The organism is Paracoccus sp. (in: a-proteobacteria) (assembly GCF_030538755.1).
Lineage (GTDB): Bacteria > Pseudomonadota > Alphaproteobacteria > Rhodobacterales > Rhodobacteraceae > Paracoccus.
Map to the genome: position 1 here is coordinate 1 of NZ_JAUNTJ010000016.1, position 54,587 is coordinate 54,587.

Below are 54,587 nucleotides of genomic sequence, written 5' to 3' on the forward strand. Positions count from 1 at the left end.
CCCTGCGTTGAGGCCGTGTCATCGCCGCCCGAAACGGGGCGCGCCGCCCGTCCGGCGCGCCTTTTTCGTGTCACGTTCCGGCGCGCGGCGGGCTTTCCGCTTGACCTTCGCCGGGCGCGACTGTTGAACGGCGCGCGAAACCGCATGATCGACCGGTGAGGGCATGGACGACAACAACAACCGCAATCTGATCCTGGCGACCGTGCTGTCGTTCCTTGTCGTGGTGGTCTGGTATACGCTGTTCGCGCCGCCCCCGCCCGCCGAGCAAGCGGCCGAACCCGCTGCGGTCGTGGCCACCGACGGCGTGCAGGTGCCGGCAGGCACGACCGCCGCCCCCGGCGCGACGGCGACCGGCGCTACACCCGGCACCGTTCCCGCCACCACCGGCAGCGCCGACCCCACCGCCACAGCCGCGCGCGTCGCGATCGAGACGCCGTCGCTGGAAGGCTCGATCTCGCTGGCGGGCGGGCGCGTCGATGATCTGGCGCTGAAAGGCTATCGCGAGACGCTGGACGCCAATTCGCCGCTGGTGCGGCTGCTGTCACCCACCGCCCCCGCATCGGTCGAGGGGATGCCCTCGGTTCCGGGGATGCTGGCGGTGGCGCCGACGAAACCCTATTATGCGATCTATGGCTGGGCCGTGCCGCAGGGCGGCGACCCCGCGCTGGTGCCGGGACCGCTGACCATCTGGCAGGTCGAATCGGGCGAGGTGCTCGCACCCGGCCAGCCGGTCACGCTGGTCTGGGACAACGGCGCGGGCCAGATCTTTCGTCGCGTGTTCTCGATCGACGACCGGTTCCTGTTCACCGTCACCCAGTCGATCCAGAACAATGCCGAGACCGCCTTTACCGCCCAGCCCTACGGCGTGATCGCGCGCCACGGCCGCCCCGACACCGAGGATTTCTTTATCCTGCACGAAGGCGCGGTCGGCATGACCGACGGCAAGCTGCTGGAGGAAAAATACCGCGCCATCTCGCGCCTCGACCCGGTCGCGGGCTATGGCAATGCGCAGGTGATGGATGTGCGCGAAAGCGGCTGGATCGGGTTTACCGACAAATACTGGATGACCACGCTGGCACCCGAGGCGGGCCAGCCCTTTACCTCGGTCGTGAAATACGTCCCCGGTGCCGACATCTACCAGACCGAGGCCATCCTGCCGCTGATGACCGTGCAACCGGGCGCCGAGGCTGCCTCGACCACGCGGCTGTTCGCGGGCGCAAAAGTCTGGGAGGACATCCGCAACTATGAGCGCAACGACGGTATCACGCGTTTCGTGGACAGCATCGACTGGGGCTGGCTGTTCTTTCTGACCAAGCCGATCTTTCGTCTGTTGCACTGGCTGCATGACCTGATCGGCAATATGGGCTGGGCGATCATCGCGCTGACCTTCGTGCTCAAGCTGCTGGTGTTCCCGCTGGCGCGCAAATCCTACATCTCGATGGCGAAAATGCGCGAATTGCAGCCCGAGATGGAGGCCATCAAGGCGCGTACCGGCGACGACCGGATGAAGTTCCAGCAAGAGGTCATGGCCCTTTACAAAAAGGAAAAGGTCAACCCGGCGGCGGGTTGTCTGCCGATCCTGCTGCAAATCCCGATCTTTTTCGCGCTTTACAAGGTGATCTTTGTCACCATCGAATTGCGTCATGCGCCATGGTTCGGCTGGATTCGCGACCTGTCGGCGCCGGATCCGTCCAGCCTGCTGAACCTGTTCGGTCTGCTGCCCTTTGCCGCACCCGCCCAGGGGACCATGCTGCACAGCCTGTCGCTGCCGATTCTGGCGATCCTGCTGGGCGTCAGCATGTGGCTGCAACAAAAGCTGAACCCCGCGCCCACCGATGCGACGCAAAAGATGATCTTTGCGTGGATGCCGTGGATATTCATGTTCATGCTGGGCGGTTTTGCATCGGGGCTGGTCCTTTACTGGATTACCAACAACGTCATCACCATCGGCCAGCAATACACGATCATGTCGATGCATGGCCACCGCCCGAACCTGTTCGGCAATGTCCGCGAAAGTTTCAGGCGGACCAAAAAGTGAGGGGCAGATGACCGCAACGCTGGCCGAAATCCATCGCTTTCCCGTCAAATCGGTGGGGGGCGAGCGGCTGGACAGGGTGACGTTGACCGCCGGGCAGATCCTGCCCGGCGATCGCGCGTTTGCGGTCCTGCACGCCGATGGCCTGCGGCATCTGGAGGCTGACGGCACGCTGGCGAAATGGCTGCCGAAATCGGCCTTTCTGCGCGGCGCCGCGGCGGCGGGGTTACAGGCCATTCGCGGCGGCTGGCAGGGTGATCGGCTGCGGCTGACCCATCCTGATCGCCCGCCGCTGGACATGGCGCGCGACGACGAGGCGGCGCTGCTGGCATGGCTGGACCCGCTCTGGCCCGATGGGCGCGCGCGCCCCGCCCGGCTGGTCAGCGCGCCCATGCCGCTGACGGATATTCGCACGCCCTGGGTCTCGATTCTGTCGCGCGCGTCGCTGGCCGCGCTGGAGGGCGCGCTGGGGCCGGGCATCGGCACCGACCGCTGGCGCGGTAATCTGTGGGTCGATGGCTGGGACGCATGGGCCGAACGTGACATGACGGGCCAATGTTTGCGTATCGGGCAGGCCGAACTGATCGTGCGCGAACGTATCACGCGCTGCGCTGCCACCAATGCCGATACCACGACCGGGCTGGCCGATTGCGACATGCCGCGCGAGTTGACGGCGCTGCAAGGCGACGCCGATTTCGGCATATATGCCGAGGTTCTGACCGGGGCGGACATCGCCTGCGGTGATTCGATCGAGGTTCTGACATGAAGGTGGCCTTTCCCGTAGCCCCCGCCCCCGAACCCGCCGAGGCCGAGCCCGGGCGGCTGCTGTTTTCCGGTCCCGTCGATTTCGTCAAGGGCGTGGTCGCGATGGATGGCCTGCCCGCCGCCGACCGCCCCGAGGTCTGTTTCGCAGGGCGCAGCAATGTCGGTAAATCCAGCCTTATCAATGCACTGACCGGGCGCAAGGGGCTGGCGCGGGCCTCGAACACGCCGGGCCGCACGCAGGAAATCAACTATTTTGCATTGGGCGATCACGGCTATCTGGTGGATTTGCCGGGCTATGGTTTCGCGCAGGCCCCCGTTGCGGTGGTGAAACGCTGGCAGACCCTGCTGCGTGCCTATCTGGCCGGGCGTCCGACCCTGCGCCGCGCGTTTTCGCTGATCGACGCGCGCCACGGCGTCAAGGATGTGGATCACGAGATCATGGCCCTGCTGGACCGCGCCGCCGTGCCCTTTCAGGTCGTTCTGACCAAGACCGACAAGATCGGCCCGCGCGTGTTGCAGGACACCATCGCCCAGGTCGAGGAGGCGTTGCAAAAGCACCCGGCGGCCTTTCCCGAACTGGTCGTCACTTCCTCCGAGAAGGGCGAGGGCATCGCCACCTTGCGCGCCATCATCGCGGGGCTGGAATAGCCCCCACTGGACCCTTGCCCCCGCAGGGCATAACCTGCCGCCAGCCACAGGGACCGCAGCATGAGACCACAGGACATGACCCGAGATTTCGCCTCTGCCGCCGCCACGCTGTCCGAGGCGCTGCCCTATATGCAGCGCTACTCCGGCGCGGTGGTCGTGGTCAAATTCGGCGGCAACGCGATGGGTGACGACGCCGAGATGGCGAAATTCGCCTCTGACATCGTGCTGATGAAGCAGGTGGGCATCCATCCCGTCGTCGTTCATGGCGGCGGCCCGATGATCAACGAGATGTTGTCGCGGCTGGGCATCGAAAGCCATTTCGTGCGCGGCAAGCGCGTGACCACCAAAGCCACCGTCGAGGTGGTCGAAATGGTGCTGTCGGGGCTGGTGAACAAGCGCATCGTGCAGGCGATCAACGATGCAGGCGGGCGCGCGGTCGGCATTTCCGGCAAGGATGACGACATGATGGTCTGCGAGGCCGACGACCCCGAACTGGGCTTTGTCGGTCGCCCGGTCGAGATGAACATCCAGATCATCCGCGACCTTTACAATGCCGGCATGATCCCGGTGATTGCCCCCGTCGCCACCGGCATGGCCGATAACGAGACCTTCAACGTCAATGGCGACACCGCGGCGGGTGCGATCGCGGGGGCGCTGCGTGCCGACCGGCTGCTGCTTTTGACCGATGTGGCGGGGGTCAAGGATGCCTCCGGTGCGGTGGTGACGCAGATCCATCCCGATCAACTGCGCGCGATGATCGCGGATGGCACTGTTGCGGGCGGCATGATCCCAAAGACCGAAACCGCACTGGACGCCATCGACGAGGGCGTGCGCGCCGTCGTCATCCTTGACGGGCGGGTGCCGAATGCGGTGCTGCTGGAGCTGTTCACCGAACAGGGCGCGGGCAGCATCATCCGCTCGACCGAGCCACGGGTGCGGCCCAAGGGGCTGCGGCAGGGCGGGTCAGAGTTGTAAGCATGGTGGACCCCCTCATCTGATTCGGGGTCCATCATGCGCATGATCCGCTAAGAAATCGTTAGCAGCGGCGCTAAATCCACCAGCGCCCGGTCAGTGCCAGTCGTGCCAGATCAAAACGGCGCGCAAAATCCGATGGTTGCGGCGGGTTGTTCAGGTTTTTTCCAGCCAGGGCCGATTGCGCGCCCGCGCCCGCAAACAGCGCCCCGGCCGCCACACGCGGCACCGAACGGCGCGCGGCGCGGGCCTCGGCAAAACCCGTGCGTCCGGCCTTGCGCAGCGCGCCCGCCATATCCGGCGCGTCGCGCAGCCACCCCCCGGCCTCCAGCGCGGGCCACGCGCGCAGGAATGCCGCCACACCCGCACCACGCCCCTGCTGGCCCGCGACCGCGCCCAGACCCGGCGCCAGCACGCCCGCCGCCGCCACCATCAGCGCGCCCGCCGTCGCATCCACCATCGCCAGCGCATCATCCGCACCCGCAAACGGCGCGCGGTCGCACCAGCGAAAATGCCCCTCGACCAGCCGCGCCAGCCCGCCCGCATCCGCGCCCCATTCGCGCGCCACGGCCTCCAGCACGGGATGTCCGGTCGCGCGTTGCCCCGCGCCCAGCCGGGCAAGCTGATCGGCCCACCATTGCAGCCGGATTTCCGCAAGACCCGGTTCTGAAACGGAAAACGGGATGCGCGCAAATTCGTGATGCAGCGCATAGAGCGTCCAGAGCCGCCCACGCGCCCCCGCAGGCGCCACCAGCGAGGCCCCGAAACGGTCGGGGTCGGCGCGGCGCAGTTCCGCGCCCAGATCGGCCAGCGTCGTCAAATCGGGGCCACCCCGTCGCGGATCAGCTTCCAGCGGATCGCATCGGTCAGGGCCTCGAAACTGGCATCGACGATATTGGGCGAGACGCCGACCGTGGACCAGTGATTGCCGCGCCCGTCGGCGCTGTCGATGATGACACGCGTGACGGCATCCGTGCCGCCTTGCGTGATGCGCACGCGGAAATCGGTCAGCCGCATATCGGCCACAACCTCTTGATAAGGCCCGAGATCTTTCGCCAGCGCCCGCCACAGCGCGTTGACTGGCCCCATATCGTCGCCCTCTGGCCCAAGGCTTTCGCTGACCGACAGCATCCGTTCGCCGCCGATGCGGACCACGGCCACGGCCTCGGACATGGTGACGCGCGCGCCGTCGCGGCGCTGGCGACGCTCGACCGTGACGCGGTAACGCTCGACCTCGAAATGCCGGGGCATAAGGCCCAGCTCCTCGCGGGCCAGCAACTCGAAACTGGCCTGCGCGCTGTCATAGGCATAGCCTTGATCCTCGCGCGCCTTGACCCGGTCAAGGATGCGCGCCAGCGCCGGATCGCCGGGCGCAACCTCGATGCCCGCATCCATCAGCCGCGCGCGCAGATTGGATTGGCCAGCCTGATTGGACATCGGGATGATGCGGGCATTGCCGACGGATTCGGGGGGAACATGCTCATATGTCAAGGGGTTGCGCAGGATGGCCGAGGCGTGCAGCCCCGCCTTGTGCGCGAAGGCCGAGGTGCCGACAAAGGGCGCGGCCCGCATCGGCGCGCGGTTCAGGATCTCGTCCAGACGCTGGGAAATCGGCGTCAGACGGCGCAGCGCCTGCGTGGTGACGCCCGTGGAAAACCGCGCATAGGCCGGTTTCAGCGCCAGCGTGGCGATGATCGTGGTCAGCGAGGCATTGCCGCAGCGTTCGCCCAAGCCCCCCAGCGTGCCCTGCACCTGCCGCACGCCCGCCTCGACGGCCGCCAGACTGCACGCCACGGCCATGCCCAGATCGTCGTGACAGTGAATCCCCAGAACCTCGCCCGGAATGCCCGCCGCGATGACGGTGGCGCAGATCGCAGCGACCTCGCCCGGCAACGTGCCGCCATTGGTGTCGCACAAGACGATCCAGCGTGCGCCTGCCTCATGCGCGGCAGCCACGCAGGACAGCGCATAATCCGCATCGTCCTTGTAGCCGTCAAAGAAATGCTCGGCATCGAACAGCGCCTCGCGCCGGGATGCCACGATATGCGCGACGGATGCGCGGATGTTGTCGATATTCTCGTCCAGCGTGATGCCCAACGCCTCGCGCACATGCAGGGGATGGGTCTTGCCGACCAGACAGACGGCGGGGGTGCCCGCATTCATCACGGCGGCCAGCACCTCGTCATTCGCGGCAGAGCGCCCGGCGCGTTTGGTCATGCCGAAGGCCGTCAGCGTGGCGCGGGTCGGCGGGGCCGCAGCAAAGAAATCGCTGTCGGTCGGATTCGCCCCCGGCCAGCCGCCTTCGATGTAATCGACGCCCAACTCGTCCAGCATCTGCGCGATTTCGACCTTTTCGGAGACCGAGAATTGCACGCCCTGCGTCTGCTGCCCGTCGCGCAGCGTGGTGTCGTAAAGGCAGATGCGCGCCATCACAGCGCCTCCAGCCGGGCCGGGTCCAGGCCGGGTCCGGGGACCAGATCGACCCCCCCGGCGGTCATGCGCACCTCGATGCCCGCATCGACCAAGGCGGCTTTCATCGCATCAACGGCGCTGAAATCCTTTGACGATCTTGCTTCGGCGCGCAGCGCCTCCAGCCGCGCCGCCAGTTCGGCCAGCCGTTCGGGCGTGGCTGCGCGGGTGCGGGCAAGCGCGTCCAGATCATGCGCCATCCAGCCGCCTGCCCCCTCCTCCAGCAGCCCCAGCAACCGCGCCGATGCCAGCAGCGCGGGCGGATCGGCCTTCAGCCGGTGCAGTTCCGCGATCGCGCCGGGGGTGTTCAGGTCGTTGGACAGCGCCGCAATCACCGCGGGGTCGGGCGCGGGGGCAGGGGTCACGCCCTTGGTCAACAGCCGCCATTCCCACAAGGTTTCCTCGGCCTGACGCGCCTTTTCGACGGTCCAGTCCATCGGCTTGCGATAATGCGTCATCAGCATGACGAACCGGATCACCTCGGCGGGCACACGCTGGTCCAGCAGATCGCGCACGGTAAAGAAATTGCCCAGCGATTTGGACATTTTCCGGCCCTCGACGATCAGCATCTCGTTGTGCAGCCAGTAATTCGCCATCGTCGCGCCACCATGCGCGCAGCGGCTTTGCGCGATTTCGTTCTCGTGATGCGGGAATTGCAGATCAATACCGCCGCCATGAATGTCGAAACTGTCGCCCAGCAATTCGGCCGACATGGCCGAGCATTCGATATGCCAGCCCGGCCGCCCACGACCCCAGGGGCTGTCCCAGCCGGGCGTGTCCGCGTCCGAGGGCTTCCACAGCACGAAATCCATCGGGTCGCGCTTGAAGGGCGCGACCTCGACCCGTGCGCCCGCGATCATGTCGTCCAGCGAGCGCCCGGATAACTGGCCATAATCAGAAAACTTGCGGACATCGAACAGCACATGCCCCTCGGCCTCATAGGCATAGCCGCTGGCGATCAGGGTCTCGATCATGGCGATCATCTGGGCGATATAGCCGGTCGCGCGCGGCTCGTGTGTGGGGCGCAGCGCACCCAGCGCGTCCATATCGTCGTGATACCAGCCGATCGTCTCGGCGGTGACGGTCTGGATGTCCTGCCCTATATCGCGCGCCCGCGCGTTGATCTTGTCGTCAACATCCGTGAAGTTCCGCACATAAACCACGGAATCATCGCCATAAACATGGCGCAGCAGGCGAAACAGCACATCGAACACCAGCACCGGGCGGGCATTGCCCAGATGCGCGCGGTCGTAAACCGTCGGGCCGCAGACATACATCCGCACACGCGCGGGGTCGATGGGGCGGAACACCTCCTTGCGGCGGGTTCGGGTATTGGTCAGGCGAATGTCGGACATGGACCTCTCCCCTCGGCGGGGTGGTCATCAAGGAACGCCCGCCGAATCGATGTCAGCGGATGATGCAGGAAACAAGGGCGGCTTGCGCGTTCATGCCACCCCGACTAGCAGCCGCCAAGCGCCCGGGCAAGCGGCTTTCTTTCTTGTGGAAATACGCAGCCCTCAATCCGTGACGACCCCGGCCGTTTCCAGAACCGCGTGCAGCAGCACATCCGCCCCCGAGGCCGCCCATTCCGGGCTGATGGCCTCGGCCTCGTTATGCGACAGCCCGCCTTCGCAGGGGCAGAACAGCATCGCCGTTGGGGCTATTATATTGATATTGCAGGCATCATGCCCCGCGCCCGACACGATGTCGCGATGGGACAGCCCCAGCCGGTCGGCACCCGCGCGCAGCCGGTCCAGCAGCACCGGGTCAAAGGCGGGGGGCTGAAACTGGCCCACCACCTCGGCCTTGAAATCCAGATCCAGTTCGGCGCAGATCGCGGGGCCGTCGCGCAGCAGCGCGTCCTGCATCGCGGCCAGCACCTCGGGGCGGTGGCTGCGCATGTCGGCGGTCAGCACCACGGCCTCGGGGATCACGTTGCGGCTGTTGGGGAACACCTCGATGTGACCGACGGTCGCCACGGCATCGGGCTGATGGGTCATGGCGATGGCGTGGATGGCCTCGATCAGTCGCGCGGCACCGCGCCCGGCATCCGCGCGCATCCCCATCGGCGTCGAGCCTGCATGAGACGCGCGCCCCGTGATCCGGCATTCGATCCAGCGCAGGCCCTGACCGTGGGTCACGATGCCGACGGGGATGCCCTCGGCCTCCAGAATCGGGCCTTGCTCGATATGGTATTCAAAGAAGGCATGGATCGGCTGCCCGCCGACGGCCGCGTCACCGCGCCAGCCGATGCGCGCCAACTCGTCACCAAAGCGCAACCCCTCCAGATCGGTGCGGGCATTGGCGTCTGCCTCCTCCAGCAGCCCCGCGAAAACGGCGGAACCCATCATGGCGGGCGCGAACCGCGCGCCTTCCTCATTGGTCCAGTTCACCAGCACGATGGGGTGACGGGTGCGCAGGCCGGCCTCGCGGATGGTGCGGATGACCTCCAGCCCCGCCAGCACCCCCAGCACGCCATCGAATTTGCCGCCGGTGGGCTGGGTGTCCAGATGGCTGCCCAGCATGACCGGGGCGGCATCCGCATCCGCCCCCTCCAGCCGCAGGAACATGTTGCCCATGCGGTCCAGCACCAGCGCCATGCCCTCGGCCTCGGCCCAGTCACGCAGCAGGGCGCGCGCCTGCCCGTCGGCATCGGTAGCGGTCTGGCGGTTGTTGCCGCCCGCCACGCCGGGGCCGATTTCGGCCATCTGCATCAGGCTGTCCCACAGCCGGGCGGGGTTGGTGCGCAGATTGCTGGTCATGGTGCCTCGCAGGACAAAAACGGGCGCGGTCGGAACCCGCGCCGGCAGGGAAGGGGCAGGGGGTTACGCGCCGGGCTTTGGTTTCAGTTCAACCTCGACAAAGGCCATCGGCGCATCGCCTGCGTTGATGACGTTGTGTTCGGTTCCTTCGGGGCGGGTATAGGACTGCCCGGCGGGGATCAGGCTGTCGCGCGTCTCGCCGCCCGGCAGTTCCAGCCGCAGATGACAGTCGGTCAGCGTGACGATGACGTAATCCATCGGGTGAACATGCCAGCCGGTTTCCGCGCCGGGGGCAAAGTCGAACCGGGTGACGCGGACCTGATCGTTGTCCATCAGGGGCGAGGCGGTGCAGGTTTCGCGTGTCATGTGCCGCCCGCCTTATGCCGTGGCCTTCAGCACATCGGCCAGCGTGCCGACAAGCTGGTCGATCTGGCCCTCGTCGATGATCAGCGGCGGCGACATGGCGATGATGTCGCCGGTGACGCGGATCATGATCCCGGCCTCGAAGGCGCGGACAAAGGCGTCAAAGGCGCGCTTGCCCGGCTGGCCCGCGAGGGGTTCCAGTTCGACCGCGCCGATCAGGCCCATATTGCGGATGTCCACCACATGCGGCAGGTCGCGCAGGCCGTGCAGCGCATCGGCCCAATGCCCCGACAAACGGTCGGCGCGGGCGAACAGATCCTCCTCGGCATAGGTGTCCAGCGTGGCGATACCGGCGGCGCAGGCGATGGGATTGCCGGAATAGGTATAGCCGTGGAACAACTCGATCATATGCTCCGGGCCTTGCATGAAGGCATCGTGGATGGCGCCGGTAGTCAGGACCGCGCCCATCGGGATGACGCCGTTCGTCAGCCCCTTGGCGCAGGTAATCATGTCGGGCACAACATCGAAATGCTGCGCCGCAAAACCGCTGCCCAGGCGGCCGAAACCGGTAATCACCTCGTCGAAAATCAACAGGATGCCGTGTTTCGCCGTGATCTCGCGCAGGCGTTGCAGATAGCCCTTTGGCGGCAGCAACACCCCGGTCGAGCCTGCCATCGGCTCGACGATCACCGCCGCCACGGTTTCGGGACCGTGCAGCGCGAGGATGCGCTCCAACTCGTCGGCCAGATGCGCGCCATGTTCGGGCTGGCCGCGCGTAAAGGCGTTTTCCGGCAGATGGGTATGCGGCAGGTGATCCGCGCCCGGCAGGCCGGGGCCAAAACTGCGGCGGTTGTTCACGATGCCGCCCACGGCCATACCGCCAAAGCCCACGCCGTGATAGCCGCGCTCGCGCCCGATCAGGCGGGTGCGGTGCCCCTCGCCGCGTGCGCGGTGATAGCCCAGCGCGATCTTTAGCGCGGTGTCCACCGCCTCGGACCCGGAATTGGCATAGAACACATGCTCGATCCCCTCGGGCGCGATGCCGATCAGGCGGTTTGCCAGCTCGAACGCAAGCGGATGCCCCATCTGAAAGGCGGGGGCGTAATCCAGCGTTTCGGCCTGATGCTGGATGGCCTCGGTGATGCGCGGGCGGCAGTGACCGGCGTTGCAGCACCACAGGCCCGCCGTGCCGTCGAGGATCTGGCGACCGTCGGCGGCGGTGTAGTGCATGTCCTTGGCGGCGACCAGCATCCGCGGCGCGGCCTTGAACTGGCGGTTGGCGGTGAACGGCATCCAGAAGGCGCGCAGATCGTTCGGCGCGGGCTTGTGATCGAGGGCCATGAGGGGGACTCCATATCCGGGCTGGGGGTCAGGCTAGCGTGCCGGATGGCGCCGTCAAGCGGGGTCGCGGGCGGGCAAGGTCCGGCGGGGCTGGACTTTGCCCGCGAAAGCTGCAAGGGCGAAGCGCCAAGTGATCCCATGCAAGGAATGTCTCCCATGCAGATTCGCGAGGCCCTGACCTTCGATGATGTTCTTCTGGTTCCGGCGGCCTCGACGGTGCTGCCATCGACGGCGGATGTGACCACGCGCGTGACCCGCGCCATCGCCATGAACATTCCGCTGTTGTCATCCGCAATGGATACGGTGACGGAAAGCCGCATGGCGATTGCGATGGCGCAGGCGGGCGGTATGGGCGTGATCCACCGCAACTTGACCATCGAACAGCAGGCCGACGAGGTGCGCCGCGTCAAGCGTTTCGAATCCGGCATCGTCTATAAGCCCATCACCCTGCGCCCCGATCAGACGCTGGCCGACGCCAAGGCGTTGCAGGACCGCTATAACGTCACCGGCTTTCCTGTGGTGGACGAGGGCGGGCGCGTGGTGGGGATCGTGACCAACCGCGACATGCGTTTCGCCAGCGACGACCGCACCCCGGTTTCCGCGATGATGACGGCCGACAATCTGGCGGTGCTGCGCGAGCCTGCGGACCGCGACGCGGCCATCAGCCTGATGAAGGCGCGCCGGATCGAAAAGCTGCTGGTGACGGATGCGGCGGGCAAGCTGACGGGCCTGCTGACGCTGAAGGACACCGAGAAATCGGTTCTGAACCCCTTGGCCTGCAAGGACGAGCTGGGGCGGCTGCGGGTGGCTGCGGCCTCGACCGTGGGCGACGAGGGTTTTGCGCGCAGCGAGGCGCTGATCGAGGCGGGCGTCGATATGGTGGTGATCGACACCGCACATGGCCATTCCGAAGGCGTCGCCCGCGCGGTGGAACGCGTCAAGGCGCTGTCCAATACCGTGCAGGTGGTGGCGGGCAATGTGGCGACCGCCGAGGGCACGCGCGCGCTGATCGGCGCGGGTGCCGATGCGGTCAAGGTGGGCATCGGGCCGGGGTCGATCTGCACGACGCGGATCGTGGCGGGCGTGGGCGTGCCGCAACTGACCGCGATCATGGATGCGGCGGGCGTTGCGGGCGACATCCCGGTCATCGCCGATGGCGGCATCAAGTATTCGGGCGATTTCGCCAAGGCGATCGCGGCGGGGGCCTCCTGCGCGATGGTCGGCAGCGCGATCGCCGGCACCGACGAATCCCCGGGCGAGGTGATCCTGTATCAGGGCCGGTCGTTCAAATCCTATCGCGGCATGGGGTCGTTGGGCGCGATGGCGCGTGGCTCGGCCGACCGCTATTTCCAAAAAGACGCGGCCTCTGACAAGCTGGTGCCCGAGGGGATCGAGGGGCAGGTGCCCTACAAGGGCGCGGCCTCGGCGGTGATCCACCAGTTGGTCGGGGGGCTGCGCGCGGCAATGGGATATACCGGGCACGCCACGGTCGATTCGATGCGCGGCGGCTGCGAATTCGTGCGCATCACCGGCGCGGGGCTGAAGGAAAGCCACGTCCACGACGTGCAGATCACGCGCGAAAGCCCGAATTACCGGCTGGGGTGAGGGGCCGGGGCGTCCGACAACTGGCGGATCAGCATGCGTCGCTGATGGTCCTGGCTGCCATAGAACACGGCAAGGACGCGCAGGGTTCGCGCGTCCTTGTCAGCCTCGAAATAGATGATGGCCCGCTGTTTGGTGACACGGCGCAAACCGGGCAGGATTTCGGGCATCAAGGTGCCTTGCTCGGGCGCGATACCAAGGGCGAAGATTGCGTCCTCGATGGCGCGGATGCGCCTTGCGGCCTGCTCAAAGGCACGATCCGGCGCCTCGCCAAAGCCTGTTGCGGCCTGAAACAGAAAGTCAAAGATCAGCGCCAGATCAGCATCCGCTGCGGCAGAGCTCTCAACCCTCCAGACCAAGGGCTGCCCTCTTTTTGTCCAGCATCGCCCCGGTCCGCGCGCGCGCCTCAGCCTCGGTGAGAAAGGCGCCCGCCCGGCGCTCGGTCAGCAGGGTGCGCAGGGCATCGGTCTCGACCGCGCGCGCCTCGGTCTCCTCGCGCAGCATTTCAAGGCCGCGCTGCACCACCGCGCTGAGGCTGGGATATTGCCCATCTGCGACCAGCCCACGTGCAAAGGCGTCCTGCCGGTCCGTGAGCGAGATCGAGGCTTTGACGGTCATGGTCTATCCGTGCGGTGCTACCCAGTAGCAATTTGGCGCGATATTGCGATAATCGCAAGCCGGATCACGCGCGAAAGCCCGAATTGCCGGCCGGGGTGAACGCTTTTTTTACCGCTGCCGGGTTATGAGGGACCATCTGAGAGGGTGGTCCCGATGGTCCGGTTCTGGCGGTTCTGGCTGATCTGGCTGGCGATGGCGGCGCCCCTGCGCGCGGCCAGCCCGGCTGAGATATGCGAATATGTCGCGCTTCAGGTCGCGGCCGAGACCGGCGTGCCTGCCGATATTCTGGGCGCGCTGACCCTGACCGAGACCGGGCGGCGCCACGACGGGCGTCTGCGCCCCTGGGCCTGGGCGGTGAATGCCGAAGGCGCTGGAACATGGTTCGACGACCCCGCACAGGCGCTGCATTTCGCGCAATCACGGGTGGCGGCGGGACGGCCCAATGTCGATATTGGCTGCTTTCAGATCAATTTCCGCTGGCACGGCCAGCATTTCGCCTCGCTGGAGGAGATGTTCGATCCGCTGCAAAATGGCCGCTATGCCGCGCATTTCCTGACCCGGTTGCACGCCGAGACGGGCGACTGGCGCGCCGCCGCCGGGGCTTTTCACTCGCGCCGGCCCGAGGATGCGCGCCGCTATCTGGCACGCTTTGACCAGTTGCACGCCATGCTGCAACAGCGCGGCTTTCAGGGAATGCAGGGCGCAGCGGGCAGCTATAACGATTTCGCCGTGGCGACGGCTGCGTCACCGCCCGCGATCCCCGGCGTGATTGGCCCGCGGCGCGAACGTGTGATGCTGTTGGGTGCGCCTTTGGGCACGGCGGCAGCCGGTGGCGGGCCGGGCGGTGCGGCCTCGCTGGCGGTGATGGGCGGCGCGCGTGATCCGCTGACGGGCGGCGCGCGCGGTGCGCTGGTGGCGCTGGGACCGGACCCGGCCGGGCAGGGGGCCTCGCTGTGGCGATAGACGCGTGGCAACCGGAAGGGGGGGGGGGGCGCGGTCCCGGATTCCCGGGGGATGCGGCAGGGGCGCATGAAACGTGAAAACGGGCGGCCCCCTCGGGGACCGCCCGCCAGAACCCTGCAAGGACGGGTCAGTTGCCGGTCGCCGCCGGTGCGCCCGCGCCCGAAGGCGCCGATTCGCGGTCGCGGAACACATATTCGGGCGCGGCATCTGCCTCGTCGCGGGTCAGCGTGGTGGTGATCTCGTTGGCGTCGAAATTGATCGCCAGCCGGTCCCAGGCGACGGCGATCTGCTTTTCGCCGATACCCAGAAAGCCCCCCACGCCGATGATCGCGGCGCTGATACGACCGGTGTCGCCATCCAGAATGATGTCGTTGATGCTGCCGACGGTCGTGCCCTCGGGGTCGTGGACATTGGTGCCGATGATCCAGTCAAGGCGCAATTCGTTCGCGGCCTGATCGCGGATGATCGCGGCGCCGTCGCCCGGCACGGCGTCTGCCACAGCGGTGCTGGCCTCGTCCAGGGCATCCGCAACCCCGTCGGCGGCGTGCTCGGTGGCCTCTGCGGCGTCATGGGCCGCGTCGCGCGCGGCATCCTCGACGGCGGTGGCAGCATCGGATGCGGCCTCGGCTGCGCTATCGGCGGCGTCTTGCGCGGCCTGCGCAGCCTGATCGGCAGGCTGTTCGGCAGGCTGTTCGACGGGGGGCGGCGTGGCCGTGTCGCTCTGGGCGAGGGCAGGGGCCGCGGCCAGCGGCAAAATCAGGGCGGTGGTCAGCAGAATGTGACGCATTGTCGTCTCCTCTGAGGCTACTCGTCATGGACATGCGCAGCGGCACTGTTGCACCGTTGCATCACGGACCGAACGCGGTTTTCGCGCCTCTCGTTCCGACCCATAGGCGGCGATCCGCCGAGGGTGGATGCCAACACATTGATAAAAAAGGCGCTCCCCAGGTTCCTGCGCAGCGCGCTTGACAGCCCCGGCCACGAGGGCCAAGCCTGATGGCATGGCTGGTTCCGACGATATGCTGCCCCTCGATCTGCCCTTGCCCGACCGTGCCGCGCGCCGGCTGGACGAGGCGCTGATTATCGACATCGACGGATATGAGGGGCCGCTGGATCTGCTGCTGGGTCTGGCGCGCACGCAAAAGCTGGACCTGATGCAGATCTCGGTGCTGGCGCTGGCGGAACAATATCTGGCATTTGTCGAACGCGCGCGCGCGCTGCGCATCGAACTGGCCGCCGATTATCTGGTCATGGCCGCGTGGCTGGCCTTTCTGAAATCGCGGCTGCTGCTGCCGCCTGACCCCACGGCCGATGGCCCATCGGCCGAGGACATGGCCGCGCATCTGGCCTTTCAGCTAGAGCGTTTGGACGCCATGCGCCGCGCTGCCGCGCAACTGATGGCACGCGACCGGCTGGGGCAGGACCGTTTTGCCCGTGGCGCGCCCGAGGCGGTGACACGCGGGCGCGACATCCGCTGGCAGGCGGGGCTGATTGATCTGATGCGCGCCTATGCACAACTGCGCACAAAATCCGAGTTTCGGCCATATGCCTTTGACCGTGATGGCATTTTCACGATGGAACAGGCGCTGGACCGGCTGCGCGGGCTGATCGGTTTCGCGGGCGACTGGACCGAACTGGCCAGCTTTCTGCCCGAGGGCTGGGACCAGCCTGCCCGCAGGCGTTCGGCGATGGCGGCCTGTTTCGCGGCCTCGCTGGAACTGGCGCGGCAGGGCCGGCTGGAGTTGCGCCAGACCGGGACATTCGCCCCCATCACCCTGCGCCGCAAAGGCCCCGCGCCATGACCGAGGACCGCCCGCATCTGCGCATCGTGGGCGATGCTGATGCGCAGATGCCGCCCCCGCCCATGTCCGAACAGGAACGCATGGTCGAGGCGATGCTGTTCGCCTCGGCCGGGCCGCTGACGCTGGCGGATATGGGCGCGCGAATGCCGCTGGGCTGTGACCCCGCCGAGGCGCTGCGCCGTCTGCGCCCGCGCTATGAGGGGCGCGGGGTGGAACTGGTGCGCGTGGGGCAGGCCTGGGCGATGCGCAGCGCGGGTGATCTGGGCTTTCTGATGCGTCAAGAGGCGGTCGAGACCCGGCGACTGTCGCGCGCGGGCATCGAGACGCTGGCGATCATTGCCTATCACCAGCCCGTTACCCGCGCGGAAATCGAGGAAATTCGCGGGGTTGCGGTCAGCCGTGGCACGCTGGACCTTTTGATCGAACTGGATTGGGTCAAACCGGGGCGGCGGCGCATGACGCCGGGGCGGCCCGCAACCTATGTCGTGACCGAGGCGTTTCTGGATCATTTCGGTCTGGAAAGCGCGCGCGATCTGCCCGGCCTGGCCGAGTTGCGCGCCGCCGGTCTGCTGGATGCGACCCCGCCCGACGGGGCGCTGGCGGGGGGCGTGCTGTCGGGGCTTGCGCGTGCCGATGCGGATGACGACATAGAGGGCGGCACCGGCGAGGCCGAGGGCGATCTGTTCGGCGAGCGTGAGGGGGACTGACCCATGAATTTCAACCAGCTTATCAACATGGTGATGCGTATGTTCACGCAGCGGGCCATGAATTGGGGGATGCGCCGTGCAACCCGCACCGCGCGCAAGACCGATACCGGCAAGGTTGCGCGCAAGGATGACGGGCTGACGCCCGCACAGCGCAAGCAGCAGGCGCAGGCACGCGAGGCCACCAAGCGCGCACGTCAGGCCGCCCGCATCACCCGGCGCATCGGACGCTGAGGGCGGGGCCAAGGGGCGCCGCCCCTCGGGGCCTGCGGCCTCACCTCGGGATATGTCGGGTCACAGCAAGGGGTTAGTCCGGTGAACGTGCCGGGCGGACCTCGACGCGGGCGATGCCCGCGCGCAGGCGTTGCATCTGTTGCGGCGGGATCGTGCTGAGATCGCCAAGCGTGACCTGCACCTGCCCGCCAGTGACGGGCAGGTGGATGACGGGCGACAGCACGGTCTCACCGTCGATCATCAGATCCAGCCGTGTGCCCACGCGGTCTGTGGTATAATGCGCGAAATCATGCGCGCTACCCTCGGTCAGTATGATGTTCAGTACCGGCCGGCCATAGGCGTCGATGTCGATATGCGCGGATTGCACATCGAGGCGCAGGGTTTCGGCCCCAGTCGGGGCGGCCAGCAGCATGGCCCAGAGGACGACGGACGCAAAGACCTTTCCTGCGCGCATGGCTACACCTTGAACTGTTTTGCCAGTTTCAGACCTTGACCCTGATAATTCGAGGCCATGCCCGCGCCGTAAAGGCGGGTGGGTGGCGCGCTCATCCGCTCATAGACCAGACGGCCCACGACCTGCCCGTGCTCCAGCGCAAAGGGGGCCTCGTGGCAACGCACCTCCAGCACGCCGCGCGCGCCGCGCCCTTCGCTGCCGATGCCGAAACCGGGGTCGAAAAAGCCCGCGTAATGGACCCGAAACTCGCCCACCATCGCCAGATAGGGCGACATCTCGGCGGCGTGACCCGCCGGGATCGCCACCGCCTCGCGGCTGACGAGAATGTAGAAGGCGCCGGGGTCGAGGATCAGGCGGCCCTGATCGGCCTCCAGCGCATCCCAAAAGTCGCGGGCGCGATAGGCGCCGATGCGGTCAAGGTCGATCACCCCGGCATGGGGTCGCGCGCGCCAGCCGACCAGCCCGCCTGCTGCCGGGCGCAGATCGACGGAAAAGCCCAGGCCCTCGTCGATCAGCGCCGGGCCATCGACCAGCGTTTCGGCCTGATGCAGCGCAGAAAGTGCCGTGTCATCCAGCCGCGCCTCGCCGCGGCGCAGGCGCAACTGGTTCAGCCGCATCCCCGGCCGCACCAGCACCGAAAAGCTGCGCGGACAGATTTCGGCGTAAAGGGGGCCGTCATAGCCTTCGGGCAGGCGATCAAATTCGGTGCCGTCATCGGTCACAAGTCGCGTCAGCAGATCCAGCCTGCCGGTCGAGCTTTTGGCATTGGCCACCGCCGACAGCCCGGCGGGCAGGCGCACGCGTTCCATCAGCGGGATCAGATAGACGCAGCCCTTTTCCAGCACCGCGCCCGCACCAAGGTCGAAACGGTGCATCTCGAAATCGGCCAGCCGGTCGGCCACGCGCTGCCCGCGTCCGGCCAGAAACGAGGCACGCAGACGCGAGGCCGTGGCCCCCAGCCGCAGATCCAGGCTGGCGGGCTGGATCTGGTCGGGCGTTACGGGCCGGTCGGCGGCGATGGCGCCGGTCTCGATCAGGTGGGCGATGGCGTGGTCGGGCAGAACGCCGGGCGCGTCAGGCATTCGGGCCTCCGGTTCAGGGGCTGACAAGGGAACGCCCATCCCTGCGAAAACAGGGATGGGCGTTTCGGATGGTCGGGCCGGCGAGATTCGAACTCGCGGCCTTCCGCCCCCCAGACGGACGCGCTAACCAGGCTGCGCCACGGCCCGACGCCGGCCATATAGGGCCAAGCCGCAGGGCTGCACAAGGGGCAGCAGGCGGATTTCTTGCGCGAATTTTGCATCAACCCGCCGATTACAGCCGCGTGGCGATCTGATCCAGCAAATGCAGGGCCGGTTTGCGGGCTGCGCGGGGCAGGGGGGCGTGGCTGGCGCGCAGCATCGCGGCAACCGACACCAGCCGGGGCAACCACGCGCCGGGTTCAACGGCAAGGCGGATTTCTGCCGGGGGCGGGGTCAGGTCGGGGAACAGGGGCAGCGGCTCTGCCTCGGGGCGGCGGCGATGGCGTTCGCGGGTGCGCAGCGGATGCGCCGGTTCGTCGGAATCGAGGGGCACATCACGCGGTTCCGCAATCGCCGCCGGTTCGGGTGCAGGCGGCGGTGCCATCAGGGCCGAGGGCGGCGCTGCCATATCAACGGGTTCCGCCACGTCACCCTGCGCTGCCACCGCTTCGCCCAGACGGGCCACGCCACGGGCACGAACCGCGGCCCCGCGATCACGCGCCAACAGCTTGCGCGCCCCGCGAATGGTCAGCCCTTCGTCGCGTAATATTTCGCACAGACCGGCGGCCAGACGCACGTCATCGGGGCGGTAATAGCGCCGCCCGTCGCTGCGCTTGACGGGCTTCAACAGTGAAAACTGGGTTTCCCAATAGCGCAGCACATGCGGCGCCACGCCAATCAGTTTTGCCACCTCACCGATGGAGCGGAATGCCTCTGCGCCCTTCTCCATCTTGGGTGGCCTCAGCCTTTGTTGCCTGCGGCGACGCGATCTTTCATCAGATGCGAGGGGCGGAACGACAGAACCCGGCGCGGCGTGATCGGCACTTCCTCGCCGGTTTTGGGATTGCGCCCGACCCGTTCGTTCTTGTCGCGAACCGAAAAGGTGCCGAAAGACGAAATCTTTACCTGCTCGCCCCGAACCAGCGCATCAGAGATATGCCCCAGCACGCTTTCGACCAGTTGTGCCGATTCGTGACGCGATAAACCGACATCGCGGAATACCGCTTCTGCCAGGTCCATGCGTGTCAGGGTTTTCTCGCTCATGTCATATCCTTTCAGAGCCAGCACAAGGATGGGTGGATTCGCAATGCCTGTCAACAACGGGCGGGGTAAAAAATCGTTCCACCGCCGAAACAAAATGCAAAGCATTCTCATCGTTTACCCGCGGAACATCGCCGATTTGAACCGCGCACGCGCCGCGATTATATCAACAGCGTGACAGACAAAGGGGGACGGCATGGCCGGCGGTTGGGCGCGCGACGACGCGGTAAACGATCAGATCGAGGTTTCCACGAACGAGGCAATCGCCCGCGCCCGCCTGCGCGCCGCGACCCGGGCGGTAACTGACAGCGCGGAATTCTGCGCCGAATGCGACGAACCCATCCCGCAGGCCCGCCGCGATGCCATCCCCGGCGTGCAACTATGCGTCGATTGCCAATCAGGCCGCGACCGCGCCTTTCGCCCGCAAGCGGGAATCAACCGGCGCGGCAGCAAGGATTCACAACTGAAATAAAGGGCTTCCTGTTTGCCCAAATACGCATCTTCGGGCGCGGCGGTTCAGCGGCAGCCCTGACAGAACGCCTTGATCCGGCGGCAGGCTTCGGTCAGTTCCGCGTCCGAGGTGGCATAGCTGATGCGGAAATGCGGCGACAGGCCAAAGGCCGCGCCAAAGACCACCGCAACGCCGGTTTCCTCCAGCAAGGCATTGGCGAAGGCCTCGTCATCCGAAATCACCGCCCCGCCCGCGCTGGTCTTGCCGATCAGCCCCGCGATCGAGGGGTAAACGTAAAACGCCCCCTGCGGCACCGGGCAGTCAAGGCCGGGGCAGGCGTTCAGCGCCGCCACCACCAGATCGCGCCGCCGCTGAAACACGGTCAGGCTTTCGCCGATGTAATCCTGCGGCCCGTTCAGCGCCGCCAGGGCGGCATATTGGCTGATGCTGCTGGGGTTTGATGTGGATTGCGATTGCAGCTTGGCCATGGCGCGGATCAGAACCTCTGGCCCGGCGCCGTAACCGATGCGCCAGCCGGTCATGGCATAGGATTTGCTGACCCCGTTCATGGTCAGGGTGCGATCCTTCAGGCGCGGCTCGACCTGCGCGATGGTCGCGAATTCCCGGCCATCGAACATCAGATGTTCGTAAATGTCGTCGGCCAGAACCCAGACATGCGGATGATCCAGCAGCACCGCCGCCAGCCCCGCCAGATCGTCGCGCGAATAGGCCGCGCCCGACGGATTGCCGGGCGAGTTCAGAATCAGCCATTTCGTGCGCGGCGTGATGGCGGCCGACAGCGCGGCGGCGGTCAGGCGAAACCCCTGATCGGCGGAGCAGGGCACGATCACCGGCTCTGCACCGCCCAGGCGAACCATGTCGGGATAGCTGACCCAATAGGGCGCCGGAATAATGACCTCATCCCCCGGATTCAGCGTGGCGATCAGCGCATTATACAGGATCTGCTTGCCACCCGTGCCCACAGTCACCTGCGAGGCGGCGTAATCCAGCCCGTTTTCGCGCGCAAACTTGTCGACGATGGCTTTTTTCAGCACCGGCATCCCATCGACCGAGGTGTAGCGCGTGTGCCCCGCGTCAATCGCCGTCTTGGCCGCGTCGCAGATATGGGCCGGCGTGTCGAAATCAGGCTCTCCGGCGGACAGGGAAATGATGTCGCGCCCCTGCGCCTTCAACTCGGCGGCACGGGCGGTCATGGCGATGGTGGGCGAAGGCTTCACCCGGCCCAGATTGTCAGACAGAAATCCCATGCGCGTTCCTTTGGCAGCCTGTTTGAATCAGACGGACCCATGTTTTAGGGTGTGCGGGCAAAGGCAGCAAGCAAGGAGCGACATGGAACCCGACTGGTATGCCGACGACAAGGCCACTTTGGGCGATCGCATCACCGCCGCCCGCGAGGCCGCAGGGCTTGAGCGCCGCGAGCTGGCGCAGCAATTGGGTGTGCGGCTGCGCACCCTGCGCGCATGGGAAGATGACGAACGCGAACCGCGCGCCAATCATGTGCAGATGCTGGCCGGAATGCTGGGCGTTTCGCTGATCTGGCTGATGACCGGGCGCGGCGAAGGCCCTGCGCTGGCCTCGCCCGATGGCAGCAATGCTGCGGCTCTGGCTGAATTGCGCGCCCTGCGGCAGATGCTGCGGGCCGCCGAAGCCCGCATGGCCCGGCTGGAAAAGGTGCTGTCCGATGACTGAGGATCACGACACCCGCCTGCGCCGGCTGCGGATGCGCAGCTGGCGGCGCGGCACCAAGGAAATGGACCTGATCCTTGGCCCGTTTGCCGATGGGCCGATGGCCGCGCTGGAACCCGCGATGCTGGATTCCTACGAACAATTGCTGGCCGAAAACGATCAGGATCTGTATCCGTGGATCACCGCGCGCATCAACGGACGCACGGGCGGGCCGCAGGAACTGGCCCCGGTTCTGGATCTTGTGGCGGCCCATGCTGCCCGGCATCTTTCGGCGGAACGATAGAATTTTATGAAATCATGGGGAAAAAACTGCGGGTGATTAACTGAACCTTGGGTATTTTCTGCAAATGTTCTGTCAAGGACGACAAGACAGGACAGGCCATGACAATGTTTGCCACGGTTCCGCACAGCGGGTTTCATCAGCGCGACGATCAGCTTTCGCAGCAGGAAACGGCGAATGCCGCCGCCTATCTGGAAACGCTGCAACTGCTTGACCGGATGCACCGGCTGATGATGGATCTTATCAAGGATGAATTCGAACGGCTGGGCCGCCACGATCTGAACCCGGTGCAGGCGCTGATCCTGTATAACCTCGGCACGTCCGAGGTGACGGCGGGCGAGTTGCGCTCGCGCGGGATGTATCAGGGGTCGAACGTATCCTATAACCTGAAAAAGCTGGTGCAGATGGGCTATGTGCATCACGAACGCTGCGATCAGGACCGGCGCTCGGTCCGGGTGCGGCTGACGGAATCGGGGCAGGCGGTGCGTGATGCGGTGCTGAACATGTTCAGCCGCCACGCCGAAGGGCTGGCCATGTCGGGGGTGCTGGATGATCCGCCGCTGCTGGCGGTGAACCTGCAAACCCGCCGCATCGAACGGTTCTGGGCCGAACAGATCCGCTATATCTATTGATTGTCGCTGCGTGCCGGGGGTCTTTTCCGCCCCCGCCCGATGCGCCATAGTCCCCGAAAGCGGAGGCATGTCATGGCGGTTATCGACCTCAATTCCGATCTGGGCGAGGCTTTTGGCCCCTGGGCCATGGGGGATGACGCGCGCATTCTGGAACTGGTCACATCCGCCAATATCGCCTGCGGCGGTCATGCGGGCGACCCGGATGTGATGTTTCAGACCCTGCGCCGCGCCGCCGATCTGGGGGTCGGCATCGGCGCGCATCCCGGCTATGCCGACCGGCAGGGCTTTGGCCGCCGCGTGATCCCGATGGCCCCGGATGAAATCAGCCGCATGGTTGCGGCTCAGGTCGGGGCGTTGCAGGGTGTGGCGGCTTTGGCCGGGGTGCGGGTGGCCTATGTCAAGGCGCATGGCGCGCTGGCCAATCTGGCCGCCGCCCGGCGCGAGGTGGCCGATGCCGTGGCGCAGGCCGTGGCGGCGTTGCCCGGCGATCTGGCGCTGCTGGCGATTTCGGGGACCGAGCTGGAACCGGCAGGGCGGGCCGCCGGGCTGCGGGTGTTTTCAGAGATTTTCGCGGATCGCGGCTATCAGCCCAACGGCCAGCTTGTCCCGCGCGGCCAGCCCGGCGCGATGATCCATGACGCGGCGCAGGCGGCCGACCGGCTGTTGCGGTTTCTGGACAGCGGCCTGATGCCGGTGGTCGGCGGCGATCCCATCCCGCTGGCGGCGCAGTCGATCTGCGTGCATGGCGACAGCGCCGAGGCCGTGGCGATGGCGCACGAAATCCGCCTGCGCCTGACTGCGGCGGGCGTCGGCCTTGCACCCTTTTGCGGCACCGCGCAGGGATGAGCGGCTTTCCCCGGCTGATCGCGGTCGCCGATCACGCGCTGCTGATCGAATGGGCCGAGGCGCTGGACGATGCCGCCCATGCGCAGGTGCTGCGGCTGGACCGGGCGCTGCAATCAGACCCCGCGCCGGGGCAGCAGACGGTGATTCCCGCCTATGTCAGCCTGCTGATCCAGTTTGACCCTCTGCACAGCGATCATGCGGCGGTGCAGGCTCATGCCCGGCGGTTGATGGCGCAGCCCGGCGCTGACAGTGCGCAAGGCAGGCTGCGCGAAGTGCAGGTCTGCTACGACGATGATCTGGCCCCCGACCTGCCCGAGGTTGCGGCCCGCAGCGGTATGACCCCGCAGCAGGTGATCGACTGTCACCTGTCGGGGGATTACCGGGTCTATATGTATGGTTTCGCGCCCGGCTATGCCTATCTGGGCGGCGTGCCGCAACCGCTGCAACTGGATCGCAAACCCGCGCCGCTGCGCGGCGTTCCGGCAGGCAGCGTCATCATCGCCGGGCTGCAATGTATCGTGACCACGCTGACGATGCCGACCGGCTGGTGGATCATCGGACGCTCGCCCACGCTGATACTGGATGACGCCGCTGACCGGCCGTTTCTGTTCGAGGTGGGCGACCGCGTGCGCTTTCGCCGTATCAGCCGCGCCGATTGTCAGGTTGCCGATGGCTGAGGCGGTGTTTCGGGTCATCCACGCGGGGCCTTATGTCACCGTGCAGGACGGCGGGCGTTTGGGCTGGCAGCGGTTTGGCGTGACGGAATCCGGCCCGATGGATCGCGGCGCGGCAGCGATGGCGAATATCGCCGCCGGCAACCCCGCCGATGCGCCGCTGATCGAGGTGTCGATCGGCGGGCTGATTCTGGAATGCGAGGCAGGGCCAGTGACCATCGCCATCGCGGGCGGCGGCTTTATCGTGACGCTGGACGGTGCGCGATTCGGGTCGTGGCAGGTGCTGACGGTGCAGGCCGGGCAGCGGCTGGTGATCCACCCCGGCACATGGGGCAGTTGGACCTGCCTTGCCTTTGCGGGTGAACTGGATTGCCCGCTTTGGCTGGGCAGCGCGGCGACGCATGGGCTGTCGGGCCTGGGCGGCGGACGGCTGGCCAAGGGCGATCTGCTGCGCATCCGCGACCTGCGCCGCCTGCCTGCCGCGCCGCGCGCGATCCCGTGCCCGGTCTGGGCACGCCCGCGCATGACGCTGCGCGCGACGCTTGGCCCGCAGGACCGGCACTTTACCCCGCAGGCCATCGCGGCGCTGCGTGACGGCACCTTTCGGCTGACCAGCGCCTATGACCGCATGGGCGTGCGCCTGTCCGGCCCGCCGCTGGATCTGGCCGGGGCGCTGTCGATCCCGTCCGAGGCGGTGCTGCGTGGCTCGGTTCAGGTGGCGGGCGACGGGGTGGCGACGGTTCTGCTGGCCGATCACCAGACGACCGGCGGCTATCCCAAGATCGCCACGGTGATTTCCGCCGATCTGGACGGATTCGCCCAATGCCGCAGCGGGCAGGCGGTGCGGTTCCGGCTGATCGACCCGGCCAGAGCGGTGGCGCAGACACGGGTGCGCGCGCGCGCAGTGCAGGCCACGCTGGCGCGGTTACGCCAGCAGGCGCAGCCCGATACCGCCGATGGCCGCGATGATGACCACCGCCCATGAGGGCAGCCCCCACGCGATCAGCAGCACGGCGCAGGCCAGTGCCAGCGCGAAATCCGGCATTCCGGCCACCGCGCTGGTGAAAACCGGCGAATACAGCGCGGCGCCCAGAATGCCGACCACGGCGGCATTCGCCCCCTGCATCGCGGATTGCGCGGCGGGCTGGCGGCGAAAATCATCCCAGAACGGCAGCGCCGCGATCAGCAGCAGAAAGCCCGGCAGAAACACCGCCATCAGCGCGACGGCGGCACCGGCCAGCCCGGCAGGGGCGGCCACCGGCGCGCGGCCCAGCATTCCCGACAGCATCCCCGGCGCGGGTTGCACCGGCTCGGACATGGCACCCAGATAGGCGGCAAAGGTGAACAGCGGGCCGGGCACTGCCTGCGCCGCGCCGTAACCGGCCAGAAACTCATCCGCGCTGACCCAGCCGGGGCGCACGACCTCGGCTTCCAGCAGCGGCAGCACGACATGGCCGCCGCCAAACACCAGCGTCCCGGCCCGGTAAAAGGCGTCGCTTAACGCCAGCAGATGCCCGCCGCCTGCCATCAGCGGCAGCAGAAACAGCAACAGCGCAAAGGCGCTCAGCGCCGCCAGCCCGACGGGGCGCGACACCGGAACGGGCAGGGTCGCCGCGCCCTCGGGTGCCTGACCGCGCCGCAGCAGCAGGCCGGCCAGGCCGCCCGCGACGATGGCCGCGATCATGCCAGGCGGGCCGGGCAGAAACGCCAGCAGCGCCACGGCCAGCACGGCGATGGCGGCGCGTTCGCGGTCGGGGCACAGGCTGCGCGCCATGCCCCAGACGGCCTGCGCGACGATGGCGACGGCGGCGATCTTCAGCCCGTGCAGCGCGCCTTGGCCCGCTGGTCCGTCCAGCCATGCCGCCCAGATCGCAAAGCCCAGCAGCAACAGCGCCGAGGGCAGCGTGAACGCCACAAAGGCCGCCGCCGCGCCCGCCCATCCGGCCCGTGTCAGCCCCAGCGCAAACCCGACCTGAGACGATGCCGGGCCGGGCAGAAACTGGCACAGTGCCACAAGGTCGGCATAGGCCCGGTCGCTTAACCATTTGCGGCGGGTCACGAATTCGTCGCGGAAATAGCCCAGATGCGCCACCGGCCCGCCAAAGGCGGTCAGGCCCAGTTTCAGGAAGGCGGCAAAGACCTCGGGGGCGGTGCCTTGGGTGCGGGTTGCGCGCGCTGGTCCGGCCATGGTCTGCCCCTGATTCCCGCAGTCGCGGGCAGGGTGGCGGGGCCGGGCGCGGGCGTCAACCCGCCGCCGGCCCGCCAAAGGCCGCCGGGCCAGCCATTGCCGCGCCGCCCTGCGCCGACCAGACCGGCGCGGCGGGCCATGTCAGCAGGGCGACCCGCTGCCCCGGCGTCAGGCTGGCAAAGGGGATCGGTCGGCCGCTGGCCGGGTCGATCAGCGCCAGTGCCTGCGGGGATGCGGCGATGGTCTGACCCGCGCGCCCCGCCGACAGCAGCACATCGGCAAAGCTGATCTGAACGGGCGGCGCGTCACCGCCTTGCGCGCCGATCTGCGCGGCGGCGGGGTTCAGGTGCTGCACGCGCCCCGTGGTCAGCACCCGGCCCGGCAGCAGATCGCACAGCGCCGACACCGGCGCTTCGGCGGAATGCAGCGCCGCGCCGATGCGGGCCGACAGGCTGACGGTGCCCGCGATCACCGCTCGCTGCGCCTGCCCGCCGGTCATCGGGAACAGCGTGGTCATGGCGACGCCGCCCATCTCGGCGGTGGCGGTGCGGGCCAGCCCTTCGGCCCAGTCGTCCGATACGGTTTCGATGGTCAGGCTGTTGCCCTTGTCATCGCACAGCACCATCGGCGTGGCCGACACCCCGTGCAGCGCAAAGCCCGAGGCGCGCAGCCCCGGCAGCGCCCGTCCGGTGCCGTCGCCGTCGATCAGCGGCAGCCGCGCCGCCGCCGCAAGGGCCAGTGCCAGCGTCAGGTTCAGGCCAAAGGTGCCCGCGCAGATCACCGCGCTGGCCGGGCGGTCCAGCACCCGTTCCAGCACATGCAGCGCCTGCACCAGCTCGTCGCCCTGCGGCGGCTTTTCCGACAGGATGGCCGGGTCGCCCAGCATACAGCCGGGCACGACCAGCGCATCCTCGGGCAGCGATTCGACCGCGACCAGCGGCACCGGCCCGTGCTGCGCGATCGCCTGCCGCGCCAGCAGCGCGCCGATCAGCGGATCGCCCCCGCTGCCGCAGGCCAGCAAGGCGGCCCCTTGCGCGATGGACTCGACATCATCGGCGGTGATGGTTCGGATCGGTTGCATCGCGGTCTCTTTCGTTATCCGGCGTCGGGCTGGCCAAGCGCCACTGCGCGGATGCGCAGCATGGCGTCGGGCAGCGGCTGTTCGGTCATGTGGTGCAGCGTGACGGTATCGGCGCGCGCGCCCGCCGCAATGGCGGCTTGGGTGGCGCGTTGCCGGGCATCGGCGCGGGCCGATTCCGTGCTGAACTGGCCCAGAGGATAGATGCGGTCCGCCCGCCCCGACACCGGCGCGACAGCGGCCCCGATCGCGCGGGCCAGCGCGTAATAGGCGGGCTTGGGTCCGCGCCGTGTCAGCCGGGCGGGCAGGGTCACGCGCCCCGCCTCTTTGCCGACCAGCACCACGGGCAGGGTATCGGCGCTGAGGCTGGCCGCGATGTCCAGCAGCATCTGCCGGTCGGGCGGGGCGGTCAGCGGCAGGGCGATCACCTCGGCATGTGGGGCGGCAAGGCGCAGCCCGCCAAAGCGCGCGCTGCCATGGCCGGGGCGCGGCAGGCCGTCATGCAGCAGGCCGGCGGTCAGGCGCCACTGGTCCAGCTCGATCACGATGGCACCGGTCTGACCATACAGCCAGCCCGCGCCGGTGATGGCATTGGCCGCGCCCGAACCAAAGGTCTGCACCGGCTGGCGCACTGCGCTGGCGGCATCCATCAGCGTGCCGTCGCCGCGCACCAGAAACAACGGCCCCACCAGCCCCGCCGAGGCCAGAGCCAGCGCAAGCTGCCCCAACCGGCGCTGTGTCACCTCGCGCAGCGACAGGTTCAGGATCGCCGTGCCCTCGCGCGCCAGCAGGCTGGGGCTGCCGATGGTGCCCGATTGCACGATGCGGGTGTCGGGCAGGTGCTGCGACAGGATCTCGGCCGCCTTCGCCTCGTCCCCGCCCGAGGGCGGCGCAAAGACCGAGGACAGCGCGACCGCCCCGACCTGCTTGGCGCGGATGTCGGCGGCGATCCGGGCAAGCCCCTGTTCCGAAAGGGCCGAGATGCGGCGTCCGTTGGTTTCCTGTCCGCCATGGGTCAGATACCAGTGCCCCCCGGTCGCCGCGCGCAGGTCAGCGGGCCAGTCGGCCATCGGCGGCAGCGAGGCCGTGGTCGGCAGGCACAGCCGCACCGCCGCCACCGGCGTCAGCCCGCCACGCCGCGACAGCGTTTCTTCGAACATCGAGGTGCCGATCATCACTGCCGCCACGGATGAGGGGCTGATGCCCTCGGTGGTCAGCAATTGCTGCAAGGCCGCCACCGCGCCCGATATGGCGTCGGGGCTGGTTTCAACCGTGGTGCCGCACAGAATCCGCTGGCCGCCGATCAGCACCACCTGCGTTTCGGCGGCACGAATGTCGATGCCCGCGCGGATCATGCCCGCGCGCCTTTTTGTTGTGCCGGAATGTGTTTTTCCGTCCCCGTTCGTCTTTGCCGGTTCATGCCCGTCCTCTTTTTTGAAGGAAAGGATGGGTTGCCGATGGGGTATTGTTCAACCTGTCGGGCGGTCAGGTTTTTGACGAAAACGGTTAGGTTCTGTCAGTGTCATGCAAATTAAACCAAACTATGAATTTAACGCGCCGTTGCGGGAAAAGACCGTCAGCCCAGCAGGCGGTGCGCCCGTGCGGCGGCTACGGCCTGAGCGCGCGATTTGCAGTTCAGTTTGCGATAAACATTAATCAAGTGAAACTTGACCGTCGCTTCGGACAGGCCAAGGGCCTTGGCGATGGCCTTGTTCGTCAAGCCTTCGGTCAGGGTTTCCAGAATCCGCAGCTCTTGCCGCGTCAGGCCGTGGTTGTCGGGGGGCGGCGAGGCGGGCCGGGTTTCGGTCAGCCAGCGCAGGGCGTTGCGGATCGGCTCGGTCCGTTCCAGCCGGTCGCGCAACTGCCGCGCCGCCAGCATGTCGTTGATAAAGCCGCGTTCCTCGTTCAGCACGGTGCGGACACCCGATTGCCAGACCAGGGTCAGCACATGGATCAGCGTTGCGGCGGCGTCGTCATGGCGGTTCTGCCGATACAGGACAGAGGCCAGCCAGATTTCCGCCCCGGCGCGTTGGCGGGCGGTCAGGCCGGGGTTCATCAGAATGGCCTGAATCAGCCCGCTCAGCGCGGGCGGCGGCAGGCGGTCATGCGCCATCTGCCGCAGCCACAACTGCGCCATGGCCAGTTTGTCGGGGTGATCCAGCGTGGACAGATGCTGTTGCGTTGCCGTGCTGTCGGCATCGGCGCTGATGCTGCCGGGCAGCAGCCGCATGCGGGCGGCGGCCTCTTGCCAGCGGCCACTGTTTTGCAGCAACGCCACCTCGCGGATGTTGGCCAGTTGCGGGATTGCGCCGTTGTGGTCCTGCCCCTGACCCTGCCGCCAGCGTTCCAGAAACTGGCGGGCGGTCTGGGTGCTGTCATGTTCGCAAAGCGCCTGCGTGCCATAGATCAGCGCCAGTTCGGCAAGGGCGGGCCAGATTTCGGCCTGCGTCAGATCATCCATTTCGGCCAGCAAAAAGCGGGCCAGCGGTTCGGACTGGCCGGTTTCGCAGGCGATGCAGCTGTCCAGCAGCGTCAGGATGCGCTGGTCGCCGGGGCTGGTCCATGAGGTTGCCTTCAGCCCGGCGGCGGCATCGCGGGCATGGATGCGCGCCGTGGCCGGATCGCCGGTGGCCAGCGCGATGATCCCCCGGTTCAGCGCCGTGTAAAAGCCCAGCAGCGGGATCTCGCCCGCCGCAAAGTGGCGTGCCGCGCGGATGGCGCTGCGTTCGGCGGCGGCAAAGCGGCGGCGGCGGAACTGCGCCTCCATGATGGAATTATAGATCGCACCGCGCAGCAGGTGGCTGTGATCCGGCAGGTCGGCCAGCAGGTCATAGGCGCGCTCGAAATAGGCGGCATTGGCGGGGGCGTCATCCCATGTTTCGAACAGCAGCCGAAAGACGCGGGTATCGTCGGACAGGGCGCGGTTGGCGCAAAAGGTGATCGGGCTAAGCGCCGCCGTGCCCCAGCGGGCGGCCATGATGCGCCGGCCAAGCGCCGGTTCGCCCTGTTTGACCGCCCGCAGCGCCCGGCAGATCACCAGCAGATCATCGCTTTCCAGCAGATCGGCGGGAAAGCCGTCCAGCATCCGGTCATGCGCATCGGCACCGTAGCGGTAAAAGAAAAACCAGCCGCCGCCATCGCGCAGCGCGGTCAGCGCGCGGTCATGCAGCCCGGCTGACTGAAGCGCCACAATGGCCTGCGGCAGATTTCCGGCGGCCATTTCGGCATTGGCCAAAGCGACAGGATTGCGGTCTGACAGCGCCGAGGCGATCGCGGCAGGCAGCAGTGGGCGCACCGCCGTCAGCACCGGATGCAGCGTTTGCGATTGCGGCGGGTAAGCAAAGGGCAGGCCGTGCAGCAGCGCGGGCGGCGGGGCCTTGCCCTCGATCAGTGCCCGCAGGGCGATCAGCCCGGTGACAGGCAGCGGTGCCAGCAGTTCCTGCCCCAGAAACTCGGCCAGCCGGTTCCGGTCGATCCCCGGCCAGCCCGCCAGCAGCGGCGGCACCAGACAGGGCCAGCCGCCGGTCATGGCGATGATGCGCGCGGCGTCGGGGTGCGGCGTCAGGTCATCGGCGGTAAACAGCAGGTCATCCGGCCCGATGCGCAACAGCCGGCCATAAAGCTCGACCCGCGCCAGCCCCGGAACCATCGTGCCGGGGCGGCAGGCAATGACCAGCCTGCAATCGGGCGGCAGATCGGGCAGGGCGCTGACGGCGGGCGTCCGGTCCAGATCCCACAGCATCAGCGGGGCCGGGTCGGGCGGCGTCGCCCCCCGCTGAACCGCCACCCCGGTAAAGCGCGACAGAGCGGCCATGACCCATGACTTGCCACAGCCAGCCGGGGCCTCGATCAGGGCGATCTGCTGGTCTGCATCCAGCAGCCGCGCGATCAGATGGTGCCGGGATACCCCATCCGCATCAATGTGAACCGGTTTGTTCATGCGGGGAAGTTAAGGCCCCTGCGCCGCACTGTCCAGCAAGGTGGCGTAACGTCACCTTGCGGGCAGGCCCCCGGACAGGCGGGCCTGCCTGACCCGCCAGCAAAAACCGCACCCGAGCGCCGCAGCCAAACGATCAGGCGCGCTATTCCGCCGCCTGCGCCATCGGGTTGTTGGGATGCGTGGTCCAGTTGGCGTAATCGCCGCGCGCCTTGCCGGTGCGCAGGTCTGTTTCGCCATGGTCCAGTTCGCGCATGGTGATGCAGCCTTCGACCGGGCAGACATCGACGCACAGGTTACAGGCGACGCATTCTTCCTCGATCACCTCGAAGACGCGGCCGGGCTGCATGGCGATGGCCTGATGCGAGGTATCCTCGCAGGCGGCAAAGCAGCGCCCGCATTTGATGCACAGATCCCGGTCGATCACCGCCTTGGTGACATAGTTCAGGTTCAGATATTGCCAGTCGGTGACATTGGGCACCGCGCGCCCGATCAGGTCGTCCAGCGTCATGTCGCGGCTGTCCAGATAGTCGCGCAGGCCGGAAATCATTTCCTGCACCACCTTGAAGCCATAGGTCATCGCCGCCGTGCAGACCTGCACATTCCCGGCCCCGAGCGCCAGAAACTCGGCCGCGTCGCGCCATGTCGTCACGCCGCCGATGCCGCTGATCGGCAGGCCGCGCAAGGCCGGGTCGCGGGCGATTTCGGCGACCATGTTCAGCGCGATGGGTTTCACCGCCGGCCCGCAATAGCCGCCATGCGCGCCCTTGCCGTCGATGGTGGGTTCGGGGGCGAACAGGTCCAGATCGACGCCGGTGATGCTGTTGATGGTGTTAATCAGGCTGACCGCATCGGCCCCGCCGCGTCTGGCCGCCTCGGCGGGTTTGCGGATGTCGGTGATGTTGGGGGTCAGCTTGACGATGCAGGGCATACGCGAGTGCTGTTTGACCCACCGCGTCACCATCTCGATATAGTCGGGCACCTGACCGACGGCGGCACCCATGCCGCGTTCGCTCATGCCGTGGGGGCAGCCGAAGTTCAGCTCTACCCCGTCGGCGCCGGTGTCTTCGATGGCGTGCAGGATGTCGATCCACGACTGTTCGTCGCAGGGCACCATCAGGCTGATAATCAGCGCCCGGTCGGGGTAATCGCGCTTGACCGATTTGATCTCGCGCAGGTTCACCTCCAGCGGGCGGTCGGTAATCAGTTCGATGTTGTTCAGACCCAGCAGGCGGCGGTCCGCGCCATGGATCACGCCATAGCGCGGGCCGTTGACGTTCACCACCGGCGGGCCTTCGCTGCCCAGAGTTTTCCAGACCACGCCGCCCCAGCCCGCCTGAAAGGCGCGCCGGACGTTATATTCCTTGTCCGTTGGCGGGGCCGAAGCCAGCCAGAAGGGGTTGGGCGATCTGATGCCGATAAACTGGGAGCGAAGGTCAGCCATGGACCGGGTCTCCTGTCAGGGGTCAAACGACGATTTCGGATTCGTATTCACGCAGAATGTCAGGGTGCCTGTCGCGCGCGGCACCGCGCAGCGCCTCGGCCAGCTTGCGCAGGCGGGGCGTGCCGATCATCAGGTACCGGCTGGGCATGATCTCGTCGAAATCATAGGCGGCACCGGCGGGGATAAAGACGGTCGAGGCGGGGGGCACATCGACATTTCCATCCGCCAGCCGAAACCGCAGCCGGCCGGAAATCAGGTGAAAGGCCACGTCATCATCAAGGTGGCGGTGCAGATAGCCGGGGCCGCTGCCCGACATCTCGATGATCTGGAAACTGTCGCCGCTGGCCAGCGGAACAGGGTCGTCGCCGTCACGGGACGTGTGGATCGTTACCTTTCTGGCAGAGTCTGTCATGGGGCGTCCTCCATCAATGTCGCGTGGATATCTTCAGCGGCATCGCGCCCCTGAGCAACCGCCGTCACGGTCAAATCCTCGCCACCTGCGGCGCAGTCGCCGCCCGCCCAGACCCCGGCGACCGAGGTGCGCCCCGCCCCGGTCACGGCGATCTTGCCGCCGTCCAGCGCCAGCCCCTCGGGCACGTCGTGCAGCCGCTGGCCGATGGCGCGGAACACCTGATCGGCCTTGATGCGGAAATGTTCACCCGTGTTCAGGCTGCCGTCGGGCAGATCCTGAGTATAGGCGAACTCGATTTCCGTGATCGCGCCGTTGCCGTGAACCGCAACCGGCATGGCATTGCACAGAATGCGCACGCCGCTGCTGGTGGCGTGATCCTGTTCGTGCCAACTGGCCGACATGCGATCCTGCCCGCGGCGATAGGCGATGGTGACGTTTTCTGCCCCCAGCAGTCTGGCCTGAACGGCGGCATCCACGGCGGTCATGCCGCCGCCGATCACCACCACGTCGCGCCCGATGGGCAGGGCGGCCAGATCGTCGGCCTGCCGCAGCTCGGCGATGAAATCCACCGCGTCGCGGATGTTGTCGCGATCCTCGCCGTCGATCCGCAGCGCGTTCACGCCGCCAAGGCCGATGCTTAGGAACACCGCATCATATTGCGCGCGCAGACCGTCCAGCGTCATGTCGCGGCCCAGACATTGCCCGGTTTCCACGGTGATGCCGCCGATTTGCAGCAGCCAGTCAACCTCGGCCTGCGCAAAGTGATCGGTCGCCTTATAGCTGGCGATGCCGTATTCGTTCAGCCCGCCCGCTTTGCTGTGTTCGTCAAACAGCGTCACATCGTGCCCCTTGGCGGCCAGCCGGTGGGCGCAGGACAGGCCCGCAGGCCCGGCCCCGACCACGGCGATGCGCCGCCCCGTAGGTGCGCCGCGCCGGAACGGATGCCCGCCCGCCGCCATCAGCCCATCGGTGGCATAGCGTTGCAGCGCGCCGATCTGCACCGGCTCGCCCTCGGCATCCATCCGCACGCAATCGCCTTCGCACAGGGTTTCGGTCGGGCAGACGCGGGCGCACATGCCGCCAAGGATGTTGCTGTGAAAGATCGTCAGCGCCGCCGCGTCGGGCGTGCCGGTGGCGATCTGGCGGATGAACAGAGGAATGTCGATGCCGGTCGGGCAGGCGGCGATGCAGGGCGCGTCGTGGCAGAAATAACAGCGATCCGCCGCAACCTGCGCCTGATGATCGTCCAATGGCGGCGCGACATCGGCAAAATTGATCTGATATTGCTCGGGCGTCAGTCGGCCCGGCACTACTCCGGCTGTCAGCTTGGCTTGGGTCATCACACTCCCCCTGGCTCTGCCTGTTCGGAAAGGCTGGCACAGGTCTGAAATTTTATCAAACGATAAAATCACAGAGGGGGTGCAGAATGAAAAACGGGGCGCCGGATTGGGCACCCCGTTTGTGATCTGCGCGAAAAAGAGGCGCTCAGGCGGCTTTGCGGCGGCGCAGGGCCAGCGCGGCCAGCCCGCTGGCCAGCAGCAGCCCGCCCGCAGGCAGCGGCACCGGCGCGGGCGGCGGCAGCGAGCCTTGGTCGAGCAGGGCATATTTCACCTGACCACCCGCCACCAGATATTCGCCAAATCCGTCGCCCCAGAACGACACGGATCTAAACGAGCCGCTGTCATCGAATGCGGCAACGAAAATCTCATAGGCCGAAACGCTCGGGTCGGTTTGGGTCGGGTAAAGGCCGTCGTTTGTGGTCAGGGCATTGGCAACCTGAACAGGCGCGCCGCCGTCGAATGATATGAACAAAGCGGACGGGTGGCAGCATGTGGCCCAATCGCTGATCTGATATAAGCCCACGCAAAGGGGGTAATTGGGGGTGTTATCAGTGGGTGACTCTTTTTAAGAAGTGTCTGAATTTTATTTTCAAATCGTATCTTGCAAATGAATCCTGCATTCATTCAGGCAGATAAATTTCCGCCGACAGCCCGCCCAGGGCCTCTGACCTGTTCAGCCGCAATTCGCCGCCATGCAAGGCAGCCAGATCCGCGACGATGGCAAGGCCAAGCCCGGTGCCCGGCGGACCTGATTCGTCCAGACGCGCGCCTCGGATCAGGGCGCGTGGGGTGTCTGTGCCGTTCATGCCGGGGCCGTCATCCTCGATCCGCAGGGTCAGGCCGGGGCGGGCCGAGATGGCCAGCCGGCTGCGGCCCCATTTCACCGCATTGTCGCAAAGATTGCCGATCAGCTCCTCAAGATCCTGCCTTTCGCCGGCAAAGCTCAGGTCGGGGGGGCAGTCGATGCTGGCGGTCATGCCCTTGTCCTGCATGGGGTGGCGCAGCACCAAAAGGATGTCGTCGATCACCGGCGCGACCAGTGTGCGCTGCCCCAGAACACGAGGCTGGGCCGATCGGGCGCGGCGCAGATGCCAGCCGATCAGCCGGTCCATCCGCGCGATCAGCGCCTGACCGGGATCGCCGGGCGGCAGGTCGTTCGACAGCGCCGCCAGCGGTGTTTTCAGCGAATGCGCAAGGTTTCCAAGGTGTTGCCGCGACCGGGCCAGCAGGGTGGCGTTCTGATCCAGCGCGGCGTTGATTTCGGCCACCAGCGGGTCAAGCTCGCTGATGCCGGGGCGGGGCAGGCGATCTGTCTGGCCGTCGCGCACGCGGCGCAGATCGCCGCCCAGACGGCGCAGCCCCGACAGGCCGCTGCCCACCTGCACCGCCACCGCCACCGCCAGCCCGATCCCCAGCACCGCCAGCGACAGGGCCAGCGGGCGCCGCACCTCGCGCAGGCTGCCCAGCATTTCGCGCGCGGGGGCGGTGAGGGTCAGCATCAGGGGATCGTCGCTGCCCGGCAGGGTCAGCGGCTGGCGCAGCACCCGCAAGGGTTCGCCCATCGGGCCGCGCCCGCGCCCGGTTCCGGGCTGCTCTGCGCTGCGCGATGCCAGTTGCGCATCCCCCAGCGAGGCCGATTTTGCCACCACCACGCCGCCGACGCGCAATTGCCAATACCAACCCGACAGCGGAGTGCCAAAGCGCGGATCAAGCGGCGTATTTTCCACCTCGATCCCGCCTGCGCCGTTTATCACCATTCCGGCCATGATCTGATCGGCCATGGCCTGCATTTCACTGTCATAGCGTTCGGTGACGAAACGATCCAGAACCGCGCCGATCACCAGAAAAGCCGCCATCAGGGCAACGCCGATCCAGACAGCCGCCAATAACAGCAGCCGCGCGCGCAGCGAACGTATCATGCCGCCCCGCCGTTTGCGCGCAGAATATACCCCTCGCCCCGGCGGGTTTCGATAACGCCCTCGCCGATTTTCTTGCGCAAACGGCCAATGACGACCTCGATGGATTTGAAGTCGCGGTCGGTATCGGCCTCATACAGATGTTCCGATAATTCGGTGCGGCTGACGATACGATCCTGATGCAAGATCAAATAGGACAGGATGCGGGTTTCAAAAGCCGTCAGCTTCAGCGCCACCCCGTCGCGGGTAATCACGCCCAATTGGGAATCGAGCGAAAGCACCCCGGCCTTGATAACCGTGCGCGCATGACCGGCGGCGCGGCGGATCAGGGTTTGCGCGCGCAAAACCACCTCGTCCAGCCGAAAGGGTTTGACGGCATAATCATCGGCCCCGGCGCGAAAACCGGCGACCTTATCCGTCCAGTCGCCGCGCGCGGTCAGGATCAGCACCGGCATCGTCACCCCGCCGTCGCGCCAGCGGGTCAGCACCTCGATCCCCGGCAGACCGGGCAGACCAAGGTCCAGCACCGCCACGTCATAGGTTTCGGTCGCGCCCAGAAACTCGCCCTGTTCGCCATCATGGGCGATGTCGGTGACAAAGCCCGCGTCCTGCATTGCCGTCGCCACCTGCGCGGCCAGGGTGCGGTCATCCTCGACGATCAATGCTCTCATTTGCGTGCCTCGGTCTGGCCTATGCCTGCCACCTCAAGAAAGCGCCCGTCGCGCGCGTCCAGCCGGATGGTCAGCAGATTGCCCTGCGGGGTCAAAAGCCGCAATTCGCGCACCAGTTCAACCCCAAGCGCGGATTCGTGTGGCGCGGGAAAGGACAGGCGGGCGGCGATCAACCGGCCCTTATAGCGGGCGGTGGCGATTTCGGCGGCCTCGTGCAGAGGCAGGGGGCGGAAATCCTGCGGCAGCGGCGACAGATCCTGTGCGGGCGCGACCGTCGCAAGCAGCGCGGCCAGCAGGCAGGCAAGGGGGGCAGGGGCGATCCGCATGGCCTTTTGTGCCACGGCGAACCCAAACGGAAAATAAACGGACCATTCGCCTTTGGTTCGGTTCCGTTGGGCTAAAAGCGATTCGTCAGCGGGGGCCATGCTGCCCCTGCAACGGTGAAACGAAAGGAAAAACCTATGAGCAGATTCACCCTCCGCCACTCGGTCGCCGCTTTGGCGCTGGTTTCGGTTCTGGGCAGCGGCGTGGCCGCCATCGCGCAGACCGCCGCGCCCGAGGCCCCGGCCACCACGCAACCCGCCGCCCCGGCGCAGGCCCCGGCGCTGACCGCCGAAACCCTGCCCGAGGCGCTGCGCGCGCTGAACCTGACGGATGTCGAAATCCGCACCAGCCAGCGCGGCGGATCGCGCGTCACCGGCTCGCTGGCCGATGGCACCGAAATTCAGGCGATGGTGGCCAATGACGGCACTCTGCGCGGTGTTCGCGCCGATGATGATGCCGCCCTGCCGCAATCGCTGGTCGATGCGGTGCTGCCCGCCCCGGTGCGCGGCAACGCCATTATCCAGCAGTTCGCGCTGATTTCCGGCTTTGGCGTGATGCCCGATATGGTGATGGTCGGCGGCAAGGATGCCGACGGTCAGAACCTGCGCGCGGGCTTTGCGACCGATGGCACGCTGATGCGCTTTGGCCGCGGCGAGGATCGCGGACCGGGGATGCACCAGGGCCACGACCGGGGCGGCAAGCGCGGCATGGACGGGCGCGGCCATGATCGCGGCAAGGGCGAACAACGCGGCGAACGGCGCGGTGATCGGGGCGAGCGTGGTGATCGCGGCCCCCGTGGCGACGCCCCGCCCCGGATGGAGCAGCGCGGCCCGCAGGTCGATGAATCGGCGCTGCGTCAAAGCCTGACCGACGCCGGTTACACCGATCTGGGCGATTTTTCCCGCCAGCAAGGGCGTGGCCTGACCGTGAACGCGGTCAACGCCAATGGCGAGACCGTCACGGTCGAGCTGAACCGCGCCGGTGAGGTGGTCCGCGAAACCGCCCGCTAAGGCAGGTGGTCAGGCAGGGGGCGCGCCCGCAGCCCCCTGCCGTTCACGTCGCAACATAGCGGTCGCGCCGGTGGTTGATGGCGATGACCAGATTGACAACGACCGCGCCCAGAAAGCTCCAGCCGACCAGATGCCAGTCGCGCAGGAAAAGGGCGGCGGCAAAGACCAGCACATCGAAGCCAAGCTGCACCCAGCCGGCGCGCAGGCCGGTGGCATCCTGCACATACAGCGCCAGCACGCCGACCCCGCCAAGGCTGGCCCCGTGCCGGAACAGCGCCAGCAGCGCCGATCCGGTCATGGTGCCGAACAGGATCGCGCCGATGGCGGGGTTGATCGCGCCAAAGTGCAGCCAGCCCGGCAACAGCGCCACCAGCGCCGACATCAGCGCCACGGCGGCGAAACTTTTCCACACGAACACCGGCCCAAAGCGGCGATAGCCCAGCCAGTAAAACGGCAGGTTGATGACAAAGAACACCGGCGCAAAACCCCAGCCGGTCGCATAGGAAATCAGCACCGCCAGCCCCGCCGTCTGCCCGGTGACAAAGCCCAGATGCGTCAGCAGCACCACCGCCGCCGCCGCCATAAAGCTGCCATAGGCGATGCCCTGGGCATCGTCGATAAAACCGTGCTGTAGCTTACTTTTATCCATGCTGTCTGTTGCCCCGGCAAGGCCCGCTGTGCAATGCGGCATTCTGTGGTGGTTCAGGCGAACGGGCACCGCAACGGCACGTTCGCCTGAAGGCGCGTCATTGGGCAGGCGATCCGCTCAGCGCCCTGTCGGTGATCGCATGGGTCCACGCGCCTTCGGGTGCGGCGGTAATCACCGGGTCGGAACCTCCGCTCATCAGGGTGTCAACCGTGCGCTGATAATCGGCCACGTCCAGCGCGCCATTGGTTCCTGCGGTCAGCTTGGCCACCTCGGTCATCATGCGGGTCTGATGCCCGATGGTCTGGGCGCCGGTCTCGTCATTGTCCAGCACGATTTCCGCGGCCTCTTCGGGGTGTTCCTCGGCGTATTTCCAGCCCCTCATGCTGGCGCGGACAAAGCGGGTCAGCTTGTCCTCCATCGCGGGATCGGCCAGCGCGGTTTGCAGGACGTAAAGCCCGTCTTCCAGCGTGGCGACGCCCTGATCTTCGTATTTGAAGGTTATCAGGTCGTCTTCGCCGATCCCCGCGTCCAGAACCTGACCATATTCGTTATAGGTCATGGTGCTGATGCAGGCGGCCTGCTTTTGCAGCAGAGGATCGACGTTGAAGCCCTGCTTCAGCACCGTCACCCCCTCGGCGCCGCCATTCGTCGGAATGCCCAGATGGTTCATCCACGACAGGAACGGATATTCGTTGCCAAAGAACCAGACCCCCAGCGTCTTGCCGCGAAAATCGGTCGTGGGGTCGGTGATCCCGCTTTCCTTGAGACAGGTCAGCATCATCCCCGACGATTTGAACGGCTGCGCGATATTGACAAGAGGCAGCCCCTTTTCGCGCGCGGCCAGTGCGGCGGGCATCCATTCCACCATCACATCCGCGCCACCGCCCGCCAGCACCTGCACCGGCGCGATGTCGGGGCCGCCCGGCTTGATGGTGACGTTCAGGTTTTCCTCGTCATAGAATCCCTTGTCCTTGGCGACATAATATCCCGCGAACTGCGCCTGTGTGACCCATTTCAGTTGCAGCGTCAGATCGTCTGCCGCCTGCGCGGCCCCGGCCAGCAGCGCAAGACCCGCCGCCGAAATCATCAGTCTGGTCATTCTCCACTCCACTGTTGAGGGGCGTTTCGCCCGTTATTGGCGCTGTGACGGGTGCCAAAAGGTCATCCGGCGCTCGGCCAGCGCGACAATGCCATAGAACAGCGACCCGGCGAGGGCTGCCATCAGAATCTCGGCCCAGACCAGCGCAAGGTCCATCTGCCCCACGGCGGTCGAGATGCGAAAGCCCATGCCGCGCGTCGGGCTGCCAAAGAATTCGGCCACGATGGCGCCGATCAGGGCCAGCGTGGTGGTGATCTTCAGCCCGTTGAACAGAAAGGGCAGGGCGGCGGGCAGGCGCAGTTTCAGCAGCGATTGCCAGTAACCCGCGCTCCATGTCGCCATCTGGTCGCGTTGCAGCGCATCGGTGGCGGCCAACCCGGCGACCATGTTCACAAGGATCGGAAAGAACACCATGACCACGACGACCGCCGCCTTGGAATGCCAGTCGAAACCGAACCACATCACAAGGATCGGCGCGATCCCGACGATGGGCAGGGCGGCGACGAAATTGCCGACCGGCAGCAACCCGCGTTGCAGGAAGGGCGATCGGTCGATGGCGATGGCGGTCATCACCGCCGCACCTGCGCCGATCAGCCAGCCGCTCAGCGCGCCTTTGGCCAGCGTTTGCACCAGATCGCCCCAGATCATCGGCAGGCTGGCCATGAACCGCGCCCCGATGACCGAGGGCGCAGGCAGGATCACCTGCGGAACGGCGTAAAGCCGCACCATCGCCTCCCAAAAGACCAGCAGGGTCAGGCCAAAGATCGCCGCGACGGCAATCCGGCGAACCCGCTCGCCCGAGGGGGGCAGGGGCAGGGCGGCCAGCCGGGCGTTCAGCGACCAGATCAGCAGCCAGAACCCGAACAGCGCCACCGCCCGCGGGCGCGGCGCGATGCCGGCCACGGCCAGCGCCATCAACGCCGCCGCCAGCAGCGGCAGCACCAGCCATGCCCGGCCGGGGCGCTTGGCTGCGGCGCTCATCGTGCCAACCCCATGCGGGCCAGCACCACCCGCTCGACCAGCCCGATCAGCCAGACCAGCCCGGCCGCCATGATCGCGGCGGCAAACAGCGCCGCCCAGATCTGGATCGTCTGCCCGTAATACGACCCCGACAGCAGCCGCGCGCCCAGCCCCTGCGTCGCCCCGGCAGGCAGTTCCGCGACGATGGTGCCCACCAGCGCCGCCGCAATCGCCACCTTGAGCGAGGTGAACAGATAGGGCAGCGAAGACGGCAACCGCAAATGGCGCAGCACCTGCCCGCCACCGGCATTCCACGACCGCATCAGATCAAGCTGCATCGCATCAGGCGCGCGCAGGCCCTTGACCATGCCCACCAGCACCGGAAAGAACGACAGCCACGCCGCAATGAAGGCCTTGGGCAGCAACCCGGTCACGCCCGCACTGGCAAACACCACGATCACCATCGGCGCGATTGCCAGAATTGGCACGGTCTGCGACGCCACCGCCCAGGGCATGATCGACATGTCCATCGCCCGGTTATGCACGATCCCCACCGCCAACAGCACCCCCGCCACAGCGCCGATGCCAAACCCCGCCAGAGTCGCCGACAGCGTGATCCAGCCATGCCAGACCAAAGACCGGCGCGAGGTCACAGCTTGCCCCGCCAGCCCATCCCATAACCCCGCCGCCACCTGATGCGGCGCGGGCAACACGGGGCGCTGCTGGCTCATGGTATCGGCAATCAGCGCCGCCGCGCTCAACTCGCTGCCCGCCCGCGCGGCCTGATCCCGTGCCCATTGCGCATTCATCCAGACGGAGGCGACATACCAGATCACCACAATCGCCAGCAGAACGGTCAGAACAGGCAAGATACGCTTCATCGCGGCCCCATCTTTGGTCTGCAAATATCCTCGGGGGTCCGGGGGTGGAAAACCCCCGGCTTGGGCGCGTCAGTCATAGCTATGCCCCTCCCTCAACCCCTCGCGCACCTCATGCGCCAGGGCGATGAACGCGGGCGTGTCGCGAATATCCAAGGGGCGCTCGCGCGGCAGGGTGCTGTCGATCACGCGGGAAATCCGCCCCGGTCGCGGCGACATGACGACGATCTTGGTCGAAAGATACACCGCCTCGGGGATGGAATGGGTGACAAAGCCGATGGTCTTGCCCGTTCGCGCCCACAGCTTCAGCAGTTCTTCGTTCAGCCGGTCGCGCACGATTTCATCCAGCGCGCCAAAGGGTTCGTCCATCAGCAGAATATCGGCATCAAAGGCCAGCGCGCGGGCAATCGAGGCCCGCTGCTGCATACCGCCCGACAATTGCCACGGGTATTTCCCGCCAAAGCCCGCCAGATCGACCAGATCCAGCACGCGCCGGGTCCGCTCGGCCCGGTCCGCGCGGCTGAACCCCATGATCTCCAGCGGCAGCGAGATATTCCCCGCAATCGTCCGCCACGGATAAAGCCCCGGCGCCTGAAACACATAGCCATAGGCGCGCGCGCGCCGCGCCTGATCCGGGGTCATGCCGTTCACGGTCAGACTGCCGCCGGTCGGCGTCTCCAGCGCCGCCATCGTCCGCAGAAACGTCGTCTTGCCGCAGCCCGAAGGCCCGATAAAGCTGACGAAATCGCCCTGATTGATGGTCAGATCGACATCCTTCAGCGCATGAACCGGCCCATCTGCGGTCTGAAAGGTCAGGCTGACGCCACGCGCCTCGATCACCGGGCTGGTGGGGGCCGCAGGTGTCACCGGCGCATCCTCGGCCCAATCGTCAAACCAATTCATCGCTTCACCCTTTGGCCAGATCGGTGCGGGCAAAGGCGCACCGCCCGGCGCGACCTCGCGGATTGTGACGCCCGGCATGACCTGAACCCCGTGCCAGCGCGCAAAGCCGCGCCGAGTCAGGATGCCCAGCAGGGTCAGATCATCGCCGCCGTCCAACTGCACCAGATGCCGGTTCCGCGCCCGGATTGCCGCCGCATATTGCGGCAACAGCGCCGGGCTGGCGCTATGCACCCGGCCCGGATCGGTCAGGGCCGCCCGCTCGGCCTCGGTCAGCGAGGGGATATGCGCTGCGTTGATAAGCCGGTCCAGCGCATGGATGACATCCTCGCCCCCGGCATTGCTGTCAAACTGCTGCGTCAGCCGCGTGGCCGCCAGCGCATCCACCAGCGCAAGCGCCTGATCCTCGTCCAGCGTATCGGGCAGCGGCTGGCCCATCAGGCCCATGCGGCCCAGCAATTCTTCGCGCCGGGCCATAAGGTCGCTGGCGAAACGCAGCCAGATCGGGTCATTGTTCATACTGACCTCGTGATCCCGCCATCGACGCGGATATTCTGCCCGGAGATATGGCCGCCACCCCGCGCCACCATATCCGGGCTGACAGGTGGCGGGCGCTGTTCACCAGCACGTCGATGCGGCCCCAGCGGTCCACCGCACCATCGACCAGACGGGCCAGATCATCGGTGGACTGGTTCGATCCGGTGACGCCAAATCCACCCAGTTCATCCGCCAACGCCTCGCCCTTGCCGGATGAGGACAGCACGCCGACCGCAAACCTATCCGCCGCCATCCGCAAAAGCGCAATTGGCAGCACCGCCCCTGTCAGCAGGAACGCAAGAACGGGCAACAGATCGCCGCGCCCGCTTGCCAATGCCGAAGCGCCGCCTGTCAACGCAGACAAGATCACAGCAGCGCAGAAAATGGCCGCAAAATGCCGGTCGATCCCATGCCGTGCCAGCCAGCCCATCCCTTAGACCCCGCTGGCCGGAATGCCCGACCGCTGCACGGGGCGCGGTGCGCTCAGATCCTTCCACGCCGACAGCGCGCGGTTCACCGCAGGCCGCGCCTCGCGCCCGACAAAGGCGCCATGCCCCTCGCGCGAATCGACCTTGCCCTCGGACACCGCCACCACGCCGCGCGTCAGCGTATAGCGCGGCAGACCCGTGACCTTCTGCCCCTCGAACACGTTGTAATCAATGGCAGATTGCTGCGCACTGGCGCTGATCGTCTTTTCCGCCCTGGGGTCCCAGACCACCAGATCGGCATCCGCGCCGACCAGAACAGCCCCCTTGCGCGGATACATGTTCAGGATTTTCGCGATATTCGTCGAAGTCACCGCCACGAATTCATTCACAGTCAGCCGCCCCGTCCCGACCCCATGCGTCCACAGCATCGGCATCCGGTCCTCAAGGCCGCCGGTGCCGTTCGGGATCCTGGTAAAATCGCCCACGCCGGTGCGTTTCTGCTCGGTCGTAAAGGCGCAATGGTCCGTCGCCACCACCGACAGGCTGCCCGATTGCAGCCCGGCCCACAGGCTGGCCTGATGCGCCTTGTCGCGGAAGGGCGGCGACATGACGCGCCGGGCAGCGTGATCCCAGTCGGGGTTGAAATATTCGCTTTCGTCCAGGGTCAGATGCTGGATCAGCGGCTCGCCCCAGACGCGCTTGCCCGCCTGACGCGCCCGCCGGATCGCCTCGTGGCTGTCCTCGCAACTCACATGCACGACATACAGCGGCACGCCGGCCATATCGGCCACCATGATGGCGCGGTTCGTCGCCTCGCCCTCGACCTGAGGCGGACGGGAATAGGCATGCGCCTCGGGGCCAGAGTTCCCCTCGGCCAGCAACCGCGCCGACAATTCCGCCACCACATCGCCGTTTTCCGCATGAACCATCGCCAGCGCACCCAGATCGCCGCAGCGGCGAAAGCTGGCGAACAATTCGTCGTCATTCACCATCAGGGCACCCTTATAGGCCATGAAATGCTTAAAGCTGGTGATGCCGCGATCCACCACCGCCTGCATTTCATCGAAAACCTGCTGACCCCACCAGGTGATCGCCATGTGATAGGAATAATCGCAATGCGCGCGGGACACCTTATTATCCCACATCTTCAGCGCATCCAGCAGCCCCTGACCGGGCGAGGGCAGGGCAAAATCCACCACCATCGTCGTGCCCCCGGCCAAAGCGGCGCGCGTGCCCGATTCAAAATCATCGGCGGAATAGGTGCCCATAAAGGGCATCTCCAGATGCGTGTGCGGGTCGATGCCGCCGGGCATGATGTAACAGCCGGTCGCGTCCAGAACCCGATCACCCGACAGACCCTCGCCAATCGCGGCAATCCGCCCGCCCTCGATCAGAACATCGGCGTCATACGTCAGATCCGCCGTGACGACCGTGCCGCCCTTGATAACCGTGCTGCTCATCCCTGCCTCCATCTTTGGTCCGATAAATATCCTCGGGGGGTCCGGGGGGCGAAGCGCCCCCGGCTTCAGCGCACGACCTCTGCCGCCTCGATCACCGCATGCAGCAGAACATCCGCGCCAGCCGCCGCCCATGCCGGGGAAATCTCCTCGGCCTCGTTATGCGACAGCCCGTCCACGCAGGGGCACATAATCATCACCGTCGGCGCGATGCGGTTGATCCAGCAGGCGTCGTGGCCGGCACCGGATATGATGTCCATATGCGAATAGCCCAGACGTTCTGCCGCCGCGCGCACGGTGCCGACCAATGCGGGGTCAAACGTCACCGGGTCGAAATGGCCGACCGCCTCGATGCTGATGCCAAGGCCCAGCTCCCCGGCAATCGCCGGGGCCTCGGTCTCCAGCCGGGCGCGCATGGCGTTCAGCTTGGCCAGATCGGGGCTGCGGAAATCGACGGTGAACACCGCGCGGCCGGGGATCACGTTGCGGCTGTTGGGCACCACGTTCATCTGCCCCACGGCGCCCACCGCGCCCGGCTGGTGATCCATGGCGATGCGATGCACCGCCTCGATGATCCGCGCCATGCCAAGGCCCGCATTCACCCGCATGTTCATCGGGGTCGATCCGGTGTGCGCGTCCTTGCCGGTCAGGGTGATTTCCAGCCACCACAGACCCTGACCATGGGTCACGACGCCGATGTCCTTGCCCTCGGCTTCCAGAATTGGCCCCTGTTCGATGTGATATTCGAACATTGCATGGATGGGCCGACCGCCCACATCCTCGGACCCGCGCCAGCCGATGCGGTCCAGCTCGTCCCCGAAACGCTTGCCCTCGGCATCCACGCGGGCGTTGGCGTAATCCTCGGTATGCACGCCCGCGAACACGCCGGATGCCAGCATGGCGGGGGCGAACCGCGCGCCTTCCTCGTTCGTCCAGTTCACCACCACGATGGGGCGGCGGGTGCGGATGCCCAGATCGCGGATCGAGCGCACCACCTCCAGCCCGGCCAGCACGCCCAGAACCCCGTCGAACTTGCCGCCCGTGGGCTGAGTGTCCAGATGGCTGCCGATATACACCGGGTCCAGATCGGGGTCCGCGCCCTCGTGGCGCATGAACATGTTGCCCATGCGGTCAAGGCCCATGACCATGCCCGCATCCTCGCACCATGACTGAAACAGCGCCCGGCCCTGCGCATCGGCGTCGGTCAGGGTCTGGCGGTTGTTGCCGCCCGCCACACCCGGCCCGATCTGGGCCATCTGCATCAGGCTGTCCCACAGCCGTTCGCCGTCAATTTTCAGGTTTGCAGCCGGGGCCACCCCACTGGCGTCGGTCATCTGTCGTCCTTCCTGTCTGGCCGTCCCGTCTTGGCGCGGGTTCGGCGGAATGGGTCGGGGTTATTTCAACTCGACCTCGATAAAGCTCATCGCGGTTGCGGTTGCCTGCGTCATGCGGTGTCCCGCAGCACATCGGCCAGCGTGCCGATCAGCGTGTCGATCTGCGCCTTGTCGATAATCAGCGGCGGAGACATGGCGATGGTGTCGCCGGTGGTGCGGATCATGATGCCTTTCTCGAACGCGCGGATGAAGGCGTCAAAGGCGCGCACGCCCGGCTTGCCCTCGATCGGTTCCAGTTCGACCGCGCCGATCAGGCCCATGTTGCGGATGTCGATGACATGCGGCAGGCCCTTTAGCCCGTGCAGCGCCTGTTCCCAATAGGGGGCCAGTTCGGCACAGCGGTCGAACAACCCTTCCTCGGCATAGGTGTCCAGCGTGGCGATACCGGCGGCGCAGGCGATGGGGTTGCCGGAATAGGTATAGCCGTGGAACAACTCGATCACATGTTCCGGCCCTTGCATAAAGGCGTCGTGGATTTCGGCGGTGGTCATCACCGCACCCATCGGGATGACGCCGTTGGTCAGCCCCTTGGCGCAGGTTATCATGTCGGGCACCACGCCAAAGTGCTGCGCTGCAAAGGCCGAGCCAAGGCGGCCAAAGCCGGTAATGACCTCATCAAAGATCAGCAGGATGCCGTGCTTTTTCGTGATGGCGCGCAACCGCTCCAGATAGCCCTTGGGCGGCATCAGGACACCGGTGGACCCGGCCATCGGTTCCACGATCACGGCTGCGATGGTTTCGGCGCCGTGCAGCGCGACGATGCGTTCCAGATCGTCGGCAAGGTTCGCGCCATGTTCGGGCTGGCCGCGGGTAAAGGCGTTTTCGGGCAGATGCGTATGCGGCAGGTGATCGACGCCGTTCAGCAGGCTGCCGAAAAAGCGGCGGTTGTTCACGATCCCGCCCACCGAAATGCCGCCAAAGCCGACACCGTGATAGCCGCGCTCGCGCCCGATCAGCCGGGTGCGGGCGGCATCGCCGCGCGCGCGGTGATAGGCCAGCGCGATTTTCAGCGCCGTGTCCACCGCCTCGGAACCCGAGTTGGTAAAGAACACATGCTCCATCCCTTCGGGCGCGATGCCGATCAGGCGGTTGGCCAGTTCAAAGGCCAGCGGATGGCCCATCTGGAACGCCGGGGCGTAATCCAGTTCCTCGGCCTGCTGCTGAATGGCAGAGGTGATGCGCGGGCGGCAATGCCCTGCGTTGCAGCACCACAGCCCGGCGGTGCCATCCAGCACCTGCCGCCCGTCGGCGCTGGTATAGTGCATGTCTTTGGATGCCACCAGCATCCGGGGCGCGGATTTGAATTGCCGGTTCGCGGTGAAGGGCATCCAGAAGGCGCGCAGGTCGTTCGGGGCGGGTTTACGGTCCAGGGCCATCGGGCTGACTCCATTCGGTGTTTGACCAGACGGTCAGGATCAGGCTAGCACGGCTTAACAGTCAGTCAAGCGGCTTGGGTCTGTGACCGGCGCGGGATTTCGGGGGGTGAGAGGCATGACAGCCATGACGGATCAGGACCGGCCCAGACTGACGCGCATCCAGCAAAAGAACCGCGATCTGATCCTGCGCGGCGCGTTAGAGGCGTTTTCCGCCCATGGTTTCCGCGGCGCGACCATCGACCAGATCGCCGAAAGCGCGGGCCTGTCGAAACCCAATGTGCTGTATTATTTTTCATCAAAGGATGAAATCTATCGCAGTTTGCTGACGACGCTGCTGGATACATGGCTGGCACCGCTGCGCAGCCTGAACCCTTTGGGCGACCCGCTGACCGAGGTGCTGGCCTATGTCCGGGCCAAGCTGGACCTGTCGCGCGATTATCCCCGCGAAAGCCGCCTGTTCGCCAATGAAATCCTGCAAGGTGCCCCGCATCTGACCGAACTGCTGGGCGGCGAATTGCGGGAACTGGTGGATGATGCGGTGGCCACCCTTTCGGGCTGGATCGAACAGGGGCGTCTGGCGCCGGTCGATCCGCATCACCTGATCTTTTCCATCTGGGCGCTGACCCAGCACTATGCCGATTTCGAAGTGCAGGTCCGCGCCGTCCTTGGCCCCGGCCATGATCCCTATGCCGAGGCGGGGCCGTTTCTGGACAATCTGTATCGCCAGATGCTGACGGTCTGACGATCAAGGGGGGCTGTATGCGCTGCACGAATCGCTGATCCGCGCGCGGTAACAGAGCATGGCCGACGACCTTTTACCGTCTGCCCTCGAACCGCGTGATCGAGCTGGGCCAGCAGATCAACATCTGATCGCTGGCCCGCAGGGCGTCAGTCGGGCTTGCGGTTCAGCATCCCGACGGCGGGGCCGATCTTTTCCAGATAGACCAGCCCGGTCGCGATGATGTTGTCCTGCCGCCCTTCGGCCCAATCGACCAGCGCGCGCCCGGTGGCGGCGGTGATGGCCGAGGACAGGATCGCCACCAGAACCGGGTCGGCGCGCGGCACGCGGCGGAACAGCAGCGTGGCCATTTCGGCGCGGCGCAGGTTCTGGGTGTTCTGATACATCGCCGCCAGCTTGGCGTCAGTTTCGGCAAGGCGCAGCACGGCGGCCAGTTGGTCGCGTTCTTCGGCAAAGCGGCCAAGGTGACGCTCCATCAGCTTGTGCAGGTCGTCGATCAGGCGGCCGCGCCCCTCGACGAACTGTTCGGCGGCGTCGGCGGGGTAATCGGGCGGCGGTCCCATCAGCGCCGCTTCCTTGAAGGGGTAATAGTTGAAGAAGGTCCGTGTGCTGATGCCCGCCTCGCGCGCGATGGCTTCGGCGGTCAAACCGGCCATCCCATCGCGGCTGGCAAGCCGCATCGCTGCTGCCTGAATCTTGCGCGCCGTTTTTAATTTTCGGCCTTGTGCGGGGGTCATTTGCGATAAACCTATGAAATGCTGTGCTTTCATTTTCAAAATTGCCGCTGTTCGGTTGCTTGACAATAGAAAATTAGCAGTCACCCCAATGAATCATGGTTAATAAGTATGATATGCACACGGCAATATGTCCTGAAACCGGTAAGCTTGCCGGGACTGCAATCTGTGGATGCGGCAAATTGTCCTTCATTCAAAAAAACAGCCCGTCGCGCGCTGCGGACGGGCCTGTTTGTCTGGACTGATTCTATGGGGGTTACGAACCCCACTGACGAACTTGCCCGCAATCCATGTGAACAAAGTTCGAGCGGCTGTATTTGCCCACGCCACCGGCGCGGCAGGCGACCGCCGCCTGATACATCTGGTTGACCGAGCGCGACTTCAGCCGCATGTCAGCCGCCTTGCCGACCAGATGCAGCGAGTTGCGGGCGACCCCGCCGCCCATCGTGCGGCGCAGCATGTTGTTGGTCTGCGGCGAGCGATAGCCCGACAGCATCATATAGGGTTCGTTCGTCTGCATCAGCCGCGCCGAGGCCGAGGCGATGTCGATGGTGCGGGGGTCGATGCCGATGGCCTGCCCGGTGCGCCAGTCGCGCATGAAGATGTTGATCTCGTTCAGGGCTTCGCGGATGTATTTGCCGTCAACCCAATAGACGACATCGACGCTTTCGCCGGTCCGGCCGGAATACATCTTGATGCGGCGCATGTCGCCCGCGCCCCGCAGAAAGCCAAAGGCGTTCGCCATCACGGGCGCTGCGGCAACAGACGTCGCGGCGAAAACGCCCAGAAGGTTGCGGCGGTTCAGAGGATTGATGGTCATGTCGGATCGCCTGTCCTGCTTGGTTTGATCATGCCACATGTGAGCGGCGATTCCCCGGTTAGCCGGGATTGGTTAAGAATGTGTCAAATTTTCGTCCCTGTGGAAACCATCCAGTTCCCGATGCGGCGCAACCCCGCCAATTTGGGCGGAATCTCGCCGATCAACTGGCGGTTGTTAATCATTTCTTTACCCGTTCTTGAGCGATGACAGGGGATGTGGCCGGGCGGTAACGCCCCCTTGACTTTTTCACGGTATCAGTGTGGACGCGACGCCGCAGTTGATGGCACAAGTGCGAATCACACCTTTGTCGGAGCAGTCATGAGTTTTGTCGTTTCAGGCGCTTGCCGATGGATTCGGGTTGCCGCACTGGGTGCTGCGGTGGCCTGGGCCGCCCCGGTCGCGGCGCAGATGCCGCAGGTTCTGATGACCGGCGCGCAGGCCGCCCCCCGGCTGGATTTCACCCCCGACGAAATGGCGCTGGCAACCGCTGTGGCGGGTAATGCCGACCTTGCTGCTTATTATGGCAGCAATGGCCTGCGCCCGATGTTCTCGGGGCCGCAAGGTGCTGCGCGAGCCGACGCATTGCGCGCTGCGGTTGCGGCGATGCCCGATCATGGGTTGCCGCTGGCGCGCTATCGCGCCGATGCGCTGGCCGCCACTGATCCGGCCACCCCGGCGGGCGAGGTGCTGCACGCGCGCATTCTGGCGCGGGTGATTTCCGATCTGACCGGGGGCATGGTGCGCCCGCAATCCGCCGACCCGCAGATTCACCGTCAGGTCTCGCGCCGGGCGGTGGCCGATAACCTGCGCGATTTCGCCGCCAGCCCCGATCCCGCCCGCTTTCTGTCCGGGCTGGGGCCGCAAGACCGCCGCTATCGCGTCTTGCAGGATGCGCTGGCGCAGCGCGCGCGGCTGATCGCCCCGGCCGGCGCCCCCGCTGCGCCCGAAGGGCTGTGGCGCGATGGTGCCCGCGATCCGCGTCTGGCCGATCTGCGGCTGCGGCTGGCCTCGATCGGGTTCGATGCTGGCCCGGCGGCCGATCCGGCGCTGTATGATGACGCCTTGGCGCAGGCGGTGCTGGCCTATCAGCAGGCCGCCGGTCTGCCCGCCGACGGGGTGGCCGGGCCGCGCACCATTCAGCGCCTGAATGCCGGGGCCGACCGCCAGACCCGCGCCATTCTGATCGCGCTGGAACGGTTCCGCTGGATGGGCGACCACGATCTGAATGCGCGCCATGTCTGGGTGAACATCCCCGATTATATGGTGCGCGTGTTCGAGGGCGGGCAGGAAATCTTTCAGACCCGCGGCGTCATCGGCAAGACCAGCGACGACATGCAGACGCCGGAATTTTCGGACGAGATGGAATATGTCGTCGTGAACCCCAGCTGGAACGTGCCGCCGGGGATGTTCGCGCGCGACTATTTCCCGCGCCTGCAACAGAACCGCAACGCCTTTGCGCATCTGGATGTGGTGGATCGCCGGGGCCGTGTGGTGCCGCGCGACCAGATCGACTTTGGCCGCTATACCGCGCGCAGCTTTCCCTATCGGTTGCGGCAGAAACCCAGCGATGACAACGCCTTGGGCATCGTCAAATTCATCTTTCCGAACCAGTGGAACATCTATCTGCACGACACGCCCTCCAAGGGGCTGTTCGGCGAATCTGCCCGCGCCTTTTCCAACGGCTGTGTGCGCGTGCGCGACCCGCTGGACTTTGCGCATCTGCTGTTGTCGCAGCAAACCGACAATCCGCAGCGCATGTTCCAGCGCGCGCGTGACAGCGGGCGGGAAACCTATCTGAAGCTGACGCCCTTCGTGCCGGTGCATCTGGTCTATTTCACCGCCTTCCCTGACGACAGCGGGCAGATGCGGTTCTATAATGATGTCTATGGGCGCGATGCCACCGTCTGGCAGGCGATGACCAAGGCCGGGCTGGAACCTGACGCCTGAACCGGCTACCACTGGCCCGAAAGGGTAAAGCCGATGACCAGAACCGTTACCGTTCAAGAACTGGCCCGCGCATTGGACGCGCGGGCATGGGGCGACCTGTCGCTGACCGTCACCGGCGCGGCCGAGCCGGGGGCGGCGCAGGCCGATCAGATCGCGCTGGCCATGGCGCCGAAATATGCCGCGACGCTGAAACCGGGCGCCATCGCCATTCTGGCCGAGGGGATGGACCCCGCCGAATACGGCCTTGCCGCCGCCATTTTTGCGCCGCGTCCCCGGCTGGTCATGGCTGGCCTGACCCGCGCCTTTGACCCCGGCCCCGGCATTGCACCCGGCATCCACCCCTCGGCCGTGATCGACCCCGGCGCGCAACTGGGCGAAGGCGCGGCGGTCGGCCCTCTGGCTGTCATTGGTCCGGGCGCGCAGATCGGCCCGCGCGCGCGCATCGCCGCCCATGCCAGCATCGGCGCGGGGGCGCGGATCGGGGCGGACGCGCTGATCCTTGACGGCGCGCGCATCTGCCACGGCGTCGTGGCGGGCGACCGGCTGATCGTGCAGCCCGGCGCAGTGATCGGCGGCGACGGCTTTTCCTTCGTCACCCCCGAGGAATCCGGGGTCGAGGAAATGCGCCGCACCCTGGGCGAGCGTGACCAGATCCGCCAGCAGAAATGGCACCGCATCCACAGCCTTGGCGGGGTCGAGCTGGGCGACGATGTGGAAATCGGCGCGAACTCGACCATCGACCGCGGCACGATCCGGGCCACGCAGATCGGATCGGGCACCAAGGTGGACAGTCAGGTTCAGATTGGCCACAACGTCGTCATCGGGCAGGATTGCCTGCTGTGCGGGCTGGTCGGCGTGGCCGGATCGTCGCGCATCGGCGACCGGGTGGTGCTGGCGGGGCAGGTCGGCGTTTCCGACAATATCGAAATCGGCGATGATGTGATCGCGGGCGGGGCGACCAAGATCTTTACCCGCGTGCCCGCCGGCCGTGTCATTCTGGGGAACCCGGCGGTCAAGATGGAAACCCAGATGGAAATCCAGAAATCCATGCGCCGCCTGCCACGGATCGCCGCGACCGTAGCCGAGCTTCAGAAAATCGTTACAAAATTGATGGACAAGGGCTGACCGGAGGCCAACATGACTCAAGACGTGAAAACCCGAATCCGCGAAATCATTGCCGAACAGGCGATGCTGGAACCCGATCAGATCACCGATCAGGCCACGCCCGAAGAACTGGGCATCGACAGCCTCGGGCTGGTCGAATCCATCTTCGCGATCGAGGAAGAGTTCGACATCTCGATCCCCTTCAACGCCAATGAACCGGAACAATCCGATTTCGACATTTCCTCGATGGGCGCGATCATCCTGGCCGTGGAACGCCTGATCGCAGAAAAAACCGCATGAGCGCGGGGGCCTTGGTCACGACAGGCGGGTTGCGCCGCGTTGTTATCACCGGCGCGGGCACGGTCAACGCACTGGCCCGCGACGTGCCCGGCACGTTCGAGGCGCTGCGCGAAGGGCGCTGCGGCATCAGCCGCCTGAATTTCCGCGATGTGGACCGGCTGTCGGTGCAGATCGGCGGGCAGGTGCATGACTGGCAGCCGGAAACCTATTTCAACCGGCAGCAGATCGTTCTGTATGACAAGTTTTCCCAGTTCACGCTGCTGGCGGCCAAACAGGCCGTCGCGCAGTCGGGCCTGTCTTTCGATGGCGAGTTGGGCGCCCATTCCGGCGTGGTTCTGGGA

57 protein-coding genes, 1 tRNA gene and 1 pseudogene (1 of these 59 running past the window's edge) are annotated in these 54,587 nt (G+C 66.4%); 22 read left to right on the top strand and 37 right to left on the bottom strand.

The genetic code is table 11. From position 1 onward, the window contains the following. Positions 1-163 precede the first annotated feature (163 nt). The 4 genes from yidC (at position 164) to argB (ending at position 4,423) form a co-directional block, all read left to right on the top strand. Complete coding sequence (gene yidC, locus Q4G14_RS10580; RefSeq protein ID WP_303361713.1) at positions 164-2,038, top strand: membrane protein insertase YidC; 1,875 nt, start codon at positions 164-166, stop codon at positions 2,036-2,038. 7 nt (positions 2,039-2,045) lie between these two features. After that, entirely contained in the window at positions 2,046-2,801 is a 756-nt protein-coding gene (locus Q4G14_RS10585; protein ID WP_303361714.1) for an MOSC domain-containing protein, read from the top strand. Continuing rightward, positions 2,798-3,448, top strand: coding sequence for a ribosome biogenesis GTP-binding protein YihA/YsxC (gene yihA / locus Q4G14_RS10590; protein ID WP_303361715.1), 651 nt, complete (start codon positions 2,798-2,800; stop codon positions 3,446-3,448). Before Q4G14_RS10585 ends, yihA begins: the two co-directional genes overlap by 4 nt. Positions 3,449-3,523: 75 nt before the next feature. Further along, positions 3,524-4,423: an acetylglutamate kinase gene (gene argB, locus Q4G14_RS10595; RefSeq protein ID WP_303361784.1), complete on the top strand. Its 900-nt coding sequence runs from the start codon at positions 3,524-3,526 to the stop codon at positions 4,421-4,423. A 73-nt stretch (positions 4,424-4,496) separates the two neighbouring features. Here argB and Q4G14_RS10600 read toward each other — a convergent pair whose 3' ends face one another. From Q4G14_RS10600 to Q4G14_RS10625, 6 genes are all read right to left on the bottom strand, one after another. Continuing rightward, the gene (locus Q4G14_RS10600; protein WP_303361716.1) at positions 4,497-5,240 is read right to left on the bottom strand and encodes a squalene/phytoene synthase family protein; all 744 of its coding nucleotides are present in this window, start codon (positions 5,238-5,240) and stop codon (positions 4,497-4,499) included. Beyond that, positions 5,237-6,850, bottom strand: coding sequence for a citramalate synthase (gene cimA, locus Q4G14_RS10605; protein ID WP_303361717.1), 1,614 nt, complete (start codon positions 6,848-6,850; stop codon positions 5,237-5,239). Before cimA ends, Q4G14_RS10600 begins: the two co-directional genes overlap by 4 nt. Further along, positions 6,850-8,244 (bottom strand): cysteine--tRNA ligase, encoded by a 1,395-nt coding sequence (gene cysS, locus Q4G14_RS10610; RefSeq protein WP_303361718.1) that lies wholly within the window; start codon positions 8,242-8,244, stop codon positions 6,850-6,852. Before cysS ends, cimA begins: the two co-directional genes overlap by 1 nt. A gap of 162 nt (positions 8,245-8,406) precedes the next feature. Further along, complete coding sequence (locus Q4G14_RS10615) at positions 8,407-9,651, bottom strand: Zn-dependent hydrolase (RefSeq protein WP_303361719.1); 1,245 nt, start codon at positions 9,649-9,651, stop codon at positions 8,407-8,409. Positions 9,652-9,714: 63 nt separating this feature from the next. Next, positions 9,715-10,017 (bottom strand): cupin domain-containing protein, encoded by a 303-nt coding sequence (locus Q4G14_RS10620; protein WP_303361720.1) that lies wholly within the window; start codon positions 10,015-10,017, stop codon positions 9,715-9,717. Between the two features lie 12 nt (positions 10,018-10,029). Then, the gene (locus tag Q4G14_RS10625) at positions 10,030-11,355 is read right to left on the bottom strand and encodes an aspartate aminotransferase family protein (protein ID WP_303361721.1); all 1,326 of its coding nucleotides are present in this window, start codon (positions 11,353-11,355) and stop codon (positions 10,030-10,032) included. A 156-nt stretch (positions 11,356-11,511) separates the two neighbouring features. Here Q4G14_RS10625 and guaB point away from each other — a divergent pair, with 156 nt between their 5' ends. Further along, positions 11,512-12,960 carry an IMP dehydrogenase gene (gene guaB / locus Q4G14_RS10630; RefSeq protein ID WP_303361722.1) on the top strand — a complete coding sequence of 483 codons (1,449 nt, stop codon included), beginning with the start codon at positions 11,512-11,514 and terminating at the stop codon, positions 12,958-12,960. On the opposite strand, the gene Q4G14_RS10635 is transcribed toward guaB, so the two are convergent. Beyond that, complete coding sequence (locus Q4G14_RS10635; RefSeq protein ID WP_303361723.1) at positions 12,945-13,316, bottom strand: type II toxin-antitoxin system RelE/ParE family toxin; 372 nt, start codon at positions 13,314-13,316, stop codon at positions 12,945-12,947. The two genes, guaB and Q4G14_RS10635, sit on opposite strands and share 16 nt — an antisense overlap. Continuing rightward, a complete protein-coding gene (locus tag Q4G14_RS10640) occupies positions 13,300-13,575 on the bottom strand; it encodes a type II toxin-antitoxin system ParD family antitoxin (protein WP_303361724.1) in 276 nt (91 codons plus the stop codon). The genes Q4G14_RS10635 and Q4G14_RS10640 overlap by 17 nt, the downstream gene beginning before the upstream one ends. A gap of 153 nt (positions 13,576-13,728) precedes the next feature. Here Q4G14_RS10640 and Q4G14_RS10645 point away from each other — a divergent pair, with 153 nt between their 5' ends. Further along, positions 13,729-14,538, top strand: a complete 810-nt coding sequence (locus tag Q4G14_RS10645) for a hypothetical protein (RefSeq protein ID WP_303361725.1) — start codon at positions 13,729-13,731, stop codon at positions 14,536-14,538. Positions 14,539-14,665: 127 nt separating this feature from the next. Here Q4G14_RS10645 and Q4G14_RS10650 read toward each other — a convergent pair whose 3' ends face one another. Continuing rightward, positions 14,666-15,325, bottom strand: a complete 660-nt coding sequence (locus tag Q4G14_RS10650) for a PRC-barrel domain-containing protein (protein ID WP_303361726.1) — start codon at positions 15,323-15,325, stop codon at positions 14,666-14,668. A gap of 232 nt (positions 15,326-15,557) precedes the next feature. Between Q4G14_RS10650 and Q4G14_RS10655 the strand changes: the two genes are divergently transcribed. The 3 genes from Q4G14_RS10655 to Q4G14_RS10665 are packed head-to-tail and all read left to right on the top strand — an operon-like array spanning position 15,558 to position 17,278. Then, entirely contained in the window at positions 15,558-16,340 is a 783-nt protein-coding gene (locus Q4G14_RS10655) for a ScpA family protein (RefSeq protein WP_303361785.1), read from the top strand. Continuing rightward, the gene (scpB, locus tag Q4G14_RS10660; protein ID WP_303361727.1) at positions 16,337-17,047 is read left to right on the top strand and encodes an SMC-Scp complex subunit ScpB; all 711 of its coding nucleotides are present in this window, start codon (positions 16,337-16,339) and stop codon (positions 17,045-17,047) included. Before Q4G14_RS10655 ends, scpB begins: the two co-directional genes overlap by 4 nt. Positions 17,048-17,050: 3 nt before the next feature. Then, on the top strand, positions 17,051-17,278 hold the full coding sequence (locus Q4G14_RS10665; protein ID WP_303361728.1) for a hypothetical protein: 228 nt from the start codon (positions 17,051-17,053) through the stop codon (positions 17,276-17,278). A gap of 73 nt (positions 17,279-17,351) precedes the next feature. Here Q4G14_RS10665 and Q4G14_RS10670 read toward each other — a convergent pair whose 3' ends face one another. The 5 genes from Q4G14_RS10670 to ihfA all read right to left on the bottom strand — a co-directional run bounded on the left by Q4G14_RS10670 (position 17,352) and on the right by ihfA (position 20,017). Next, a complete protein-coding gene (locus Q4G14_RS10670) occupies positions 17,352-17,732 on the bottom strand; it encodes a hypothetical protein (RefSeq protein ID WP_303361729.1) in 381 nt (126 codons plus the stop codon). 2 nt (positions 17,733-17,734) lie between these two features. Continuing rightward, positions 17,735-18,814, bottom strand: a complete 1,080-nt coding sequence (locus Q4G14_RS10675) for a 2'-deoxycytidine 5'-triphosphate deaminase (protein ID WP_303361730.1) — start codon at positions 18,812-18,814, stop codon at positions 17,735-17,737. Positions 18,815-18,883: 69 nt separating this feature from the next. Beyond that, positions 18,884-18,961, bottom strand: a tRNA-Pro gene (locus Q4G14_RS10680). Positions 18,962-19,046: 85 nt separating this feature from the next. Next, the gene (locus tag Q4G14_RS10685) at positions 19,047-19,703 is read right to left on the bottom strand and encodes a MerR family transcriptional regulator (protein ID WP_303361731.1); all 657 of its coding nucleotides are present in this window, start codon (positions 19,701-19,703) and stop codon (positions 19,047-19,049) included. 11 nt (positions 19,704-19,714) lie between these two features. Then, positions 19,715-20,017 carry an integration host factor subunit alpha gene (ihfA, locus tag Q4G14_RS10690; protein ID WP_303361732.1) on the bottom strand — a complete coding sequence of 101 codons (303 nt, stop codon included), beginning with the start codon at positions 20,015-20,017 and terminating at the stop codon, positions 19,715-19,717. Positions 20,018-20,210: 193 nt separating this feature from the next. Here ihfA and Q4G14_RS10695 point away from each other — a divergent pair, with 193 nt between their 5' ends. Beyond that, entirely contained in the window at positions 20,211-20,486 is a 276-nt protein-coding gene (locus Q4G14_RS10695; protein WP_303361733.1) for a DksA/TraR family C4-type zinc finger protein, read from the top strand. Positions 20,487-20,530: 44 nt separating this feature from the next. Here the strand turns inward: Q4G14_RS10695 and Q4G14_RS10700 are convergent, their stop codons facing one another. Further along, the gene (locus Q4G14_RS10700; protein ID WP_303361734.1) at positions 20,531-21,733 is read right to left on the bottom strand and encodes a pyridoxal phosphate-dependent aminotransferase; all 1,203 of its coding nucleotides are present in this window, start codon (positions 21,731-21,733) and stop codon (positions 20,531-20,533) included. Positions 21,734-21,815: 82 nt separating this feature from the next. Here Q4G14_RS10700 and Q4G14_RS10705 point away from each other — a divergent pair, with 82 nt between their 5' ends. From Q4G14_RS10705 to Q4G14_RS10730, 6 genes are all read left to right on the top strand, one after another. Beyond that, a complete protein-coding gene (locus tag Q4G14_RS10705; protein WP_303361735.1) occupies positions 21,816-22,175 on the top strand; it encodes a helix-turn-helix transcriptional regulator in 360 nt (119 codons plus the stop codon). Continuing rightward, positions 22,168-22,455: a succinate dehydrogenase assembly factor 2 gene (locus tag Q4G14_RS10710; protein ID WP_303361736.1), complete on the top strand. Its 288-nt coding sequence runs from the start codon at positions 22,168-22,170 to the stop codon at positions 22,453-22,455. The genes Q4G14_RS10705 and Q4G14_RS10710 overlap by 8 nt, the downstream gene beginning before the upstream one ends. A gap of 98 nt (positions 22,456-22,553) precedes the next feature. Beyond that, complete coding sequence (locus Q4G14_RS10715) at positions 22,554-23,084, top strand: MarR family winged helix-turn-helix transcriptional regulator (RefSeq protein ID WP_303361737.1); 531 nt, start codon at positions 22,554-22,556, stop codon at positions 23,082-23,084. Positions 23,085-23,156: 72 nt separating this feature from the next. Beyond that, positions 23,157-23,930, top strand: a complete 774-nt coding sequence (locus Q4G14_RS10720; protein WP_303361738.1) for a LamB/YcsF family protein — start codon at positions 23,157-23,159, stop codon at positions 23,928-23,930. Beyond that, on the top strand, positions 23,927-24,607 hold the full coding sequence (locus Q4G14_RS10725; RefSeq protein ID WP_303361739.1) for an allophanate hydrolase subunit 1: 681 nt from the start codon (positions 23,927-23,929) through the stop codon (positions 24,605-24,607). The genes Q4G14_RS10720 and Q4G14_RS10725 overlap by 4 nt, the downstream gene beginning before the upstream one ends. Further along, positions 24,600-25,589, top strand: a complete 990-nt coding sequence (locus Q4G14_RS10730) for a biotin-dependent carboxyltransferase family protein (protein ID WP_303361740.1) — start codon at positions 24,600-24,602, stop codon at positions 25,587-25,589. Before Q4G14_RS10725 ends, Q4G14_RS10730 begins: the two co-directional genes overlap by 8 nt. On the opposite strand, the gene chrA is transcribed toward Q4G14_RS10730, so the two are convergent. From chrA to Q4G14_RS10785, 11 genes are all read right to left on the bottom strand, one after another. Next, complete coding sequence (gene chrA, locus Q4G14_RS10735) at positions 25,530-26,792, bottom strand: chromate efflux transporter (protein WP_303361741.1); 1,263 nt, start codon at positions 26,790-26,792, stop codon at positions 25,530-25,532. The two genes, Q4G14_RS10730 and chrA, sit on opposite strands and share 60 nt — an antisense overlap. Before the next feature lie 55 nt (positions 26,793-26,847). Further along, entirely contained in the window at positions 26,848-27,873 is a 1,026-nt protein-coding gene (locus tag Q4G14_RS10740) for a DUF917 family protein (protein ID WP_303361742.1), read from the bottom strand. Between the two features lie 14 nt (positions 27,874-27,887). After that, positions 27,888-29,225, bottom strand: a complete 1,338-nt coding sequence (locus tag Q4G14_RS10745) for a hydantoinase/oxoprolinase N-terminal domain-containing protein (protein WP_303361743.1) — start codon at positions 29,223-29,225, stop codon at positions 27,888-27,890. Positions 29,226-29,446: 221 nt separating this feature from the next. Continuing rightward, positions 29,447-31,810 carry a helix-turn-helix transcriptional regulator gene (locus Q4G14_RS10750; RefSeq protein ID WP_303361744.1) on the bottom strand — a complete coding sequence of 788 codons (2,364 nt, stop codon included), beginning with the start codon at positions 31,808-31,810 and terminating at the stop codon, positions 29,447-29,449. 142 nt (positions 31,811-31,952) lie between these two features. Next, positions 31,953-33,251, bottom strand: coding sequence for an NAD-dependent dihydropyrimidine dehydrogenase subunit PreA (gene preA, locus Q4G14_RS10755; protein WP_303361745.1), 1,299 nt, complete (start codon positions 33,249-33,251; stop codon positions 31,953-31,955). 22 nt (positions 33,252-33,273) lie between these two features. Further along, the gene (locus Q4G14_RS10760) at positions 33,274-33,663 is read right to left on the bottom strand and encodes a hypothetical protein (RefSeq protein WP_303361746.1); all 390 of its coding nucleotides are present in this window, start codon (positions 33,661-33,663) and stop codon (positions 33,274-33,276) included. After that, positions 33,660-35,003: an NAD(P)-dependent oxidoreductase gene (locus Q4G14_RS10765; protein ID WP_303361747.1), complete on the bottom strand. Its 1,344-nt coding sequence runs from the start codon at positions 35,001-35,003 to the stop codon at positions 33,660-33,662. Before Q4G14_RS10765 ends, Q4G14_RS10760 begins: the two co-directional genes overlap by 4 nt. Positions 35,004-35,148: 145 nt before the next feature. Continuing rightward, complete coding sequence (locus Q4G14_RS10770) at positions 35,149-35,475, bottom strand: VPLPA-CTERM sorting domain-containing protein (RefSeq protein ID WP_303361748.1); 327 nt, start codon at positions 35,473-35,475, stop codon at positions 35,149-35,151. A 148-nt stretch (positions 35,476-35,623) separates the two neighbouring features. Continuing rightward, complete coding sequence (locus tag Q4G14_RS10775) at positions 35,624-36,922, bottom strand: ATP-binding protein (protein ID WP_303361749.1); 1,299 nt, start codon at positions 36,920-36,922, stop codon at positions 35,624-35,626. Further along, positions 36,919-37,590, bottom strand: a complete 672-nt coding sequence (locus Q4G14_RS10780; protein ID WP_303361750.1) for a response regulator transcription factor — start codon at positions 37,588-37,590, stop codon at positions 36,919-36,921. The genes Q4G14_RS10775 and Q4G14_RS10780 overlap by 4 nt, the downstream gene beginning before the upstream one ends. Beyond that, positions 37,587-37,916 carry a PepSY domain-containing protein gene (locus tag Q4G14_RS10785; RefSeq protein WP_303361751.1) on the bottom strand — a complete coding sequence of 110 codons (330 nt, stop codon included), beginning with the start codon at positions 37,914-37,916 and terminating at the stop codon, positions 37,587-37,589. Before Q4G14_RS10785 ends, Q4G14_RS10780 begins: the two co-directional genes overlap by 4 nt. Positions 37,917-38,051: 135 nt before the next feature. Between Q4G14_RS10785 and Q4G14_RS10790 the strand changes: the two genes are divergently transcribed. Further along, a complete protein-coding gene (locus Q4G14_RS10790) occupies positions 38,052-38,924 on the top strand; it encodes a hypothetical protein (RefSeq protein ID WP_303361752.1) in 873 nt (290 codons plus the stop codon). Positions 38,925-38,967: 43 nt separating this feature from the next. Here the strand turns inward: Q4G14_RS10790 and Q4G14_RS10795 are convergent, their stop codons facing one another. From Q4G14_RS10795 to Q4G14_RS10835, 9 genes and pseudogenes are all read right to left on the bottom strand, one after another. Beyond that, complete coding sequence (locus Q4G14_RS10795; RefSeq protein WP_303361753.1) at positions 38,968-39,573, bottom strand: YitT family protein; 606 nt, start codon at positions 39,571-39,573, stop codon at positions 38,968-38,970. A gap of 97 nt (positions 39,574-39,670) precedes the next feature. Next, positions 39,671-40,672: an ABC transporter substrate-binding protein gene (locus Q4G14_RS10800; RefSeq protein ID WP_303361754.1), complete on the bottom strand. Its 1,002-nt coding sequence runs from the start codon at positions 40,670-40,672 to the stop codon at positions 39,671-39,673. A 33-nt stretch (positions 40,673-40,705) separates the two neighbouring features. Then, the gene (locus Q4G14_RS10805; RefSeq protein ID WP_303361786.1) at positions 40,706-41,587 is read right to left on the bottom strand and encodes an ABC transporter permease; all 882 of its coding nucleotides are present in this window, start codon (positions 41,585-41,587) and stop codon (positions 40,706-40,708) included. Positions 41,588-41,649: 62 nt separating this feature from the next. Then, on the bottom strand, positions 41,650-42,513 hold the full coding sequence (locus Q4G14_RS10810; protein WP_303361755.1) for an ABC transporter permease: 864 nt from the start codon (positions 42,511-42,513) through the stop codon (positions 41,650-41,652). Positions 42,514-42,582: 69 nt separating this feature from the next. Next, positions 42,583-43,413: an ABC transporter ATP-binding protein gene (locus tag Q4G14_RS10815; protein WP_303361787.1), complete on the bottom strand. Its 831-nt coding sequence runs from the start codon at positions 43,411-43,413 to the stop codon at positions 42,583-42,585. A gap of 601 nt (positions 43,414-44,014) precedes the next feature. Beyond that, a pseudogene (locus Q4G14_RS10820) lies at positions 44,015-44,200 on the bottom strand (3-oxoacyl-ACP reductase); the annotation flags it as partial. A 180-nt stretch (positions 44,201-44,380) separates the two neighbouring features. Beyond that, complete coding sequence (gene hydA, locus Q4G14_RS10825) at positions 44,381-45,835, bottom strand: dihydropyrimidinase (RefSeq protein ID WP_303361756.1); 1,455 nt, start codon at positions 45,833-45,835, stop codon at positions 44,381-44,383. Positions 45,836-45,900: 65 nt separating this feature from the next. Next, the gene (locus Q4G14_RS10830) at positions 45,901-47,166 is read right to left on the bottom strand and encodes a Zn-dependent hydrolase (RefSeq protein ID WP_303361757.1); all 1,266 of its coding nucleotides are present in this window, start codon (positions 47,164-47,166) and stop codon (positions 45,901-45,903) included. Positions 47,167-47,276: 110 nt separating this feature from the next. Continuing rightward, complete coding sequence (locus Q4G14_RS10835) at positions 47,277-48,602, bottom strand: aspartate aminotransferase family protein (RefSeq protein WP_303361758.1); 1,326 nt, start codon at positions 48,600-48,602, stop codon at positions 47,277-47,279. 124 nt (positions 48,603-48,726) lie between these two features. Between Q4G14_RS10835 and Q4G14_RS10840 the strand changes: the two genes are divergently transcribed. Further along, the gene (locus Q4G14_RS10840) at positions 48,727-49,344 is read left to right on the top strand and encodes a TetR family transcriptional regulator C-terminal domain-containing protein (protein WP_303361788.1); all 618 of its coding nucleotides are present in this window, start codon (positions 48,727-48,729) and stop codon (positions 49,342-49,344) included. Positions 49,345-49,490: 146 nt separating this feature from the next. Here Q4G14_RS10840 and Q4G14_RS10845 read toward each other — a convergent pair whose 3' ends face one another. Both Q4G14_RS10845 and Q4G14_RS10850 read right to left on the bottom strand, forming a co-directional pair. Then, on the bottom strand, positions 49,491-50,111 hold the full coding sequence (locus Q4G14_RS10845; RefSeq protein ID WP_368661357.1) for a TetR/AcrR family transcriptional regulator: 621 nt from the start codon (positions 50,109-50,111) through the stop codon (positions 49,491-49,493). Between the two features lie 220 nt (positions 50,112-50,331). After that, positions 50,332-50,895: a DUF882 domain-containing protein gene (locus Q4G14_RS10850; RefSeq protein ID WP_303361760.1), complete on the bottom strand. Its 564-nt coding sequence runs from the start codon at positions 50,893-50,895 to the stop codon at positions 50,332-50,334. 378 nt (positions 50,896-51,273) lie between these two features. On the opposite strand from Q4G14_RS10850, the gene Q4G14_RS10855 reads away from it, so the two are divergent. The 4 genes in view from Q4G14_RS10855 to Q4G14_RS10870 are tightly spaced (at most 33 nt apart) and all read left to right on the top strand, a layout consistent with a single transcriptional unit that may run on beyond the window. Next, a complete protein-coding gene (locus Q4G14_RS10855) occupies positions 51,274-52,842 on the top strand; it encodes a murein L,D-transpeptidase (RefSeq protein WP_303361761.1) in 1,569 nt (522 codons plus the stop codon). A 33-nt stretch (positions 52,843-52,875) separates the two neighbouring features. Next, positions 52,876-53,967 carry a UDP-3-O-(3-hydroxymyristoyl)glucosamine N-acyltransferase gene (locus Q4G14_RS10860; RefSeq protein ID WP_303361762.1) on the top strand — a complete coding sequence of 364 codons (1,092 nt, stop codon included), beginning with the start codon at positions 52,876-52,878 and terminating at the stop codon, positions 53,965-53,967. Between the two features lie 12 nt (positions 53,968-53,979). Next, on the top strand, positions 53,980-54,246 hold the full coding sequence (locus tag Q4G14_RS10865; RefSeq protein WP_303361763.1) for an acyl carrier protein: 267 nt from the start codon (positions 53,980-53,982) through the stop codon (positions 54,244-54,246). Between the two features lie 29 nt (positions 54,247-54,275). Then, positions 54,276-54,587, top strand: the 5' end (the start) of a protein-coding gene (locus Q4G14_RS10870; RefSeq protein WP_303361764.1) for a beta-ketoacyl synthase. The gene runs 897 nt beyond the window's last position; 312 of the gene's 1,209 nt are visible here — the first part of the coding sequence; the start codon lies at positions 54,276-54,278; its stop codon lies beyond the right edge, outside the window.

Excerpts from the sequence above, each read along its gene's own strand:
- yidC (WP_303361713.1), top strand. The coding sequence starts at position 164 with ATGGACGACAACAACAACCGCAATCTGATCCTGGCGACCGTGCTGTCG.
- Q4G14_RS10585 (WP_303361714.1), top strand. The coding sequence starts at position 2,046 with ATGACCGCAACGCTGGCCGAAATCCATCGCTTTCCCGTCAAATCGGTG.
- yihA (WP_303361715.1), top strand. The coding sequence starts at position 2,798 with ATGAAGGTGGCCTTTCCCGTAGCCCCCGCCCCCGAACCCGCCGAGGCC.
- argB (WP_303361784.1), top strand. The coding sequence starts at position 3,524 with ATGACCCGAGATTTCGCCTCTGCCGCCGCCACGCTGTCCGAGGCGCTG.
- cimA (WP_303361717.1), bottom strand. The coding sequence starts at position 6,850 with ATGGCGCGCATCTGCCTTTACGACACCACGCTGCGCGACGGGCAGCAG.
- cysS (WP_303361718.1), bottom strand. The coding sequence starts at position 8,244 with ATGTCCGACATTCGCCTGACCAATACCCGAACCCGCCGCAAGGAGGTG.
- Q4G14_RS10615 (WP_303361719.1), bottom strand. The coding sequence starts at position 9,651 with ATGACCAGCAATCTGCGCACCAACCCCGCCCGGCTGTGGGACAGCCTG.
- Q4G14_RS10620 (WP_303361720.1), bottom strand. The coding sequence starts at position 10,017 with ATGACACGCGAAACCTGCACCGCCTCGCCCCTGATGGACAACGATCAG.
- Q4G14_RS10625 (WP_303361721.1), bottom strand. The coding sequence starts at position 11,355 with ATGGCCCTCGATCACAAGCCCGCGCCGAACGATCTGCGCGCCTTCTGG.
- guaB (WP_303361722.1), top strand. The coding sequence starts at position 11,512 with ATGCAGATTCGCGAGGCCCTGACCTTCGATGATGTTCTTCTGGTTCCG.
- Q4G14_RS10640 (WP_303361724.1), bottom strand. The coding sequence starts at position 13,575 with ATGACCGTCAAAGCCTCGATCTCGCTCACGGACCGGCAGGACGCCTTT.
- Q4G14_RS10645 (WP_303361725.1), top strand. The coding sequence starts at position 13,729 with ATGGTCCGGTTCTGGCGGTTCTGGCTGATCTGGCTGGCGATGGCGGCG.
- Q4G14_RS10650 (WP_303361726.1), bottom strand. The coding sequence starts at position 15,325 with ATGCGTCACATTCTGCTGACCACCGCCCTGATTTTGCCGCTGGCCGCG.
- Q4G14_RS10655 (WP_303361785.1), top strand. The coding sequence starts at position 15,558 with ATGCTGCCCCTCGATCTGCCCTTGCCCGACCGTGCCGCGCGCCGGCTG.
- scpB (WP_303361727.1), top strand. The coding sequence starts at position 16,337 with ATGACCGAGGACCGCCCGCATCTGCGCATCGTGGGCGATGCTGATGCG.
- Q4G14_RS10665 (WP_303361728.1), top strand. The coding sequence starts at position 17,051 with ATGAATTTCAACCAGCTTATCAACATGGTGATGCGTATGTTCACGCAG.
- Q4G14_RS10670 (WP_303361729.1), bottom strand. The coding sequence starts at position 17,732 with ATGCGCGCAGGAAAGGTCTTTGCGTCCGTCGTCCTCTGGGCCATGCTG.
- Q4G14_RS10675 (WP_303361730.1), bottom strand. The coding sequence starts at position 18,814 with ATGCCTGACGCGCCCGGCGTTCTGCCCGACCACGCCATCGCCCACCTG.
- Q4G14_RS10685 (WP_303361731.1), bottom strand. The coding sequence starts at position 19,703 with ATGGAGAAGGGCGCAGAGGCATTCCGCTCCATCGGTGAGGTGGCAAAA.
- ihfA (WP_303361732.1), bottom strand. The coding sequence starts at position 20,017 with ATGAGCGAGAAAACCCTGACACGCATGGACCTGGCAGAAGCGGTATTC.
- Q4G14_RS10695 (WP_303361733.1), top strand. The coding sequence starts at position 20,211 with ATGGCCGGCGGTTGGGCGCGCGACGACGCGGTAAACGATCAGATCGAG.
- Q4G14_RS10700 (WP_303361734.1), bottom strand. The coding sequence starts at position 21,733 with ATGGGATTTCTGTCTGACAATCTGGGCCGGGTGAAGCCTTCGCCCACC.
- Q4G14_RS10705 (WP_303361735.1), top strand. The coding sequence starts at position 21,816 with ATGGAACCCGACTGGTATGCCGACGACAAGGCCACTTTGGGCGATCGC.
- Q4G14_RS10710 (WP_303361736.1), top strand. The coding sequence starts at position 22,168 with ATGACTGAGGATCACGACACCCGCCTGCGCCGGCTGCGGATGCGCAGC.
- Q4G14_RS10715 (WP_303361737.1), top strand. The coding sequence starts at position 22,554 with ATGACAATGTTTGCCACGGTTCCGCACAGCGGGTTTCATCAGCGCGAC.
- Q4G14_RS10720 (WP_303361738.1), top strand. The coding sequence starts at position 23,157 with ATGGCGGTTATCGACCTCAATTCCGATCTGGGCGAGGCTTTTGGCCCC.
- Q4G14_RS10725 (WP_303361739.1), top strand. The coding sequence starts at position 23,927 with ATGAGCGGCTTTCCCCGGCTGATCGCGGTCGCCGATCACGCGCTGCTG.
- Q4G14_RS10730 (WP_303361740.1), top strand. The coding sequence starts at position 24,600 with ATGGCTGAGGCGGTGTTTCGGGTCATCCACGCGGGGCCTTATGTCACC.
- chrA (WP_303361741.1), bottom strand. The coding sequence starts at position 26,792 with ATGGCCGGACCAGCGCGCGCAACCCGCACCCAAGGCACCGCCCCCGAG.
- Q4G14_RS10740 (WP_303361742.1), bottom strand. The coding sequence starts at position 27,873 with ATGCAACCGATCCGAACCATCACCGCCGATGATGTCGAGTCCATCGCG.
- Q4G14_RS10745 (WP_303361743.1), bottom strand. The coding sequence starts at position 29,225 with ATGATCCGCGCGGGCATCGACATTCGTGCCGCCGAAACGCAGGTGGTG.
- Q4G14_RS10750 (WP_303361744.1), bottom strand. The coding sequence starts at position 31,810 with ATGAACAAACCGGTTCACATTGATGCGGATGGGGTATCCCGGCACCAT.
- preA (WP_303361745.1), bottom strand. The coding sequence starts at position 33,251 with ATGGCTGACCTTCGCTCCCAGTTTATCGGCATCAGATCGCCCAACCCC.
- Q4G14_RS10760 (WP_303361746.1), bottom strand. The coding sequence starts at position 33,663 with ATGACAGACTCTGCCAGAAAGGTAACGATCCACACGTCCCGTGACGGC.
- Q4G14_RS10765 (WP_303361747.1), bottom strand. The coding sequence starts at position 35,003 with ATGACCCAAGCCAAGCTGACAGCCGGAGTAGTGCCGGGCCGACTGACG.
- Q4G14_RS10775 (WP_303361749.1), bottom strand. The coding sequence starts at position 36,922 with ATGATACGTTCGCTGCGCGCGCGGCTGCTGTTATTGGCGGCTGTCTGG.
- Q4G14_RS10780 (WP_303361750.1), bottom strand. The coding sequence starts at position 37,590 with ATGAGAGCATTGATCGTCGAGGATGACCGCACCCTGGCCGCGCAGGTG.
- Q4G14_RS10785 (WP_303361751.1), bottom strand. The coding sequence starts at position 37,916 with ATGCGGATCGCCCCTGCCCCCCTTGCCTGCCTGCTGGCCGCGCTGCTT.
- Q4G14_RS10790 (WP_303361752.1), top strand. The coding sequence starts at position 38,052 with ATGAGCAGATTCACCCTCCGCCACTCGGTCGCCGCTTTGGCGCTGGTT.
- Q4G14_RS10795 (WP_303361753.1), bottom strand. The coding sequence starts at position 39,573 with ATGGATAAAAGTAAGCTACAGCACGGTTTTATCGACGATGCCCAGGGC.
- Q4G14_RS10800 (WP_303361754.1), bottom strand. The coding sequence starts at position 40,672 with ATGACCAGACTGATGATTTCGGCGGCGGGTCTTGCGCTGCTGGCCGGG.
- Q4G14_RS10805 (WP_303361786.1), bottom strand. The coding sequence starts at position 41,587 with ATGGCGCTGGCCGTGGCCGGCATCGCGCCGCGCCCGCGGGCGGTGGCG.
- Q4G14_RS10810 (WP_303361755.1), bottom strand. The coding sequence starts at position 42,513 with ATGAAGCGTATCTTGCCTGTTCTGACCGTTCTGCTGGCGATTGTGGTG.
- Q4G14_RS10815 (WP_303361787.1), bottom strand. The coding sequence starts at position 43,413 with ATGAATTGGTTTGACGATTGGGCCGAGGATGCGCCGGTGACACCTGCG.
- hydA (WP_303361756.1), bottom strand. The coding sequence starts at position 45,835 with ATGAGCAGCACGGTTATCAAGGGCGGCACGGTCGTCACGGCGGATCTG.
- Q4G14_RS10830 (WP_303361757.1), bottom strand. The coding sequence starts at position 47,166 with ATGACCGACGCCAGTGGGGTGGCCCCGGCTGCAAACCTGAAAATTGAC.
- Q4G14_RS10835 (WP_303361758.1), bottom strand. The coding sequence starts at position 48,602 with ATGGCCCTGGACCGTAAACCCGCCCCGAACGACCTGCGCGCCTTCTGG.
- Q4G14_RS10840 (WP_303361788.1), top strand. The coding sequence starts at position 48,727 with ATGACGGATCAGGACCGGCCCAGACTGACGCGCATCCAGCAAAAGAAC.
- Q4G14_RS10845 (WP_368661357.1), bottom strand. The coding sequence starts at position 50,111 with ATGAAAGCACAGCATTTCATAGGTTTATCGCAAATGACCCCCGCACAA.
- Q4G14_RS10850 (WP_303361760.1), bottom strand. The coding sequence starts at position 50,895 with ATGACCATCAATCCTCTGAACCGCCGCAACCTTCTGGGCGTTTTCGCC.
- Q4G14_RS10860 (WP_303361762.1), top strand. The coding sequence starts at position 52,876 with ATGACCAGAACCGTTACCGTTCAAGAACTGGCCCGCGCATTGGACGCG.
- Q4G14_RS10865 (WP_303361763.1), top strand. The coding sequence starts at position 53,980 with ATGACTCAAGACGTGAAAACCCGAATCCGCGAAATCATTGCCGAACAG.